This is a genomic window from Lysinibacillus sp. KCTC 33748, assembly GCF_002237755.1.
Classification (GTDB): Bacteria; Bacillota; Bacilli; order Bacillales_A; family Planococcaceae; genus Lysinibacillus.
This window is the reverse complement of the sequence record NZ_MWSJ01000011.1, coordinates 1-57671: the sequence shown is the minus strand read 5'-3', so window position 1 is coordinate 57671 and position 57671 is coordinate 1. Positions and strand designations below refer to the sequence as shown.

48 protein-coding genes, 6 tRNA genes, 1 rRNA gene and 1 other annotated feature (1 of these 56 running past the window's edge) are annotated in these 57671 nt (G+C 36.5%); of the genes, 13 read left to right on the top strand and 42 right to left on the bottom strand.

All coding sequences use genetic code 11. From position 1 onward, the window contains the following. Together B1B04_RS14460 and B1B04_RS14455 are read right to left on the bottom strand one after the other, a co-directional pair. On the bottom strand, positions 1 to 1031 hold the 5' portion of the coding sequence (locus B1B04_RS14460; RefSeq protein ID WP_079562228.1) for an AI-2E family transporter. Its footprint begins 13 nt before the window's first position; only the first 1031 of its 1044 coding nucleotides appear in the window; the start codon lies at positions 1029 to 1031; its stop codon lies off the left edge, out of view. An 867-nt stretch (positions 1032 to 1898) separates the two neighbouring features. Next, positions 1899 to 3299 (bottom strand): amino acid permease, encoded by a 1401-nt coding sequence (locus B1B04_RS14455; protein ID WP_079562140.1) that lies wholly within the window; start codon positions 3297 to 3299, stop codon positions 1899 to 1901. A 269-nt stretch (positions 3300 to 3568) separates the two neighbouring features. Here B1B04_RS14455 and B1B04_RS14450 point away from each other — a divergent pair, with 269 nt between their 5' ends. After that, complete coding sequence (locus B1B04_RS14450; RefSeq protein ID WP_079562139.1) at positions 3569 to 4321, top strand: IclR family transcriptional regulator; 753 nt, start codon at positions 3569 to 3571, stop codon at positions 4319 to 4321. 134 nt (positions 4322 to 4455) lie between these two features. Continuing rightward, positions 4456 to 5391: an aldo/keto reductase gene (locus tag B1B04_RS14445; RefSeq protein ID WP_079562138.1), complete on the top strand. Its 936-nt coding sequence runs from the start codon at positions 4456 to 4458 to the stop codon at positions 5389 to 5391. Positions 5392 to 5439: 48 nt separating this feature from the next. Here the strand turns inward: B1B04_RS14445 and B1B04_RS14440 are convergent, their stop codons facing one another. The 4 genes from B1B04_RS14440 to B1B04_RS14425 all read right to left on the bottom strand — a co-directional run bounded on the left by B1B04_RS14440 (position 5440) and on the right by B1B04_RS14425 (position 8924). After that, positions 5440 to 6048 (bottom strand): flavin reductase family protein, encoded by a 609-nt coding sequence (locus B1B04_RS14440; protein ID WP_094075109.1) that lies wholly within the window; start codon positions 6046 to 6048, stop codon positions 5440 to 5442. Between the two features lie 14 nt (positions 6049 to 6062). Next, entirely contained in the window at positions 6063 to 7001 is a 939-nt protein-coding gene (locus B1B04_RS14435) for a ring-cleaving dioxygenase (RefSeq protein ID WP_094075108.1), read from the bottom strand. A 416-nt stretch (positions 7002 to 7417) separates the two neighbouring features. Continuing rightward, the gene (locus B1B04_RS14430; RefSeq protein WP_079562135.1) at positions 7418 to 8011 is read right to left on the bottom strand and encodes an NADPH-dependent FMN reductase; all 594 of its coding nucleotides are present in this window, start codon (positions 8009 to 8011) and stop codon (positions 7418 to 7420) included. 559 nt (positions 8012 to 8570) lie between these two features. Next, complete coding sequence (locus B1B04_RS14425; protein ID WP_170938988.1) at positions 8571 to 8924, bottom strand: YunG family protein; 354 nt, start codon at positions 8922 to 8924, stop codon at positions 8571 to 8573. Positions 8925 to 9510: 586 nt separating this feature from the next. On the opposite strand from B1B04_RS14425, the gene B1B04_RS14415 reads away from it, so the two are divergent. Further along, complete coding sequence (locus tag B1B04_RS14415) at positions 9511 to 10980, top strand: serine hydrolase domain-containing protein (RefSeq protein ID WP_079562226.1); 1470 nt, start codon at positions 9511 to 9513, stop codon at positions 10978 to 10980. 64 nt (positions 10981 to 11044) lie between these two features. On the opposite strand, the gene B1B04_RS14410 is transcribed toward B1B04_RS14415, so the two are convergent. Together B1B04_RS14410 and B1B04_RS14405 are read right to left on the bottom strand one after the other, a co-directional pair. Beyond that, complete coding sequence (locus tag B1B04_RS14410) at positions 11045 to 11608, bottom strand: cupin domain-containing protein (protein ID WP_079562134.1); 564 nt, start codon at positions 11606 to 11608, stop codon at positions 11045 to 11047. A gap of 111 nt (positions 11609 to 11719) precedes the next feature. Then, complete coding sequence (locus B1B04_RS14405) at positions 11720 to 12841, bottom strand: serine hydrolase (protein WP_079562133.1); 1122 nt, start codon at positions 12839 to 12841, stop codon at positions 11720 to 11722. A gap of 363 nt (positions 12842 to 13204) precedes the next feature. On the opposite strand from B1B04_RS14405, the gene B1B04_RS14400 reads away from it, so the two are divergent. Continuing rightward, the gene (locus B1B04_RS14400) at positions 13205 to 14044 is read left to right on the top strand and encodes a YitT family protein (protein ID WP_079562132.1); all 840 of its coding nucleotides are present in this window, start codon (positions 13205 to 13207) and stop codon (positions 14042 to 14044) included. A gap of 97 nt (positions 14045 to 14141) precedes the next feature. Here B1B04_RS14400 and B1B04_RS14395 read toward each other — a convergent pair whose 3' ends face one another. After that, positions 14142 to 15065 (bottom strand): D-alanine--D-alanine ligase, encoded by a 924-nt coding sequence (locus B1B04_RS14395; protein ID WP_276207761.1) that lies wholly within the window; start codon positions 15063 to 15065, stop codon positions 14142 to 14144. Beyond that, the gene (gene pdxR, locus B1B04_RS14390) at positions 15049 to 16497 is read right to left on the bottom strand and encodes a MocR-like pyridoxine biosynthesis transcription factor PdxR (RefSeq protein ID WP_079562131.1); all 1449 of its coding nucleotides are present in this window, start codon (positions 16495 to 16497) and stop codon (positions 15049 to 15051) included. Before pdxR ends, B1B04_RS14395 begins: the two co-directional genes overlap by 17 nt. A gap of 442 nt (positions 16498 to 16939) precedes the next feature. Here pdxR and B1B04_RS14385 point away from each other — a divergent pair, with 442 nt between their 5' ends. Next, positions 16940 to 17716, top strand: coding sequence for an ABC transporter ATP-binding protein (locus B1B04_RS14385; RefSeq protein ID WP_079562130.1), 777 nt, complete (start codon positions 16940 to 16942; stop codon positions 17714 to 17716). Positions 17717 to 17718: 2 nt separating this feature from the next. Continuing rightward, positions 17719 to 19347, top strand: a complete 1629-nt coding sequence (locus B1B04_RS14380; protein WP_079562129.1) for a hypothetical protein — start codon at positions 17719 to 17721, stop codon at positions 19345 to 19347. 120 nt (positions 19348 to 19467) lie between these two features. Here the strand turns inward: B1B04_RS14380 and B1B04_RS14375 are convergent, their stop codons facing one another. The 5 genes from B1B04_RS14375 to B1B04_RS14355 form a co-directional block, all read right to left on the bottom strand. Then, positions 19468 to 19737 (bottom strand): hypothetical protein, encoded by a 270-nt coding sequence (locus B1B04_RS14375; RefSeq protein WP_079562128.1) that lies wholly within the window; start codon positions 19735 to 19737, stop codon positions 19468 to 19470. A 117-nt stretch (positions 19738 to 19854) separates the two neighbouring features. Further along, a complete protein-coding gene (locus B1B04_RS14370) occupies positions 19855 to 20469 on the bottom strand; it encodes an ABC-2 transporter permease (RefSeq protein ID WP_079562127.1) in 615 nt (204 codons plus the stop codon). 4 nt (positions 20470 to 20473) lie between these two features. Further along, complete coding sequence (locus B1B04_RS14365; RefSeq protein WP_079562126.1) at positions 20474 to 21331, bottom strand: ABC transporter ATP-binding protein; 858 nt, start codon at positions 21329 to 21331, stop codon at positions 20474 to 20476. A 271-nt stretch (positions 21332 to 21602) separates the two neighbouring features. Next, positions 21603 to 21908, bottom strand: a complete 306-nt coding sequence (locus B1B04_RS14360) for a monooxygenase (protein WP_079562125.1) — start codon at positions 21906 to 21908, stop codon at positions 21603 to 21605. 34 nt (positions 21909 to 21942) lie between these two features. Beyond that, positions 21943 to 22860: a DsbA family protein gene (locus B1B04_RS14355; RefSeq protein WP_079562124.1), complete on the bottom strand. Its 918-nt coding sequence runs from the start codon at positions 22858 to 22860 to the stop codon at positions 21943 to 21945. A gap of 143 nt (positions 22861 to 23003) precedes the next feature. Here B1B04_RS14355 and B1B04_RS14350 point away from each other — a divergent pair, with 143 nt between their 5' ends. After that, positions 23004 to 23573, top strand: a complete 570-nt coding sequence (locus B1B04_RS14350; protein ID WP_079562123.1) for a TetR/AcrR family transcriptional regulator — start codon at positions 23004 to 23006, stop codon at positions 23571 to 23573. 66 nt (positions 23574 to 23639) lie between these two features. Here B1B04_RS14350 and B1B04_RS14345 read toward each other — a convergent pair whose 3' ends face one another. The 3 genes from B1B04_RS14345 to B1B04_RS14335 all read right to left on the bottom strand — a co-directional run bounded on the left by B1B04_RS14345 (position 23640) and on the right by B1B04_RS14335 (position 25791). Then, a complete protein-coding gene (locus B1B04_RS14345; protein ID WP_240518305.1) occupies positions 23640 to 24590 on the bottom strand; it encodes an alpha/beta hydrolase in 951 nt (316 codons plus the stop codon). 81 nt (positions 24591 to 24671) lie between these two features. Further along, a complete protein-coding gene (locus tag B1B04_RS14340) occupies positions 24672 to 25175 on the bottom strand; it encodes a GNAT family N-acetyltransferase (RefSeq protein WP_079562122.1) in 504 nt (167 codons plus the stop codon). A 40-nt stretch (positions 25176 to 25215) separates the two neighbouring features. Further along, positions 25216 to 25791 carry a GNAT family N-acetyltransferase gene (locus tag B1B04_RS14335; protein ID WP_079562121.1) on the bottom strand — a complete coding sequence of 192 codons (576 nt, stop codon included), beginning with the start codon at positions 25789 to 25791 and terminating at the stop codon, positions 25216 to 25218. A 650-nt stretch (positions 25792 to 26441) separates the two neighbouring features. Here B1B04_RS14335 and B1B04_RS14330 point away from each other — a divergent pair. After that, positions 26442 to 28106 carry a methyl-accepting chemotaxis protein gene (locus B1B04_RS14330; RefSeq protein ID WP_240518304.1) on the top strand — a complete coding sequence of 555 codons (1665 nt, stop codon included), beginning with the start codon at positions 26442 to 26444 and terminating at the stop codon, positions 28104 to 28106. A 75-nt stretch (positions 28107 to 28181) separates the two neighbouring features. On the opposite strand, the gene B1B04_RS14325 is transcribed toward B1B04_RS14330, so the two are convergent. Continuing rightward, complete coding sequence (locus B1B04_RS14325) at positions 28182 to 29954, bottom strand: oleate hydratase (protein ID WP_079562120.1); 1773 nt, start codon at positions 29952 to 29954, stop codon at positions 28182 to 28184. A 721-nt stretch (positions 29955 to 30675) separates the two neighbouring features. On the opposite strand from B1B04_RS14325, the gene B1B04_RS14320 reads away from it, so the two are divergent. The 4 genes from B1B04_RS14320 (at position 30676) to B1B04_RS14305 (ending at position 34653) form a co-directional block, all read left to right on the top strand. Continuing rightward, a complete protein-coding gene (locus B1B04_RS14320) occupies positions 30676 to 31731 on the top strand; it encodes a FecCD family ABC transporter permease (RefSeq protein WP_079562119.1) in 1056 nt (351 codons plus the stop codon). After that, positions 31728 to 32744: a FecCD family ABC transporter permease gene (locus B1B04_RS14315; protein WP_079562118.1), complete on the top strand. Its 1017-nt coding sequence runs from the start codon at positions 31728 to 31730 to the stop codon at positions 32742 to 32744. Before B1B04_RS14320 ends, B1B04_RS14315 begins: the two co-directional genes overlap by 4 nt. A gap of 15 nt (positions 32745 to 32759) precedes the next feature. Then, a complete protein-coding gene (locus B1B04_RS14310) occupies positions 32760 to 33575 on the top strand; it encodes an ABC transporter ATP-binding protein (RefSeq protein ID WP_079562117.1) in 816 nt (271 codons plus the stop codon). Between the two features lie 136 nt (positions 33576 to 33711). Continuing rightward, positions 33712 to 34653, top strand: a complete 942-nt coding sequence (locus B1B04_RS14305) for an ABC transporter substrate-binding protein (protein ID WP_079562116.1) — start codon at positions 33712 to 33714, stop codon at positions 34651 to 34653. Positions 34654 to 34903: 250 nt separating this feature from the next. On the opposite strand, the gene B1B04_RS14300 is transcribed toward B1B04_RS14305, so the two are convergent. The 22 genes from B1B04_RS14300 to B1B04_RS14190 form a co-directional block, all read right to left on the bottom strand. Continuing rightward, complete coding sequence (locus B1B04_RS14300; protein ID WP_079562115.1) at positions 34904 to 35218, bottom strand: hypothetical protein; 315 nt, start codon at positions 35216 to 35218, stop codon at positions 34904 to 34906. Positions 35219 to 35463: 245 nt separating this feature from the next. Further along, positions 35464 to 35705, bottom strand: a binding site (T-box leader). A 382-nt stretch (positions 35706 to 36087) separates the two neighbouring features. Next, positions 36088 to 37527: an MDR family MFS transporter gene (locus B1B04_RS14290; RefSeq protein WP_079562222.1), complete on the bottom strand. Its 1440-nt coding sequence runs from the start codon at positions 37525 to 37527 to the stop codon at positions 36088 to 36090. Between the two features lie 624 nt (positions 37528 to 38151). Continuing rightward, on the bottom strand, positions 38152 to 39765 hold the full coding sequence (locus B1B04_RS14285; RefSeq protein ID WP_079562114.1) for a DUF4179 domain-containing protein: 1614 nt from the start codon (positions 39763 to 39765) through the stop codon (positions 38152 to 38154). After that, positions 39752 to 40285, bottom strand: a complete 534-nt coding sequence (locus B1B04_RS14280) for an RNA polymerase sigma factor (protein WP_079562113.1) — start codon at positions 40283 to 40285, stop codon at positions 39752 to 39754. Before B1B04_RS14280 ends, B1B04_RS14285 begins: the two co-directional genes overlap by 14 nt. A 575-nt stretch (positions 40286 to 40860) precedes the next feature. Further along, positions 40861 to 41097: a small acid-soluble spore protein Tlp gene (tlp, locus tag B1B04_RS14275; RefSeq protein ID WP_079562112.1), complete on the bottom strand. Its 237-nt coding sequence runs from the start codon at positions 41095 to 41097 to the stop codon at positions 40861 to 40863. Positions 41098 to 41338: 241 nt separating this feature from the next. Next, complete coding sequence (locus tag B1B04_RS14270; protein ID WP_079562111.1) at positions 41339 to 42700, bottom strand: TraB/GumN family protein; 1362 nt, start codon at positions 42698 to 42700, stop codon at positions 41339 to 41341. Positions 42701 to 42948: 248 nt separating this feature from the next. Then, positions 42949 to 43197, bottom strand: coding sequence for a LapA family protein (locus tag B1B04_RS14265; protein ID WP_079562110.1), 249 nt, complete (start codon positions 43195 to 43197; stop codon positions 42949 to 42951). A gap of 263 nt (positions 43198 to 43460) precedes the next feature. After that, a complete protein-coding gene (trhO, locus tag B1B04_RS14260; RefSeq protein WP_079562109.1) occupies positions 43461 to 44402 on the bottom strand; it encodes an oxygen-dependent tRNA uridine(34) hydroxylase TrhO in 942 nt (313 codons plus the stop codon). A gap of 450 nt (positions 44403 to 44852) precedes the next feature. Continuing rightward, entirely contained in the window at positions 44853 to 46655 is a 1803-nt protein-coding gene (gene glmS / locus B1B04_RS14255) for a glutamine--fructose-6-phosphate transaminase (isomerizing) (protein ID WP_079562108.1), read from the bottom strand. Positions 46656 to 47827: 1172 nt separating this feature from the next. After that, the gene (locus tag B1B04_RS14250) at positions 47828 to 48349 is read right to left on the bottom strand and encodes a type 1 glutamine amidotransferase domain-containing protein (protein ID WP_079562107.1); all 522 of its coding nucleotides are present in this window, start codon (positions 48347 to 48349) and stop codon (positions 47828 to 47830) included. Positions 48350 to 48675: 326 nt separating this feature from the next. Beyond that, positions 48676 to 50028, bottom strand: coding sequence for a phosphoglucosamine mutase (glmM, locus tag B1B04_RS14245; RefSeq protein ID WP_079562106.1), 1353 nt, complete (start codon positions 50026 to 50028; stop codon positions 48676 to 48678). A gap of 299 nt (positions 50029 to 50327) precedes the next feature. After that, a complete protein-coding gene (locus B1B04_RS14240) occupies positions 50328 to 51440 on the bottom strand; it encodes a CdaR family protein (protein ID WP_079562105.1) in 1113 nt (370 codons plus the stop codon). Beyond that, positions 51433 to 52269 carry a diadenylate cyclase CdaA gene (gene cdaA / locus B1B04_RS14235; protein ID WP_170938987.1) on the bottom strand — a complete coding sequence of 279 codons (837 nt, stop codon included), beginning with the start codon at positions 52267 to 52269 and terminating at the stop codon, positions 51433 to 51435. The genes B1B04_RS14240 and cdaA overlap by 8 nt, the downstream gene beginning before the upstream one ends. Positions 52270 to 52418: 149 nt before the next feature. Then, entirely contained in the window at positions 52419 to 53045 is a 627-nt protein-coding gene (locus tag B1B04_RS14230; RefSeq protein ID WP_079562104.1) for an anti-sigma factor family protein, read from the bottom strand. Between the two features lie 13 nt (positions 53046 to 53058). Beyond that, positions 53059 to 53622 carry an RNA polymerase sigma factor SigW gene (gene sigW / locus B1B04_RS14225; protein WP_079562103.1) on the bottom strand — a complete coding sequence of 188 codons (564 nt, stop codon included), beginning with the start codon at positions 53620 to 53622 and terminating at the stop codon, positions 53059 to 53061. A gap of 133 nt (positions 53623 to 53755) precedes the next feature. Further along, entirely contained in the window at positions 53756 to 54661 is a 906-nt protein-coding gene (gene rocF / locus B1B04_RS14220; RefSeq protein WP_079562102.1) for an arginase, read from the bottom strand. 219 nt (positions 54662 to 54880) lie between these two features. Continuing rightward, positions 54881 to 54953 (bottom strand) — tRNA-Lys (locus B1B04_RS14215). A gap of 13 nt (positions 54954 to 54966) precedes the next feature. Further along, positions 54967 to 55041: transfer RNA gene (locus tag B1B04_RS14210), tRNA-Gln, on the bottom strand. A 17-nt stretch (positions 55042 to 55058) separates the two neighbouring features. Continuing rightward, positions 55059 to 55142: transfer RNA gene (locus B1B04_RS14205), tRNA-Tyr, on the bottom strand. Positions 55143 to 55156: 14 nt separating this feature from the next. Beyond that, a tRNA-Val gene (locus B1B04_RS14200) sits at positions 55157 to 55232 on the bottom strand. A gap of 73 nt (positions 55233 to 55305) precedes the next feature. Then, a tRNA-Glu gene (locus tag B1B04_RS14195) sits at positions 55306 to 55380 on the bottom strand. 123 nt (positions 55381 to 55503) lie between these two features. Next, positions 55504 to 55580 (bottom strand) — tRNA-Asn (locus tag B1B04_RS14190). A 269-nt stretch (positions 55581 to 55849) separates the two neighbouring features. On the opposite strand from B1B04_RS14190, the gene mbcS reads away from it, so the two are divergent. Then, positions 55850 to 57427 carry an acyl-CoA synthetase MbcS gene (mbcS, locus tag B1B04_RS14185; RefSeq protein WP_079562101.1) on the top strand — a complete coding sequence of 526 codons (1578 nt, stop codon included), beginning with the start codon at positions 55850 to 55852 and terminating at the stop codon, positions 57425 to 57427. A 127-nt stretch (positions 57428 to 57554) separates the two neighbouring features. Here mbcS and rrf read toward each other — a convergent pair. Further along, positions 57555 to 57670, bottom strand: a 5S ribosomal RNA gene (rrf, locus tag B1B04_RS14180). Between the last annotated feature and the right edge of the window lies 1 nt (position 57671).

Sequence of the window (57671 nt, the reverse complement as noted above, 5' to 3'; positions counted from 1 at the left end):
TGTGTTTCCATTATTTTTTGCCGTTCATCCTCCGAGGACGTAACCCCTAGAATATCGAGAAGGAACATGAATAATGGAATACCAATAATTAATCCCCATACACCAAGGAAATGCTCTGAGAAGAGGATGACGATGAATGTATAGAAAATTGGAAGATTTGTCTTGGCAGACATCAGCTTTGGATTTAAGAAGTATGCCTCCATAGCATGTAGTACCATAACGATCACCAAAATATAAACAATGTACATTGGTCCACCGATACTATATGCAATTATAGTGAGAGGAATCAAGGACATGATAACCCCTGCAACTGGCACTAATCCTAGTATAAAGAGCATAATTCCCAGTGCAATTAAATGCGGGAAGCCCATAATGTATAAAGCAATAACAGATAAAACACAGTTAACAGCGGCAATAATGAACTGCGCCTCAATAACTTTACCGAAAGAACGAATGAAGATCTTCGAGAAATAATGTAGTTCATCGTACAGGTAGCTCATTTTACTATCTTTAAATTTCGCTGTAAAATCTATAATCCGCTTCTTCTCAAGTAAAATAAACAAGCTTAAAATTAGTGCGATGAATATGTGCAAAATAATTTTACCAATATTCGTGAGATTTTTTAGTGTGAGGTCTACACCCTGCTCTAAATATTTACCTAGTTCAATCTTCTCGAAGGTTGGAGCTAAATACCTTGCAATCTCGTTATCATCTGGATCGAGACTAAAGCTAGCAATGAGGTCAAAGAGCTGTGTAATTTGTTGGGTTACGACAGGCAAATACTTGTAGATAATTGCAACAATACCTGCGACAAGTAAAAGATAAAGGGTAACTGTCACAGCCTTTTCGTTCATTGGTGTGTATTTTCTAATCTTTTTTGTTGTCTTCGTAGTCAGTTGATTCATCAAGTAAGTAATAATGAACGTGAGAAGAATAAGATTGATCATACTTCGCATCAAATATAGTGCAATAGCGATCCCAACAAGAATTATAAAACGTTTAAATCCGTGGCTTCGAAAGAAATTACTCATGTATTCACTCCTTCTACAAAACGGCTTCGCTGCCTTTACTGCCTGGGTTTCGCTATCAAATGAACATAAGCAATTAATAAATTGATGTAAAACATTACGTATCATTCTTATGTATATGCCCCCTTCTTTGGATTATTATTCCCATCATCACTTAGAAAAAGACTTACTGCATGCCGCTTTATAAGTCTTATAAGAAATAACTAAATCCATGGAGCGAAAAGAATTATATGTCTTATCAAATTGTAAATTAATGAACATACTTTTGTACTTTATTGAAAGCTGTATCAGCGTTATAAGCCTTAATTCTATTATTCTATTATAACCCTTTGAACACCATCATAGCCAATGTAACTTCTTTTATGAAGGGAATCAATTATGCTCTGGCATAATAGCATTCATTCCTATTAATCAAGAACAGATTTTAGTATTGCTCCTTAGTTTCAGTATGATATTCTTATTAAAATTTTAAACTGAAAATAATAGAAAAGATGGATTTTGTGAAAGTTCCATAAACCTCGAAGGATATTCATAACCAATTGCTCCTTATGAACATCAAGTTGCAGTAACGAGTCCTTAAAATCTCTGGACAAGATGGGATTGTACCGGAAGAGTCTTGAAAGTGCACATATGGAACTTCAAGATATAACGAAGATAGTCTTTTTATTTGTTTGGGGAAATTAATACGGCACAAGAAAAGCAAAAAATTATAAACGACTTTCTTGGCTATGCCTTCTGCGAAATCGACGCATGGGCATATAAGGGAGTTTAACTTATACTATGTTGTTATTCACAAGGATGTGCGCCAGATCCTGCATTAAATTTAGTTAAAAAAACACCTCTTTAGAGCTAAAGAGGTGTTTATCTCATTTATAGATTTTCATTATCAGAGCCCATTTTAGCGTGCTTATATCCATAGCCTATGTAAATGACTAAACCTATCGCTAACCAAATCATAAAGCGTACTATAGTAAATAGTGGCAGACTAAATATTAATACAATACATCCTCCAACCCCTACAGTTGCTACAAGCCATAACGCAGGTACTTTGAATATACGCGGTTGATCTGGTCGTGTATAACGAAGAACAACGACACTAACTGTTGTTAAAGCAAAAGCAGTTAAACCTCCGATGTTAGCAAATTCCGCTAATTCCCCGATTGATAAAAATCCTGATAAGAGAATACCTGTTCCAACTACAATTAAAGTTGATAATACAGGTACCCCTGTTTTTTTATTTGTTTGTGCAATACGTTCTGGCAGAAGCCCATCACGACTCATTGCAAACAACACGCGCGTCGCACTAGTTGTATTTGCAATCATCGTAGCAAGCAATCCAAAAATAACTGATACTGCGATGATAGCACCGCCCCATTGAATACCAACAGATTGTAGTGCAAACACTGTAGGATTTGGGACATCCAATTGAGGGAATGGTACAATACCTGTTAATACTAGCGCAACTAATGCATAAATAAGCGTTAATACACTCAGACCACCAATTAAAGCTTTTGGTATTGTTTTTTGTGGATTTTTTACTTCTTCCATAACAGTTGTTACACCATCAAATCCAGTAAAGGCGAAGAACACTAATGCCGCCCCTGCCATTACACCTGACCAGCCAAACGGTGTAAATGGTGTCCAGTTTATAGGGTTAATGTGAAAAGCCCCGATAGCAAGGAATAAAACAATCGCGCCGACTTTTGCCATTGTAAATAACATATTTGATCGACCAACATTTTTAATCCCGCTCATAGCAATCCAAGCTACAATAAGCCAACCTACCACAGCAGGTAGATTGACAACCCCACCATGAGCAATATCTTTTGTTAAGGCTCCCGGTAAGTGAATACCGACAGATTGTAAAAATGAATCGACGTAACCACTCCAACCGACTGCGACCGTGCTAGAAATAACGATGAATTCCAGTAATAAGTCCCAACCGATCATCCAGGCAATAATTTCACCTAGCGCTATATAAGAATAGGTGTAAGCGCTACCTGCGACGGGCGCCATCGCTGCGAATTCGACATAGGCTAATCCGACTGCGATTGTTACAAGACCCCCAATTAAGAAAGAAACAACGACACCTGGGCCTGCATGAAGAGCAGCTGTAGTTCCTGGCAGTACAAAAATTCCAGCTCCTATTGTAGCCCCTAGTACATACAGCAATAACTGCAACGACCCTAATTCACGCTTTAGTTTAAAACGTTCGACTTCAGTTATTTTATTGGCCTGCTCAATTGACTTCCTTCGAAAAAAATTCGCCATAATAACCACTCCATTTCCAATAAACAGCTAATAAATATCATTTTTATGCATTTTTACTAATAATCAGTATATTATATATATTTTTAAATCGAGTCAACAATTAGATTATTATAGCAATTTATCTTTTACTAGAAAACGAGTTAATCGATGCATTCTTTTATATCAAACTTTGTAATACTATTTTACTGGAATGAATGAACGATCCAACCTAGTAAATAAATAGTAAAGATGATATTGTACAAGCTATCTAGAAGCAAGGAGAGGACAAAATGGATTCCTATGAAGTATCGACATTAAAAAAGGGCCTTTTGATTTTAGATATATTACGTCAGAAGCATTCTCTTACATTAACTGAAATTATGGAAGAATTATCAATGAATAAGACGTCCGTTTTTCGCATGCTTTATACGCTAGAAAAAATGAATTATGTTCTTAAATATAATAAGTATTATCAATTAAACCCTCATATTTTTAGGGATGAGCACTTATATTGGCACAAAGATATCCAATGGGCGTCTCTCGTAGCGCCATACCATTTAGCCCGCCAAGAAGAAATAACTACTTATATTGGTATTTTGGAAGATTGTGAGATGGTAATAAAAAATGTGATTAGTGAGCCTTTTGAACAGCCTACTTTTCATGCGATCGATACTCGGACACCTATGCACTCAAGCGCGCTAGGAAAAGTAGTATTAGCTCATCTGTCACCTAAAAAACAACGTGAACTATTAAATAGTATTGAACTTAATACCTTTACAACAAAAACCTTCTATGATTATGGTTTATTGATTCCTCATTTACAGGTCATTAGAGCTCAAGGATATGCTGTTGATAATGAAGAAACGTATGAAGGTAAATGTTGTATTGCCGTTCCTATTTATGTGAATGAAGAAGTCATCGGGGCAATTGCTGTCCACGGTTCGACGAATCAAATTAAGAAAACTGCCATTCGGTCGTTTGCAAAAAAGTTAGGCGAGGCAAGTCAGCAGTTGACGGAAGAAATACATTATCTTTTAGCATAATGTTAAGACCTTTGATTGGTCCTTTTTTGCAATTAAAATGCACTTGTTTCTATATATGAAACGATAACGATGCATATTGGTAAAATATTCTTTTTTACTCTATTCTGATTACAGAACAACGAGGAGGTAGGAATATGAAATTTCATACTTTGAAAAAAACAAATATCAAGATTTCCGAAATTGGTCTTGGGACGAATGCTGTAGGTGGGCATAACTTATTTGAAAACTTAAATGAACAAGATGGGCAGGAACTAGTCTCAGCTGCACTTGACTTAGGGATAACTTTTATTGATACAGCAGACATTTACGGAAAAGGGCGTTCAGAAGAACTTGTTGGCGAAGTATTAAAAAATTACTCCAGGGATGAGTTCGTTTTAGCAACAAAAGGAGGTAGACATTGGTTTGAGGATGGTTCAGTAAAAACAGATAATCATCCGCAATATCTACGTGGGGCACTTGAAAATAGCTTGAAACGGCTACAAATGGATTACGTAGATCTTTACTACCTACACTTCCCGGATAACGAAACTCCTCTTGCGGAGTCGATTGGTGAATTGTCACGCTTAAAAGAAGAAGGAAAGATCCGAGCAATAGGCATTTCAAACGTAACATTAGAACAGCTTATAGAGGCAAATGTGCATAATGATATTTCTGTCCTACAATCCCCTTACAATATGTTAAATCGTTCAGGAGAACAGGATTTATTGCCATACTGTATAAAAAATGAAATTTCATTTATTCCTTACGGTCCACTTGCATATGGCCTACTTGGCGGAAAGTATACAAAAGACTTTAAGCTAGGTAAAGGTGACTGGCGAACTTCAGACCCTTTATTCCAAGGCAAATCATTTGAACAAACATTAGTAAAAGTAGAAGCATTAAAAGGAATTGCAGAGGAAAAGCAAACGACATTACCAAATTTAGCGCTTGCTTGGTTATTAGCTCAAGATGGCGTTGATGCAGTTATCCCGGGCGGGAAACATAAAAACCAAGTGGCTAACAATGTGAAAGCAACGGATGTCCTATTAACAAACGAAGATATAGTGAATATAGGAAAAGTTTTAATATAAACAAAAAAATGCGAGAATGCTGTTATACCAACATTTTCGCATTTTATTTTAATCAGGACGTTCTATCTCAAATATATCTCCAATTTTTGCGTAATTTGAGCCGGCAAGTCTGCTAACTGCTTTTAGTTTTCTTGGATCAATTCGTCCTTCATTATAAATGGTCTCATCTATATGATATTGTACGACTTCACCAATAAACAAATCACCTGTCTGTTCGTCACCATTCATTAAAGGAATCGACTGTACTAAACGGCATTCCATTCGAACTTTCGCCTCTTGAATGCCTGGTATAGATATCAATTGGCTATCGATTAATGTAAATTGTGCTCGATCAATTTCACTTTCAGTCACAGGTAAGGACGCGGCTGTTTCATTCACCTGCTTCACATTATCCTCATCTACAATATGCACAACAAATTGTTGCTGATGATGAATATGGCGAGCGGTATCTTTTAAACGCCCATTTGGTCTTTGAACAGCTAGAGAAATCATCGGCGGATTGGAAGACACGATATTAAAAAAACTAAAAGGTGCGCCATTGATGACCCCTTGCTCTGACTTTGTCGTAACAAAGGCAATCGGTCTCGGAATAATACTGCCAATCAATAACTTATAATTCTCACGCTCTGTATTTTTCTTAGGATCAATTGAAATCAAACGTCCCATCTCCTTTAATCTAGTGCACGCACTTCGATTGGAATTAATGTTCTTTCCAATTGTTCACGATGCTGTTCGTATTGAGATGGCAACATTAATTGGCTACCCATTGTCTCAGGTGTCTCATCATGAGCGAATCCAGGTGGGTCTGTCGCAATTTCAAATAAAATCTCACCAGGTTCACGGAAATAAATCGCATTAAAATAATTACGATCTTTCACTTCGGTTACATGTTGTCCATGATTCATTACATACTCTTGCCATTCTAGGTGATCTACATTATCCTGTGCTCTCCAAGCAATATGATGAACTGTCCCAACGCCCATTTGACCACGCACACCAGGAACAACTTTTAAATCTACTGTATTGCCAATATCTGCGCTGGATTTGTAACGAGTATACTCGCCTTCTGTTGCTACTTTTTCAAGACCCATAACTTCAGTTAATACTTTTGCTGTCTCTTCTGGGTGACTTGAATACAGTGTTGCACCGCCAAATCCTTTAATGGCAACCTCCGGAGTTACTTCACCAAATGTCCATTCATTCAATTCGCCTTCTGCACGTGCCACCAATTCAATATGAAGTCCGTGTGGATCATCAAATTGCACTACTTGTTCACCGAAGCGTTCAGCTTTTTGGAATGGAATAGTGAATTTCGCAAGACGATTAATCCAAAATGGTAGTGCTCCTTCTGGTACAACATAAGTAGTTACGCCTACTTGACCATCACCAATACGTCCTTGATAAGCATTTGCCCATGGAAAGAATGTAATAATTGTACCAGGTTTACCACCTTTGTTACCGAAGTAAAGATGGTATGTGCCAGGATCATCGAAGTTTACTGTTTGTTTAACTAAACGCAAGCCTAGTACACCAGCATAAAAATCAATATTTTCTTGTGGATGCCCTACAATGGCTGTGATATGGTGAATACCCGCAGTATGTTTTTTCATGTTAACAAGCCCCTTCATGACTAAATGTATTTTCTCACCTATACTTTACCCAATACTGTTCTAACTCAATCTATCAATTATGCCTCGACATAATTGCGTCCGAAATCGGCTTTGCGCTTAGGCCTGCAGGATGCAGGTCAGTTAGCGTTATCGCATGGATGCGATGATTATAGGCTAACATCCCCTAAGAACTCCTTTCCGATTCCGTGACATCCGCCGGAGGCTTTGGGCCAACAGATGTTTTTTGTGCGAAAGCGTAGTGCTAACGTAGCGGCAGCAACAAGATGTTGGTCACTCAGTCGTGTGTTGCTGTCGCTACGCTTTCGCACAGATAAATTGCCACAGGACGTGGCGTTAGACTAAGTTCCTCTATTTCAGTGGGTGTTTGGACACTCGCTGAAGTAAGTTGATCCAGATTAACGAATTGTATATAAAGCTTTTGACCAAGGAATTAATTGATCTAACATTTGGTTAACCGAATCTGATTGCACTTCTTTTGGTTTAAACTCAGTACCATTTTCAAAGTCTGTGAATAGTGACAATGCTGGATGTACACGTACATCTGCAATTAAAAGTTCACCCATAATACCACGTAAATGTTCAGCTGCTCGTGCACCACCTACAGAACCATAAGAAACAATACCTGCAGCTTTGTTGTTCCATTCTTCACGTAAATAATCTAGTGCATTTTTTAGAGCACCTGTAATAGAGTGATTGTACTCTTGTACGATGAATACAAATCCATCTTGTTTTGCAATAATTTCTGACCAAGCTTGAGCGCCTGAAGCATCTTGCCCTGGTTCACCTAGTAAAGGTAATTTGTAATCTGCAATATCAATAACTGTATAATTAGCATCGCCTCGTTGATCTGCGATTTCTTTCACCCATTGTGCTACCTGTGGACTTACACGACCTTCACGTGTTGATCCGATAATAATTCCGATATTTAATTCTGCCATTGTTTTTTCCTCCTCTTTTTTTGAAGTAAATAATTTATTTAAAAAACCCATGATCATTACCTCCTTCTGATGAAAAAAGTTAAACTTTACTTTCTATATATGGATTTAAAAGTTCGAATTCGTTTATCTTGAATTAAGTTATCTTGAATTCGAGATAATAATAACACGATGGGTTAATTTACGTCAACATGTTTGTTTATTAAAAAAATAATATGGCTCATCACTTTAGCGTGGGGTTGATTTCCGTTCCGGCTGGGCGCTTTCCTGGGGGCGTCCGATGAGCCGCTTCGCTTCGCTGCAGGGTCTCATCTGTGACGCTGATCCCCAAGGAGTCGCCCAGCCTCCACTACAATCAACATATTATACATCGCATATGCCATCTCCAACTTTTAGTGAATAGCTAAATGCAGAAATGAACAAAGATGAATTATCATCCCTAAAAAATAATTCCGCTAAAATTCAATTATTCCTTATCACAGGATGAATCGCAAAGCTGGAATCAAAAAGTACTATACCTTGCTAAAATATCAAGAAAACCAGACAAATTATCATGGAAGAAGACGAGACTTTGCAGAGGTGTTATGAAAACAACATTTCTGCCTTCAACTCCCTAGCTTTTTCTTAAATACACATAAACCTGCGATTTTAGATAGCTATATTGAATATCATTCGTATCTTGAAAAGCCTCTTCCCTGTTTGAACGAACATCATGATATTCGGGGTTGTATGTAAATTGTTCTTGTGTAAAATCCTTTCTTTCTCCATTTAGGATATTATAGAAATGCCAGCCTTCATCAAGCCATGTTTTATAAATTTTGCCTCCAAGAATATCATTTACAACTAATGTAGTGACTCCGCAATGTCCTCTTGCAGGGTTATCTTTACTCCATTTTGAGCTAGAGTGAATTGACCAGGATTTTTTTAAAGCTCTTAGCACTTCATTTTCTGTATACATTCTCATCATCCTTTTCAACCTATACTTTATTTTAAAAAGGTACATCATCCATCTTAATAGGAGTTGTTCCGCTAATGCCCAATCATCTTTTATTGCACCATATAGGATACTATCAGTTACAGTACCATCTGCATTTCCCCAGGCATTTCTTAAATAGCCCTCTTTCACAAAGCCAGCTTTCGTAAAGCATTTTCTCATACCGATATTATCGATTCTCGTATATCCTTCGATTCGAATCTTATCTTTTTCTCCAAACAGATAGTCTTGTAACCAAAGGAGTGTTTTTACTCCGTATCCATTTCCTCTATAACGTGTACTTAAACGGAGATCGAATAAAGGGATTGTATCGCTTTATTTACAAGGCAAACATTTTAACAAATATTATTCCCAACTTTTATTGATGAGTCGAAAAATGGTGTTTTTAAAGTTACAATGCCAAAGCTAGCAAAAGAGAATACAGATTTCTTTCGAATAGTATACACAACAACTATCATATACTATAAAGAAGTGTATATTTTTGCTAAACATGGATGAAAGATCTTTGCTATGAAATTATGAAGGAAAACTTTTTTGGAGGAAATAGGTGAAAACGACAATGAAAACAACCCCCATATATAAAGCTATATTAGTTTGTTTATTATTAATTCCATTTAATCTATTTCTACCAGTCTCACAAATCTCCGCAGCAGAACAAGACATTAAGAGTACTATAGATAAATATGTTGAAAACTTTTTGGAAGAGCAGCGAATTCCAGGAGCATCTATTGCTATCGTTCATAAAAATAATATCTTTTACTCTAAATCGTGGGGCGTAACAGGAGAATCCGAAGAAAAAATAACTGCTGAAACTCCATTTGTAACCGGCTCTATCAGTAAGTCGTTAACTGGCTTAGCTATCATGAGATTGGTTGATGCAGGCACCATCCAATTAGATGATTCCGTTCAAAAGTATATGTCATGGTTTACACTTAAAGATAAAAAGGCCGCTTCCCAAATAACGATTAAACATTTGCTTACCCAAACAAGTGGGATAAGCACTTATTCTGGCTTATCTATATCGGACAAAGAATCTAATGATTTGAGTGCTATAAAGGAAAATGTAGAAAGCTTATCGAATGTTAAGCTGACTGCTGCTCCTGGAGAAAAGCATCAGTATAGTAATGCTAACTTTTCAACTCTTGGCGCTCTCATCGAAGAAGTGACTAATCAAACCTTTTCTGAGTATATGGAGGAACAAGTTTTTTCTCCATTAGGGATGAAAAATGCAGCAGCTAATAGTAGCAAGGCCTATGATAATGGATACTTATCTGGTTATCAATCATGGCTCGGTCACCCTGTCAAAAGTGCAGTCACCTATGATAATGGAGGTGCACCGTATGGATATATAACGGCAAGTGCAACAGATATGGTGCAGTATATTAGACTACTTAGTCAACATAAGCAAAACAATTTTTTAAGTAAAAATGCGATGAACCTTTATATTTCACCGTTTGTTCGAACTAGTAAATCTCGATATTACGGCCTTGGTGTACGAATCTCCTATCCAGAATCTAAAGAAGAAATGATATGGCATTCTGGTTCAAATCCTGACGCACGCTCAGAAGTATTTTATCTACCAGAAACCGATTGGGGCGGTGTGATTCTCACTAACAAAAGTCATATATTAGAGGAAAAGTCCCTTCTTTACTTAAAACAAGGGATTATCAATATTTTAAATGGGAAAGAGCCCGTTGAAGCGCCTAAATATAAACCAACATTACAAATCATAGCAATTGCTATAATATGTTTACTTTTTGTGATGTTTATTTATCTTTTAATAAAGGTTAAAGCTAAAAAAGTAAATAAAAGAGGCGTTTTGGGTATATTCGGTTTCATACTTTTGGTTTTAGCCATGATCTCAATCCCATTATTAAGCTATAGTATAGAAACACCTTGGCATACGATTAGATATTTTGCTCCTGATATTGCATTTTTGACTATAATGATGGTTACTCTTTTAACATTGAACGGCTTATTTTCTATATATATATCATTTAAACGACGACAAAAAAGACAACTCCTTTAAATAGGAGTTGTCTTTTTTAGTTATGCTTGTATTATCGAAGAAAAAGTTACATATCTAAAATTGATTATTCATCGCCATGTCCATACCCTGCTTCCGAGGCCTCAGCGTCTGCTTTCGTAACATGTACAGTACCAAATGGATGGTTAGGAGGAGCGTATATCGAATAAAGCTTTAGTGGAACATTCCCTGTATTTGTGACATTATGCCATGTTCCAGCAGGTACTACTATGGCATAATTTTCACGGACCCTTCTTTCATAGTTTAAATTGTTTTTACTAGGGCCCATTTGAGCAAGTCCCTCACCCTGTTCAATATATAAAAATTGCTCAACATTTGGGTGTACCTCCAAACCGATACTATCACCAACATTAATACTCATTAAAGTAATCTGTAAGTTCTTTCCCGTCCACAGAGCCGTACGATACATATCGTTTTGCTTAGTCGCATTTTCAAGATCGATGACAAGTGGCTGAGCTCCATAATCTTTTAATTCAATACTTCCACCATTAGAAAAACGAGAAGGTTCAGCGCTGTTCGCATACCCTATCTGATAAGGAGGTGCCCAATAAACAAGCTGATCTCCATAGTTATACATAGGCATGTTTTCGTAATAAGGAATGTAGTACATTTTCTCAATCCCCTCACACATTATAAGAATATCCTATGCAGCTTGCTAAAAGAATGTACTTCATTTGCAAACATCATCGTCTCAGTCGGAAACTTTGTATATAGACATCGATCATTGAGACAATTCTTTTTTTATGTGCAAACGGAATTCCTCGTCTGTTAAAAATTTTAATAGAAAATTATTCATGTTTTTAGATAGTTTTGCCTGCTCTATCGTAGATAAATTATTTGCAAAGAAGGCGATTTCCGTTTGATTACCATCTTTATCTTTTGCATAGAAAGCTTGTGTCAAAACAAATGCGGTAGACCCACCCTTTTGACCAGCGTGAGTTAGCCATTCGCGATTTTTAGGGTTTTGCATTAACTGTTCCATAACTGGGTCAAGATACTTATGTACATTTTCATTAAAGTATTTTTTACTATTGAGTTTTTTCAAAATAGAAATGTAGTCCGCTGTAGTTGCTTTTACCAAACGATCAGACCATACTTTTTGCATATCCATACTTAGCGTTTTTTGTAACTGTTTTTTCTCCTCATCAGTAAGAGGGTTCTTTAACCATTTATTATGAATACTCAGCGCTCGATCCCGATATTCAGTCATATCCATACTTTGCATAGCTTTTAATGTTTCTTCTTTAGTTAATTTCTTTTCATTCATCAACTGAATAGGTATATACAATGCACTCGTGAATGGATATAAGGGTTCATGATCTAAAACATCTAAACTCTTTAGCACTTCATTAATATTATGAAGCCCTAGCACGTGCATTAAATATTCCGTATTTGCATTAGAACTATAAGCAATCATCCCATTGGCTACTTCACTTAAAGGCACACTATCAATATTTTCGCTTTGATTTAACCCAGATATCCATGCTTCATGTGCCCCACCGTCTGTTTTTGGAATATAAAACGTTTCTAATTCCTTTAAACTGACCTGTTGCTGAGGGTTTATAAGTCCGTCTGCTGCCTGTTGTGCATATTCTATTGCTACAATAATTTTAACTGTGCTTGCTAAAGGAAGTTGTTTATTCGTATTAACCTCTGACCATTTTTCGTTATTGTAATTGATTGCTAAAGATACATTTTCATTACTTATATTTCCCTTGATGAATTGTACAATATATTCAGGATTCTCTTCATTTACTTCTTTCTTAAACATCCAAACTCCAACTCCTATCACTAAAACAGCACAAACTAATAAACCTCCAATAACCCAAAGTACTATTTTCAAATTAATACCTCCATTATTAATATTCTATCTTCACTGCCGAATTTGTTATGTTGCTTTCAACACTTGTTCTCATACGATTCCCCCGATCACGCAGAGATGAAAATAGCATGTCCCTCACTAGTAGTGTAACTTATCCTCCCTTTCCAGAAAACATTTTAAAGATATACCAATATATTCAATAAAATCTAACGTTGCCGTTAACAATTCTTTCTACGCTCATATATTTTTCAATGTTCTCACCGATAAAGGACATACTATCAATTATAGATTTATCAAAAACGAACATTCCAAAAAGTATATAATTTGACTAGAACTTGATATAGTATGTATTTAGGAATAATCAATTTGTTTGGTGGTGTATATATGAAGAAGTTCAGTATGGATTTATTAATGATTACGGTCGGAGCGCTGCTTTTTGCACTAGCTGTAAACTTATTTGTTATACCTAATGATTTAGGTGAAGGTGGCGTTACAGGTGTAACAATCATTGCCTATTATTTGTTCGGATGGTCGCCTAGTATTGTGAGCCTTGTGTTAAACGCAGCTTTATTAGCAGTTGGTTATAAATTTTTAAGTAGACAAACGACTATTTATACAATTATTGCCGTGTCCCTCCATTCACTCTTTTTACATTTAACAGAATCGTGGTCAATTTCTTCAAATGAAATTATCGTGAATACTATTTTTGGCGGGGTGTTCGCTGGAGTTGGTATAGGCTTAATTATAAGAGTTGGTGGAACAACAGCAGGTTCAACAATCTTAGCTAGAATGACCAATAAATATTTAGGCTGGAGTATTAGTTACGGTTTATTGTTTTTTGATTTAATCGTTGCTTTTTCATCTTATTTTATTATTGGGGCAGAAGCATTAATGCTTACTATTATTATGCTTTATGTCGGAACAAAGGTAATGGAGTTTGTTATTGAAGGTGTGAATCCTAAAAAAGCTGTTACGATCATTTCGAAAAAACCTGAAGAGATTGCCAGTCATGTAAATGGTTTTATGAATCGAGGCGTGACGGTCCTTTCAGGTCATGGCTATTATACGAAAGAGCAAAAAGAAATTCTGTATATTGTCATTAGTAAACAAGAAGTTGTAAAGCTGAAGAAAATCGTCAAAGAAATAGACAAGGATGCCTTTATTGCCATTCATGATGTACGAGATGTCTTTGGACATGGATTTATTGAATTATCTAAGGCTTAATAAGATAACTGAGAAAACACCTTTTGTTGAAAATGGGTTTAATCCCCTCTCAACATTAAAGGTGTTTTTTAGCGCTATTCATGCTTAGCTGAACCCTTTATTCTCTTACCTGTAAGGAAGTTTCAATAATCGTATCTAAAAGTTGTGTATAAGACATTCCTGCCGAGGATGCGCTTTTTGGCAGTAAGCTGTTTTTTGTCATTCCTGGCAATGTGTTTACCTCCATGACATATGGGATTCCATCCTTGAGCATCATATCAATTCTGGCATAAACACTACATTTTAATGCGTCATAACTGGCCTTTGCAGCTTTCGCAACTCGGTCATGTATGGCAGACGGAAGTTCTACAACCTCCTCGATCGTTGCGGCATCTTCGTATTTCGCCTTGTAATCAAAAAATGTTGCTGTATGGCGAATCGAAATAATCGGTAAAAGCTTGCCATCTATAATAGAGCATGTTATTTCTTCACCCTTTATATATTTTTCAATAATGATTTCAGCATCCCATTTGAATACGTCCTCAACCGAAGTGAGTAAAGAATCTTTATCATAAACTATTTTTACCCCTACACTGGAGCCACCCGAATTAGGTTTTACTACTAACGGATAGCCCATTTTGTCTAACTCATCCCACTGAAGCTCCTCAATATTCGAAAGATGAAGCCAATTTGGAGTTTCAATTCCTTCATAACGCAAAATTTTTTTCGATATATTTTTATCCATACAAATACCGCTAGATAGCATCCCACTTCCGGTATATGGAACACCTAACGTTTCTAGCACACCTTGAATCGTTCCATCTTCTCCAAATTTCCCGTGAAGCGCTAGCAGGGCAATATCGAGATTTTTCACCTTTTCTATAAGCTCTTTTTTATCATGTAATTCAATTGCTACAACTTCATATTTACTCTTATCTAAATGAGCAATCATTTCCTCCCCTGTCATAATAGAGACCTGCTTTTCAGAGGAAACGCCTCCCATAATAACGCCAACCTTCATATTTTCAACTCCCCATTTCATTTTTCAAGGTATCTCCAATGATCTTAATACCCCGCACAATATCCTCTTCTGTTAGCCGGGAAAATCCTAAGCGAAATGTGTTACTTCCTTCGCCATTACTGTAAAAAACATCTCCAGGATAAAAAACAACTCCCCTTTGATAGCACTTTCCCAATAATGTACGAGCATTCATTCCTTCTTCAAGCTCAATAAAGAGATGCAGTCCACCATCTCCTGTCATTCTCTTAAAGGAGATGTATTGATGGCATGCTTGACGGGCTAATTCATATTTTTTCTTATACACGAACTTAGACTTTTTTAAATATTTTTCAAAATAGCCATCCTGTAAATATTGATAAAGTACAGCCTGATCTAGTGTCGATGTATGAATAGTACGGGCTCTTTTCATACTTTCCAAACAGTTGATGAGCTCCTTATCTGCTAATATCCATCCAACACGTAAGCCAGGAAAAAGAATTTTAGAAAAGCTACTGATATAAATAACATTATTGCCCTCACCGATAAAAGTCATTAACGGTGCTAAATGCGAGCCTGAATAACGTAATTCTTCATTAAAGCCATCCTCTACAATCGGAATTTGATATTGTGAAAAAAGCCTAATAATTTCAGCTCTTTTTTCAGAGGATGTAACAATGCCTGTCGGGTTATGATAAGACGGGATTAAGTAGGCAAAATCAAATTCCTTTTCCGACAAGCTTTTCTCAACTTGTTCAATATCGATACCGTCATCCTTCATGTCGATTCCGTGGATCTCAAATCCATGTAAGCGAAAAAGCTTTAATGCTGCATGATGAGTAGGATTTTCGCAAATAACACATCCAGATTTTTTCGCTAAGGAAGATAATAAAATATCCAATCCCTCGGTAAAGCCATTCGTAATCAAAATATCCTTATTGGAAATATCTACGCCCTTCATTTCCATATAGTGAAGAAGGTACTCGATTAACGGTTTATAACCCTTTGCGTACCCGTAATTCAAAACGATATCACCTTCAAGGGACATTCGAGTCAGAAAGGATCTTTTAAAATTTTCAACATCAAAAAGCTTTTCTTCGGGGGCGATGCTATTAAAGGAAATCATGCCTTTTTCCCAGTGAATATCTTGCTTCATTAAATCTAATTCATCAGCTAATAAGGTAGCTTTATTAAGCCTTTCCTTCCATTTAAGCTCGATGGAGGGTGCTTTCAATGTTGTGACCTTCCCTACAAAGTTTCCTTTTCCTTTTATCGCATAAATAATGCTCTCTTGCTCTAAATCTGCATATGCATTCAGTACCGTATTTCTACTGACCAATAATAATTTACTTAGTTCACGGGTTGATGGAAGCTTCTGATGCTCCAGCAAGTGTCCCTTCATAATCTTTTCCTTCAAATAATCTTTTAACTGAATATAAACCGGACGATCATCGATAAGCTTAAAATCATTAAACATTTCCTTGACCTCCTTGCTTTATTTTTGCATAACCGTATCTAACTCAAAAGGTCCACAGTATATGTATTTTCCCATCCGAGTGGTATGGTTCCAACCTCAAAAGAATGCAATCCTTCAACATGAAGAATTGCACCTATTATATTCTATTTATTATTTTTTTTCTTGAACATGAATCGTTGTATATTTAATAAATTCTAATTGAACACTTCGAAAATATTCATAACTTCATATAGTATCTTAAAGCACTAATCTTACTCGTCTCCTGGGAATAAGTAATCATTTTGATATACAGTTCTTTTTTAACAGTCCTCTAAAGAACCCACTTCATTTCCGAAGAGGAATATTTACCCACTTTTAAATGTTATATTATATTTATGGATATTTTCTCTAAATCAATTACACTGAACATAAGATAAAGTGAAAAACAGAAAGGAGTTACAACATGGAAGAAATCTTAACGATTACAAATTTGACGAAAAGTTATGGTAGCAAGGAAATATTAAAAGGAATCGACTTGCACGTCTCGAGGGGTGAAATCATTGGCTATATCGGCCCGAACGGTGCTGGTAAAAGTACGACTGTCAAAATCATTTTAGGAATTGAAGGCGATTACGGTGGAGACATTAAGCTTTTCGGAGAGAATATCGGCAAAGACAGCCTTGAATATAAACGAAGAATTGGCTATGTACCGGAAATAGCAGACGTTTACGATAATTTAACGGGGTATGAGTATTTAACCTTCATCGGGCAGCTTTATGGTCTTGAATTAGAGGTGGCTGCTGATAAATCAAAATCCTTAATGGAATTGTTCGGTGTTGGAGAAGCGTATCATTCCAGAATATCTTCTTATTCAAAAGGGATGCGGCAAAAGCTATTAATTATCGCTAGCCTTATACATAATCCCGACTTGTTATTTTTAGATGAGCCAATCAATGGGTTAGATGCAAATAGTGTGATGATTTTCAAAGAAATTTTGACTCAACTGGCTGCCCAAGGAAAAACAATATTTTATTCCTCTCATATCATGGATGTTGTCGAAAAAATCAGTAGTCGTATCATTTTGTTGAATGATGGGAAAATTGCTGCCGACGGGACATTTGCCCAACTACAGGCAGACAATACTGAAGGAACTCTGGAAAGAATTTTCAACCAATTGACAGGCTTCCATGATCATCAGGAAATTGGCGAGAAATTCGTTTCTATTGTACAAGAGGTATGAACATGAAAGATTTTAAAATCCTACAATTGCTTGATAAAATTCAATTTATCTTTGTGAGAATGGGCATCGATTACGACATCATGAGAAAGATTCTCCATATAAAACTAACAATGGATGAGCGCAAAGTACCGACAATATTTAACCAAGCATCAAATAAAAACAAAGAAGAGCAAAAATACGGCTACATCAAATCTTTATGGATTTATGTATTATTTGGGCTTATGTTAATTCCTTTTATGGGATTTGGTCAAAACTATCTTTTCCAGATGAGTATTGCTTATGCCATGATTATTTTTATCATCATGACAACATTGATTTCTGATTTTTCTTCCGTACTTTTGGATGTACGGGACAGAAGCATTCTCTCGACCAAGCCTATCTCTGCTAGGACGGTCAATGCGGCCAAATTTATGCATATTTTCATCTACTTGACGTATTTAACGATTGCTTTTACTGCCATCTCCTTAGTCGTTGGCCTATTTAGGCAAGGAATTGTATTCTTTATTTTAACGTTGCTCTTACTAGTTTTAATTAATATTTTTATTGTCGTATTAACTGCTGTTTTATATATTGCTATTTTAAGATTCTTTGATGGAGAAAAGCTGAAAGATGTCATCAATTATGTACAAATCGGCTTATCCTTAATGCTGATGATTGGCTATCAAGTTCTTATTAGATCCTTTGAATTCGTCAATTTTGATATGGTCGTAACATTTCATTGGTGGAGTGTTTTTCTCATTCCTATGTGGTTTGCCGCTCCTTATGAATTACTGCTAAACGGTGACGTCTCTTTATTTACAGTGATCTTTAGTATTTTAGCTGTCGTCATGCCGATCATTTCAATATGGCTTTACCTAAAGCTAATTCCAACCTTTGAACGTAATCTGCAAAAACTATTAAACACTAGCAAATCGAGAAAAGAAAAGAACAATCGACTTAAGACGATTTTGTTAACAATCATTTGTAGAACAAATGAAGAAAGAGCTTTTTACCGCTTCGCCTCCCTTATGATGAAACAGGAGCGAGAGTTTAAACTGAAAGTATATCCATCTTTAGGATTTTCATTTGTCATTCCATTTATTTTTATGTTTTCTTTTTCAAGGAACGAAGCTATTGATTATTCCGTTAGCATGGGCTATTTAAACATTTATTTCAGCATGCTAATTATTCCGACAGCTGTGCTTTTGCTTGGGCATTCCGGCAAATATAAAGCCGCTTGGATCTATAAAGTCTTTCCAATGAAAGATTATACAAACTTAAAAAAAGGTAGCTTAAAAGCATTTTTGATTAAATTGTATATTCCATTGTATATTGTTCTGAGCATCATTTTCTGCTTCATTTATGGTACGAGAATTATCCCTGATTTACTGACTGTTTTAGTAGCAAGCTGCATGTACACAGTCATTTGTTACCTCGGAATGGGAAGCAAGATTCCTTTCACAAAGCCTTATAATGAAGTTGGCGATGCCCAGAGTTGGAAAACTCTTTTGTTGTTAATTCCATTAGGTATGCTGGCGGGGCTACACTATTTAATAGCTAGTCAGATTTCCTTTGGGTCAATTATTTATCTAATTGTGCTTATTATCACGAATTTAATTATATGGAAACTAGTTTTTAAACGTACACAGTAATATCTAGTGACCGTAAAAATCCAGCAAGCTATACTAACCATCCCTTTGCTTAGTGGATGCCCCTCCTAGCTACACTTCATGAACTATCATATATAAATAACTTGGTCTAATCGGATCAAGTTATTTTTCATTAGCTTTTTTAACTTTCTCACTAGCTACAACAACAATTAAATGTAATACAGAGATAATTACAGCAATACTCGCACCGATATTATAAGCTTCTAAATTGTATACATTTATAAATGAAATGCCTACATTATCTAAAGTGCTAAATAGATTGTCCGTTCCCCTTACACCAGCTTCAATTTTATCCAATAACCAAAAAACAATAAAAATTCCAAGTAAGGTCACTAATGTAGAAATAAGAGCTTTTACAATAGACTTGCCCATAATTATCCTCCTCCTTTAAAAACATTTCATTAGAAGTGTTTGCAGAACTACACTTAATTAATAGCTAACCAATTAGGATGAAGCTGTTTTTTGGTTGGAGCTTATAAGAAAACCGCTTTAAAAAGCTTTTTTCTCATATATACGAATAGATAGTAGCCATGACCCAATATACAATATAGCAATTGTAAGGATAGCTACAAGATACATTTGCGTTTCTTGTAAAGCTAGGAACTTTCGTGTCAATTCCCTTAATGTTTCATTTAAATTAGGGATTAAAAGCTTAATCGTTGCTAGATAGATGCCAAATAAAGCACCTGCAGCAAGCATTAAATATTGCCTTTTAAATTTATAAAACACTGGGAGCAAGAGTGAAATAGCGACCATGACAATACCGATAATTAGCAGTATTGCTTTCCACGAAAACGGTGTTTCTTTTCCATTTAACAGGAAACTCCCTCCGTAAGTAAGCATTATAAATAGTGATGTAAATATTAATACACCTACATACCTTGAAGAAACAATTTCCCTTCTCGTATATGGAAGCGAATTGAGCAGCATATTAGCGTTATCTTTTTCATCATAAGACAAAGCCATATTAATAAAGGTTAGACTACATACAACTGCAATAGGAATTGGAGAAACATCTATCAATAAGTAAATTATTATAGTAGCAATGTAAATTAAGAATACTTTCTTTTGTATTAAAATATCCTTAAATATAAGGTTAAACATACAGTTACCACCCTTTCTTCGTATAATACATAATATCTTCAAGCGTTGGTTTTTCCACAATCACAGAATCCCCAAATATGTTTGCCACACGATTTTTATCAGCTGTTAATGCTTCAAAGCCTGCATTCGTTTTTCTAATCGAAATAAACTCTTGTTCCGTTTCTATATCCAATAAATCTAACTTCCCTTTGACAAGGGCATATTCCTCTTCAATTTTATAAAATTCTTTCGTGAAAATATGTTCTCCGTTATGAATAAAGGTAATATAATCCGCAATACGATCTAAATCTGTTGTAATATGTGTTGAAAAGAAAATTGTTTTTTCACCATCCTGCATTAACTCATGCAAAATGTTTAGTAACTCTCTTCGAAATATCGGATCGAGCCCAGCAGTTGGCTCATCCATAATAATTAATTCTGCATGATGAGCTAGAGCAATGGCTAACGAAGCTTTCATCTTCATTCCCTTCGAAAAGTTCTTCATATTTTTATTCAATGGTAGTTCGAATTTTTCAACATAATGTTGAAAAGTGTTATCATCCCAGTTTTTATAGGCGGGTTTAATAATCTTTTTCATATCCTTTAACGTTACATTTTCATAAAAGACATTTTCATCATAGACAAAACCAATACGTTCTTTTATTTCTTTCCCATGTCCCTTATATTTCATACCAAATAATGAAACAGTACCACTATCTTGCTGTAATAAGTTCATTATCAACTTGATCGTTGTTGATTTACCTGCACCATTTCCCCCAATAAATCCAGTTACATAGCCCTTTTTAACGTTAATAGAAAAATCCTTTACCTGAAATCCATTAAAGACTTTATGAATATTCTGTAATTCAATGACATTTTCCATCATTCATCCTCCGTATACAATAATGTAAGCATTTCTTTAGTGTCCGTTTCTTTCGCGAAATGAACGAACTTTTCCAACAAATAGAATCCATCCGTATTTCTCAAGATCTATAATATAATGTATATACACTTTATATACAATATATACACACTATACTAATTTTGCAAGTAAAGAATTATTATTAGCCCCAAAAAAGAACATGGGACTGTTAAATTACAATCCCATGTTTTCAATTCCAAACTATTTAGTTGATAAAACTTAGCCTAGGTAACTATTTAATTAGTGCATGATTAATTGTTGATAATGCTTCATTCACTTCGAAGATCTTCCCACGAATATCGGTAACACCAAAACTTGTTAACCGTTCTGAATGCATAATTAAATATTGTTCAGCATCTGTTTTGGTTTCAAATAAATAGATCCCACCCGCTTCTTTAGCCGCTGCATTCTCAGTCCAAATCTTCCAAATCACACCTGACTCTTCATTAATACTTTTCGCTAAATCAACGAATGCCTCGGACATTTCTTCACCGAATGGCCCATCCATTGTAAAATCAACTTGCAATAAATATTTCATGATTAAAACCCCCATTTTATATAAAACGACTCTTTTATTTCATTACAAAATAAGTTTCACCAAGTATTTCTTTCGCATCATAAGCAGTCGTTGAAAGCTCTTTTTCAGCAAATACGTTGATATCTTTTTGCTCAATATCATACATAACTTCAATCTCTTTCGAAAAAAGAAGCTTTTCTTTCTCAAGTAAACTGAAAAGTGCTGGTTGTTGTTTTGGCTGTAGTTCATCTAAATGAAGAACTTGTTTTAGCCCAGCAATATAGGATTCTAACGTTCGGCTGCCGACAATTTTCACACCTTTATTTTCTTTGTTCAACATGATAATACTTGGAAATCCTTTTACGCCTAGTTGTGAAGCTAGCGCAAAATCCTCACTTAATAATTGCTGTCCAATCGGTAGCTCGGCCTCTTTTATAACCTTCTCCCCATCAAGTCCGATATTATTAACGATTTCAATTAAAACAGATTTCTCTGCAATATTTTGATTAAATACGAAAACTGCTTCTCTTGCGCGGCGTAAAAATATATTTGCTAAATCCTCATTTTGCTGTTGAATCACTTTATAAACCTTAGATGGAGGATAGGAGGACTGAATGGGATTCTCAAGCCAAAGCGTACCATCAATCGGCATACGACTCTGCTCGCCAACCTCTCTCCAGTGTCCAGCCACATCAGATGGGCGTGATATACCATTAGATACATCAGCAAAGCCGGCCCATTTTTCTAGCAAACCGCCCATTATAGTATGGAAATTTATATAATGACCGTATTGCTCTACAAAGCGACGAAGAATCGGTTCTAATGCCCAACAATGCGAGCAGATTGGATCTGTCACATAATATAAATTAATCGATTTCCTTTTTTGATCGAAATCAATCACCTGCATTTCGTTATCTTCTGAAACACCACATACGCCAGTTTCTAAATCACAGATTAAATTATTGTTCGTCATCATACTCACCACTTTCATTTTAATTGCTTTATAAGCGTAGTTTAGTAAATAATGAAGATCATCTGTACCAATAGTTCTTTAGATTTGTCGTATATACAACACATCGAAGAAATTGTTTAAAAAGTAGGGAGTGATACAAAAATATGACTCAATCAAAGACTGACCCTCGTGTTCTTCGTACTCGCAAATTAATTATGGATTCTTTTATTGAACTTTCAGGTCAAAAAGAGTTTAAGGATATTACTGTGAAGGATATTACGACAGAAGCTATGATTAATCGCGCAACATTCTATTATCACTTTCAAGATGTATATGATTTATTGGATAAGGTATTATCCGAAGTATTATTAGTTAATTTAAATTGTAGTATCTTCGAAAAAAGCGATCTAAATGAAGAATCAATTATTCGTATTTTTACAGCCATCACGAACTTTCAAAAATCTTTATCTAATCGATGTCATAGAGGATACGAAGATACCATTTCCCGTATTATTAGGGAGCATCTCGAAATCGTTTTATACAAGATGTTATTAATACAACATAATACAAAAGAGGATGCGGCACTAAAAACTACCGCTGTCATACTAGGCTGGGGAATTTACGGTGCTTCTGTGGAATGGAGAAAAAATGGTACGGATAAATCCCCGGAGGAATTTATTAAATCGTCAATACCTTATATATTATCTGGGATTACATTAGATTCTAAAAACTAGGAGTTTCCATATCACATAAAAATAGAGCATGTTTTGAAAAGATTGTTCAAAACATGCTCTGAATATTTAACGATTTAAACTCTCTATATATTTTTCTGATTCGTCCGCTATTCGCTTAAATTCAATATCATGAATATAGTGTGAGCAATCCCATTTTATTAATTTGCTTTCTTTATGCTTACTGATGAAATCTCTTTGAAATTCATTCCACGCCTCCTCATTCCAACCTGTCCCTTGACCGTTTGAAGAGAACAAAAGCAGAGGAACATTTGGAATTCCAGCCGCTCCTACCTTTTCAGCATTTTCTTTAATATACTGAACTTCATTTATCATATTTTTAGTTGCCGTTCTGCGGTAAAAAATCACTTTATACATCTCTTTTTCCTCATCTGTTAAAGTCCCATATTTTATAGCATCACTTTCAGACAGACCCGAAATCCATCTAGTAAAACCAATATTTGCAGCAAAGGCACTTAAATGAAATAGAGGCATATTTATATCATACTCTTTATATGTGGCAGGTACGGCCATATCCAATCCTATAATTGCCTTTACTTCATTCGGGTAGACTTGTGCCCAATACAATGCTTCAATACCAGACATAGAATGAGGAAATAAAATATATGGTCCTTCAACACCTGATTTTAATAAAGCTTCTCTTGTTTCTTGTAGAATAGTATCCATATCACGGTCAGTATCTGAAATGTCACTAAATCCATAGCCTGCCTTTTCAACGACAACAATTTTATATTTATCGCTTAATAATGAATATAATGATTTAAAATCTAAAACAGGTGAGCTTGTGCCTCCTCCAGACATAAATACAAGCGTATCTTCTCCATCTCCTTCTATGTACACATGCATCTGATGACCATTCACTTCTACCATTTTCCCTGTTGGCGTAAATAATTGATCTTCCTTCGATAATTGGTTTTGATGAATAATATAACTTGTCACAATGATTAACAATAATATCGCTGCAATAATTGAAAAAAGTATCAATATTCGTTTAAACACTGTCTTTCAACCACCCCTCACAAGATTTTTACTATTCATCAAGAACAGATGAAAATTCCCCCAACAACATTTGTATAGCCTTTAGAGTTCCAACATGTAATCGATAAACCGCATCTTTTGGCCATTCATTTCGAACTCATCACCACTTATACACACTTGTTTAAAACCGTTTTTTTCAAGAACCTTTTGAGAGGCAATATTAGTTGTTGTTGTTTTTGCTTTAATCTTTTTTACACTTACTTCTGTTTCTAAAAGTAGTTTTAAGGCTTTTGCCCCTATTCCTTTTCCGCCATATTCTTTACCTACTCTATAACCGACTTCTGCTATATCATTCGTTATATCTATATCGACTAAATTAATTCTCCCAATAATATTGCCTGAGTTATCCCTTATTAAGTAGAATTTCGATTTCTCTTCTTCTTGTTCAGCTAAAAGTTCTCTAAGTTTTATTTTAAAAGTGTCAAACTTATAATAATCTTCCCCACGACTAGGGACCGTTTGTTCAAAAAATAGTCTATTATCCGTTTCAAACTGAAATAATTCTTCTGCGTCACGTTCTTGCAAGCTATTAATTGATATTTCCAAGCACTAACCCCCTTAGTTTTTAAAAAAACTACTATATAACTTATATATGCTTCTTCGAAAACTCGGTATTCAACAAGCTATAGATCAACATATCTTTGCATTCTCCTGTAACACTATGGCATTCAAACTGTCTTAAACAGCCCTCTTCCTTAAAGTTGAATTTCGACAATAACTTCTTTGATGCTATATTTTCTTCCGTGACAATTGCCTGTATTCTTACTAAACCTAACTGATTAAATCCTATTGATAATACTTCTTTAACAGCTTCAGACATAATACCACGATGCCAATATTCTTCAGATAATTCATAGCCAATTTCAGCTCGTTTGCCTGCAAATTCACTCAAGAAAATGGTACCAATAATTTCATCCGTTTCTTTGTTAGCAATAGCAAAACGAATAATCCAACCTTTATCATAGCCTTCGTTCCAAAAATGAATTACTTCATAACTTCTTTCTAAAGTCTCTGGTCCGTTCCAATCAAGATAACGATTTACATTTTCATTTGAATAATAGTTGAATAACGCAGGAGCATCCTCCAACTTCAACTTTCTTAATATAATCTGTTCAGTTTGTACTGTTGGAAAAGAGCTTCCTAATAGTTCGGTAAAGTTCATTTTTTTCTCCCCTTTGTTTGAATGAATATCAAAATAAACTAAAGATGAAAGTTCAAAAGAAGCTGATTAAATTATACCCTACCTATATTGCCTGAAAAAACCTCATACATATTTCATAAAAGAAAATAAGCCAATGCGGTCAAAAACCACACTGGCTAATTCTATTCTATTCTTCTTCTTTTCTCTTTTAGTACAATTCTTTGGATACTCTTTGAAGACAAATAATATTTTTCACCTAAAGTAACCGTGTCCGCTCCCGACAGATAATCGTTATAAAAAATCAATTATGCCTCGGCATAATTGCGTCTGGAATTGGAAGGGAATTAAAACGCTCTATAATTCTTTACTTTTTAACTAAAAAGCAACCAACGAAATAAAAGCTGGTTGCCATCTACTAATATAAATTGTAAATGAGAGGATATGTAAAGCAACTAACATTGCTTCCTCTCCTAAAATAGGTATTTCCGATCTGTTCTAATTTTTATAATATTACCGAAAAATAAAAGGACTTTTATCCCCATCTTTGACACAATATAAGTAACAAGCCTTACAATATGTCATTGACATTCCTGTTCCATTGCTTAATACTATACTTAAAATTCGAGTTTTTTAGGTATAAAGTTCCAACAAAACTCAGAGGAGGAAACTATTTGAAAATTAAAAGTATGAAGCGACGTTTATTGTTCTTTACATTAAGTTTGCTGCTATTGTCATCTGTAATCAATTCTGTATTAGGTGTTTGGGTTGTTGGTAAAAATAGTAAAGAAGTTTTAATTGAGAAGGCCAACGAACAGGTCTATGAAATCGCAAAGCAAGCAGAAACTATATTAAATTCTGAGCGTGATCCCATTCCAGCTTTACAAGATTTTGTGAAGTTAAAAGAAAAGCAAGATAATGTAACCTATGCTATTGTCATTGATACCAATGTAAAAGCTGTAGCGCATAGTGATAAAGATAAACTAGGAAAAACATATACGGATACATACACAATCGATGGTGCTAAACAAGGAAAAAAGCAATTTACAAGATGGTATGCCGAAGTTCAAGGTATATGGACATATGACATCATGGAGCCTATCTATAAAGATGGCGAGCTTTATGGAGTGATTGATATTGGCGTGCCTGAAAGTGGTATTCAATCTATTACAAACTCTGTACTAAGCTATCAGATTATTACAGGTGTAGTGAGCTTTATCATTATAGGTGCTTTAATGTGGTGGATTATCGGTCGCATTGTTGCCGCTATTAAGAATCTCGAAAATATTATTCATCAAACAACAAGCTTAGACTTTACCGCAAATCCAGAATTAGAAAAACTTTTAAACCATCAAGATGAAATTGGTCTTATGGCGAAAGGCATCTCTGGCATGCAATCTTCATTAAAGAATGTTACCGTCAACATACATAATACTAGCACCGAGTTATCAGATTCATCACAAATTCTTATTCAAGTAGCAGAAGATACGGTACGTACAACTGACGAAATTAGCTCAGCTATTAATGAAATAGCAAAAGCTACAGAAGAGCAGGCTCATGATACAGAAAAAAGTGCTGAACAATTAAATCAACTATCCGGAAATATTGATCGTGTTATTGTGCATACAGAAAAAATTGCTTCCATGACAGAGGATATTGAACAATTAAGTAATCAAGGTGTAGAAACGATTAACCAACTTTCTATTTGGTCAGAGAAGAATCGTGATTCTTCTCAACAAGTAAGTAACATCGTTCAAGAAGTAAATAAAACTTCATCTGATATATCAAGCATTGTCAATACAATTACAGATATCGCAACTCAAACTAATTTATTGGCTCTAAATGCATCCATTGAATCAGCTCGAGTAGGTGAAGCAGGTAAAGGTTTCGCGGTTGTTGCTGATGAAATTCGAAAATTATCAGAACAGACATCCACTGCCACTGAAGATATTAAAAATAAAATCTCCGCAATTCAAAATATATCTAATAGTGCTGTGGAGGAAATTAGTACAAGCCTTAGCATTGTTGAGCAAAATGCTAAAGCTACAGAGGATACTAGTGAAATCTTCCATACAATAAAGGTAGCTCTAGACCAAACTAGTGAAGTGGCACAAGAGGTGAAACATTTATCTCATGAGATGAATAAGCGCAAAGAGCAAATCGTTAGTGCAGTTCAAAACATATCCGCTTCTGCAGTAGAAACCTCTGCTGGAGCAGAACAAGTCTCAGCATCCGCAACTGAACAGCTTAAAGGCATTGAAACTGTTTCTGAAAAAGCAAAGGATCTAACCGCTATGGTGGATGCTTTAAGAGATGAAATGAGAAAATTCACTATTTAACTGAACGAAGTAAGGCTAAATAGTATTGCAAAAAAGCTGATTCTTAATTGAATCAGCTTTTTTAACATATAATTTTTATATCAATTTACTGTCTTTGAGTAAATCATAGATGATCGTGTCTTTTACTTTATGAATACCAAATTTACCTATTTGTTTTAACATAAACGGCGCATCTACATCTGTTAACTTTTTACCATCTAGTAAGCGAGCAGTTGAAGCGAGCAAAGTACGAATATCATAAGTAGATCCAAATACTTCTGGAACGCCTCGATCAATATCTAACAATTGATAAACAGCTTCCATCGCTGTTCTTACTGAATACTCAGTTGTGAATACTGTGTCTCTTTCTGTTTCACTAAAGTTACCAATGAAGGCTAAGTTAGTAGATCCTTTAGGGACAACTAAAGGACGATCTCCCATTGCTCTAGGCATGAAATAAGATGTTATATAAGGCATGTAACATGGAATTGTATTACAAGAATTTTGCGCTAAATCCGGTATTTCGTCTACAGGTACACCCATATGATACAACCACTCTTGCGCTATCTCACTTCCAGAACATTCAGTGATACTCTTTTTAATAAAATCACCAGGTTTATTAGATAGCAAACCATAAATCCAAACTACTAATTGGTCTTTTGGTTGATCTTTAAAATGAGGTTGTCGGTTTAATGTATAGCTTAGCATCCAATTAGAATCTGTAGCAGTTACGATCCCCCCCGTAACTACCTTGCCTGCATATGGATCTCTTTTACTTATCTTTTCAATATATGGAGCAACTTTAGCATCCAATGTAGTTAGTGTTGCTGAAACAAACCAACTTTCTTCTGGAAGATCATCGCAGAATTTTTCTGGTCTACCAAACTCAGAATCTTGAGAAGCGATGTTTTTCCAAAGTGACCAGCTTCCACCTAAATCAGTGCTTATAGGAGCTGGCGTATTATTGTCACCATAAGTTGTACTCTCCGTAATACTGCCATTTGTAACAAACACTAATTCATTTTCTGTTAACTCAATGTTCTTTTTCACACCATTTTGTTTTAACACTAAAGTATGAGCTACTTTTTTGTCTCCAACTTTATCAACTAAAACATTCTCTACAACAGTATTAAATTGGAAATCAACATTATGGCTTTCTAAATATTTAATCATAGGCCGTACTAACGATTCGTACTGGTTATATTTCGTAAATTTTAAAGCAGATAAATCAGGTAGACCCCCAACATGGTGAATGAAACGCATAATATAACGACGCATTTCCATTGCTGAATGCCATTTTTCAAAAGCAAACATCGTTGACCAATATAGCCAGAAGTTTGATTCAAAGAACTCTTCAGAGAAAACATCTGTAATTTTTACATCCTCTAACTTCTCTTCAGGAGTAAAGAATAATCTAATCATTTCTTCAGAAGCTTTATCAGATAATGTAAACTTGCCATCATCCTCAAGTCTTTGCCCTCTATTTTCAATCAATCTACATTTAGAATAGTTAGGATCCTCTTTGTTTAACCAATAAAATTCATCTAAAACAGAAGCGTTTTCTACTTCTAAAGATGGGATTGAACGGAATAAATCCCATAAGCACTCAAAATGATCTTCCATTTCCCGACCACCACGGATAATAAAACCTCTTGTCGGGTTTAGAATACCATCAAGGCTACCTCCTGAGATATCTAGCTCTTCGAGAATATGAATATTCTCTCCCTTCATTTGACCATCACGAATTAAAAAACATGCGGCTGACAGTGAAGCTAGCCCCGAACCAACAAGATACGCTGACTTCTCATCAACACCCTCAGGTTTTTTAGGACGTGCGAAAGCCTCATAATTACCATTACTGTAATACATAATACCGCCTCCATAAACTATTATCGTGATATAGCATACCACCAATTCGCATGATAATGGTAAAATGAGAGAGAAATTAACAAAAAATTCAATTTTGAAGTTAAACATTAAATATACATATACCCTATTATTTGACATAACAATTCATTGCATTTTTATAAATTGTTTATCAATGTCTTTTATATCAACGACTTTATGCAACACCTAAAATTAGTTTGTCATTGTAGTGGTTAAACTTTAAGGAACTTGGATTTATTGAATGATCTCCTTCTATACTATTAACCATAAGACTGTCCTAAGTGGTTAAAGTACACAACCTTTCAAGTGCTGCCTCACATAATTACTATAGTAAGAAAACAAAAAAATAGTAATTCAACTTTTTAATTCAATCCGTTTTATTCAAATTTGTAAAATCTACTTTTTATAAAACTATTTAAGCTTCTATGCGAATTTATTATCCTTTGAATAATTTAACTTTCTCCACTCTTTTTGATAAACCGCTTAATGTAAGCGCTGTAAACGAATTTTTAAACGTATAAAAATAAACAAAATTAATATATTTTTAAAAATAATGTTTGACACCTAAAAGGGCGGTATGTAGAATAGGACGAGTGATTATGAGAATCATTATCAATTAAGATGAGAACTATATTTTTTTATTTCTTATTGAGAATAAATCTCATTCAAAAGAATATACGTTGTTAGTTAGGATGGTTAACGAATGGAAGCAAGCGCAAGGAGCGTAGAACAACAAGAAGCAAATATGAAAAAGATTAAGAGCAGACCGCTTATAGCTTCTATTATTTTAATAGCAGGTACGATTTTATTAGCTTTCAGTATGAGCACGTCCATTTCATTTGGAGCAGCAGATATTAGTTTAAAGACTGTCTGGCAAGCTGTTTTTCAGTTTGATGTTTCAAATACACATCATAATGTCATTTGGGAGCTTCGCATTCCAAGAGCAATTGGAGGAGTGGTCGCTGGTGCGTTTCTAGCGGTATCTGGAGCAATTATGCAAGGTATGACACGTAACCCTCTTGCCTCACCTTCTTTAATGGGGATTACAGACGGTGCGGTATTTGGAATTGCCATTACATATGCTTTTTTCCCTAATTCCCCATACATAATGTTTGTTATTGCTTCATTTATTGGTGCTGCATTTGGTGCAAGTATTGTATATGGTGTGGGTTCGTTCTCACCAGGAGGGCTAACACCTGTTAAATTAGCGTTAGCTGGTGCAGCGATTAGTGCACTGCTTGGGGCCATTTCGTCTAGTATCGCACTTTATTTCAATCTTGCTCAAGAAGTAAGCATGTGGAATGCAGGAGGCGTTTCAGGTGTGAAATGGGTAAGTATTGAAATGTTGCTACCAATTGGACTACTTTGTCTTGTTATTGCAATTTTATTGTCAAGATACATTACTATTTTAAGTTTCGGTGAAGAAATTGCAATTGGACTTGGGCAAAATACAACCTTCATTAAATTTATTGGTACTGTACTTGTGCTTGTTTTAACTGGATCAGCTGTATCTATGGCAGGCTCTGTCGGATTTGTTGGGCTTGTTATCCCACATATGACGCGTTTTCTTGTCGGATCCGATTATAGATGGGTCATTCCATGTTCAGCAGTACTAGGTGGGTTATTAATAGAATGTGCAGATATGTTATCGCGTGTGATCAATCCTCCATTTGAAACGCCAATTGGTGCAATTACAGCTTTAATTGGCGTTCCGTTCTTCCTTTATTTAGCTCGTAATGAAGGGAGAGGGAAAATATGAGGCAACGTATCTTAACAACAAAGAATATTTCAGTTTTAGCTATTTTAGCTTGCCTAATTGTGGCAGTATTTTTAATTAGCTTAAATACAGGAACGTTTAAAATACCGCCAATAGAAGTATTGAAATCGTTAATTGGTTTAGGTTCTGAAGAACAATCTGTCATTTTATTCGAGTTCCGTATGCCTCGAATGGTTATTGCTATTTTAGTTGGCTCAGCGCTAGCGATATCAGGGGCTATCATGCAAGGTTTATCTCGAAATCCACTTGCTGACCCAGGAATCATCGGTATAAATGCTGGTGCCGGATTAACAGTTGTAGTTTTCGTCTATTTTTTCTTCGGGAAAGTTGGAACCGGTACGCTACTATCTGTATTCATTCTTCCGTTATTTGCGTTAGTTGGTGCCTTATTAGCAGCGGTTATTATTTATACCCTAGCTTGGAAGAACGGTGTTTCATCCACTCGTTTGATTCTTGTCGGTATTGCAGTTGCAGCAGGATTCGGTGCTGTTAGTTTAATCTTCTCGATGAAAATGACTTCAAATGATTTTCGTTTTGCAACTATTTGGTTGGCAGGGAGTTTATGGGGAACAGATTGGAAATTTGTATTAAGTGCACTTCCTTGGATGCTCATATTTATACCAATCGCATTTTGCAAGGCACATGTATTGAATGTCATGAATTTAGGAGATGCAGCAGCGGTAGGCCTTGGTCTAAATGTAGAGAAGGAAAGACGTAAGTTATTATTTATCGCCGTTTGCTTGGCTGGTGCATCGGTAGCTGTTGCTGGTGGAATTGGATTTATCGGATTAATGGCACCCCATTTGGCAAGACGCCTTGTTGGGGGGAAACATCAAATTATGTTACCGACAGCAGCATTAATCGGCACGCTTCTATTACTATTTGCAGATTTAATTTCAAGAAGTGTACTAACAACCTCAGAGATACCAGTCGGTTTTGTTATTTCTATTATTGGTGCACCCTATTTTATTTATTTACTTATGAGGACAAAATAAAAGGAGTCTTTTTTAATGGTAACTTTAGCAGTTGATTCGATATCCGTTGGCTATAATGAAGGATTAATTATAGATGGACTATCAGTGGAAATCCCGGAAGGAAAGATCACAACGATTATTGGGCCAAATGGATGTGGGAAATCTACATTGTTAAAAGCAGCTTCTCGCATCTTAAAGGCAAAACGCGGATCTGTTTATCTTGATGGAAAAGCAATTGAGAAACAGTCAACGAAAGAAATTGCAAAGAAAATGGCAATTTTACCGCAGACTGCAGAAGTGCCGACAGGTCTTACTGTGTTTGAGCTTGTTTCATATGGTCGTTTTCCACACCAAAATGGATTTGGAACGCTGAAGGAAGAAGATTATCGCTATATTCATTGGGCACTTGAAGTGACAGGGATGACAGAATTTGCAAATCGTTCAGCAGAAGCTTTATCAGGTGGCCAACGCCAACGAGTTTGGATTGCGATGGCGCTTGCTCAAGGAACGGATTTACTTGTATTAGATGAGCCGACAACTTACTTAGATATGGCTCACCAGTTAGAAATATTAAAGTTATTGAAAAAATTAAATCAGGAAGAAGGCCGTACAATCGTTATGGTCATTCATGATTTAAACCATGCTTCTCGTTTTTCTGATCATATGGTTGCTTTAAAAGCTGGTAAACTGATGCATCAAGGAGCTCCAGACGAAGTAATGACAAGTGACACACTTCGAAATGTGTTTGAAATTGAAGCACTAATCGTTTCGTGTCCTGTAAACAGTAAACCTATTTGTTTAACTTACGATTTAACGTTGGTTAATAATCTAGAACAGGAAAAAGCATTATAGGAAATCCCTCTTTCTCTTTTAAATAGATAGAGAGGAAGCATTCTAATGGGTGCTGAGCTCCTCACTTAGCCTGAGAGGCTGAACACCCATTAGAATGAAATGGGTCGTAGACAAATTATCCGGGAGGAACAAAAATATGAAGAAATTTAAACTATCGTTACTAGCAATGGTATTAGTTGTTACATCTATACTATTTGCAGCTTGTTCTTCAGATAAGAAAGAAGAAGAAAAGACCGACACAAAAGCAGAAGAGCGTACGGTAGAACACGCTAAAGGGGAAATTAAAATCCCTGCTAATCCAAAGAAAATTGCTGACCTTAGTGGTTCAACAGAAGAATTATTAATCTTTGGCATGAAACCAATCATTACTGCAAATACGTCTCAAGAAGAGATTGATCCACATATTGCAGATAAATTAAAAGATGTAAAACCAGTCGGCTCAGCATGGGGTGACAAAATTAATATCGAAGCAGTAGCTGCTGCAAAACCGGATTTAATTCTTATCAATGATCGTCAAGAAAAAATCTATGATCAACTATCTAAGATTGCACCGACTGTTATGTTAAAAACTCCATTAGATCAATGGCGTCCAAAGTTCGAGGAATTAGGCAAAATCTTCGATAAAGAAAAAGAGACAGAAGAATGGTTCAAACAGTATGACGCAAAAGCGAGCAAGTTACACGATAAAATCGTTGCTAAAACTGGTGATGCAAAGTTCATGAAAATGGCTGCATATCCAAATGCATTCCGTGTATACGGTGACTATGGTTACGGTAGCGTACTCTTTAAAGATTTAAAATTACCAGCAGTTCCAGGTACACCATTGGATAAAGCATTAGTACAAGTACAAAAAGAAGCTTTAATTGACTACAATCCAGATTACCTATTCGTATTTACAACAGGTGACGGTTCTGAACGTTTGAAAGAATTCCAAGAAGAAACAATTTGGAAAAACATGAACGCAGTTAAGAACAACCACGTATTTATTATTAAAAATGATGCAGTCAATAAAGGATACTTCCCTCTTGGTAAAGAAATGATTTTAGATGAAATTGCTGAATTTGTTTTAGAGAAATAATAATAATGAGAAGAGGCTGGGACATAACTAATTTATCTGTATCCAAAGCCGAATAATAAATTTACTTTTTATTTATTGAAATACAAAAAGCCGAACTATTGTAGAATGCTGTGTCAGCACTGTTATAATAGTTCGGCTTTTCAAGTTACTTAAAACCTTTTGTCCCAACCTCTTTTTTTAATAAAAACCTCGCTTAAGAAGCATGATATAGTTGTTTAGTTATCGATTGCAAATAGTTCAACTTAATCCCCTATTTTATAAATCGTATAAATCTTTCCTTCCCAATTTGCAAAATCTCATCATTCATTAATATTATATCCGTATCCTCTTCTTCAAGTTTTTCCCCATTTAAAGAAACACCCTTTTGTTTAATTAAACGCATAAATTCTCTTTTACTTTTAATATATCCTTCGGTAATTAATGATGGAATAATATCTAATACAGATTCTTTTCCTATTTCAATTAACATAGTGGGGATGATATCAGGCAAAACCTCTCCCTCATTAACGGTCCTACCTATACCATTTTCAATCTCCCCTAATTGTTCTTCAAGTTTTAAAAACATACAATACAACTCCTTCAATATGAATTAATATTGCAAGTTCTATAAGAGTAAAAATCAATTTCGCCTTGGCATAATTGTAGCGGACGCCTTGCTTTCGCTACAGATAAATTATCACAAGACATAACGTAGACTGGGTTCCTCTATAAAGTTGTTTGGACACCTACTGAAAAGGAATCACATCGCATTCATCTTATCATCCACTTCTGCTGAATGAAGATAAAAAAAAACGCCCTTTAGGAATAAACCTAAAGGACGTGTTATGAACGTGTTACCACCTTAATTTAAGAGCTACTCACATAACTCTTCTCAATAGGTACGGCTATATGCGATACCTTTGCATTGATTACGGATGCAAACCCGTCGTAGCCTACTAAAGTTCGGTACGCAGCTCCAAGATGAATTCATTTTAACTTTCCTTGCGCCTCTCATCGACCGGCTACTTTCTGTAAGTTCCATTAAAACTACTAGTTCTCTTCAACACTTTTACTCTTATACTCCAAATTGTTAACAACAATTTTTCGTTATGCAAATCTTGTTAATTATTATAGCGTCTTTTTTTGAATTGTCAATAAATTAAGTTGGTACTGTTTTCACAAAGACCATAGGAACACTAAATTATGTTGTTTCTATACATTACCTTACTAACATTATGCCTTACTGTCTTATGGCCGGCTTTAGTACCTTTACCAATGGCTATAAGCATAACGTCTAAATACCTTTCAGAAATATTTAAGATATCTTTTAATTCCTTAGAATCATAGCCTGACATAGTAATTGTGTCAAAAACCAGCTTCATTTGCTAAAATCGAAAACAATATGAAGTTACTAGAATATACATATAAAAAAGAGGACAAGCTTGTCCTCTTTTTTTATTGCTCCCTAGTTTGTGTGTTTGGCTTTAATAAGAACCAAACAATTACTAAAGTTCCTAGTGCTAATATAAAAGTACCCATATAAATAAAATGTACACTTGAGGCTAATGCTTCTTGCGATTCGGTTACTACGTTTGCTGTAGTTCCTTCATGACCACCAGAAGTTACAAGATCAAGGTTTTTAATACCGCGTGCATGAATCATCGTGTTGAACATCGCCCCGAAAACTGCAGCTCCTAATGTTTGGCTAAACGTATTGATAAATGTGTTTAAGCCAATTGCCGTCCCGCGCGTATGATTTGGAACAGCTGCTTGAATTGTTACCATATAGATAGGTGTAATAAGCCCCATCCCTAAGCCGAATAGTCCAACTGCAACATAAATTAGGAATGCTGGTGAATCTGTCGACAATGTAAATAATGAAAAGGCAGCAACCGAAAGAACGCTAGCTCCAAGTAAAATAATTTGTCTCGTATTTAGACTACCAACTAATTTACCTGAAAAAATAGTGCCGAATGTCCACATTACAGGTAGTGGCATTAATATGAGTCCAGCGTCTGTCGCGTTTTTTCCTAATACACCTTGGCTCCAAATCGGAAGATACATTGTAATACTAATAATCATTGCACCCGACATAAGTGTTAGTATATTAATAATAGATAATGTACGGTTAGAGAAAAGTGCTAGCGGAATTAATGGTTCCGGAGATTTTTTCTCAATGAATAAGAAAATAATAAATGAAACAGCTGCAAAGATTAAGAGACCAACAATTGTCATATCACCCCAGTTTTGCTGACTGCTACCTGTTAATAATGCGTATAGTAAAGCGATTGTACTTAAAGAGAAGACTGTTGCACCAAGATAGTCGATATGATGCTTAGCAGGCTTAATAGATTCTTTATAATAAATGACAATCATTATACAAGCGATAATTCCAAATGGAACGTTTAAGAAGAAGATATAGCGCCAAGAAAGAGAATCCACTAAAAATCCGCCAACTAATGGTCCGATCACACCAGAGATACCCCAAACAGCACTAATCCATCCCTGTGCTTTTGCACGATCCTTCACTTCGCTATATAAGTCACCAATGATTGTCATTGTTATTGGCATAATAGCGCCAGCACCTAGACCTTGAAGGGCACGAAAGACGATGAGCTGTTCCATCGATGTAACGATACCGCAAAGTGCAGAGCCAACTAAAAATATTGTAGCTCCGATCAGTAAAACTTTTTTACGACCGAATAAATCAGCCAGTTTCCCGTAGATTGGAGTCGAAACAGCTGTGGCAAGCATATAAATTGCATAAACCCAACTAACAAGTTCGACACCTGACAAATCATTCGTTATACGGGGGATTGCTGTACTAATAATTGTTCCTTCTACAGCAGATAGAAATGTCATTAACATTAATGATAAAATAACTTTTTTTCTCATATTTTTCCCTTTCACTTCCATCTATTTAAATAACCCAATATATAGCTAAGTTTTTTTATTATATATCAACTAATAACTATGTATCTTCTAAAACGTCAATTTGAATATCTCCACCATTGAAACGGATATCAATAAAACACTTATCGTCAGTCCCCATTAATTTCTGCCTCATTAACATTATGTACTTCAACTGATTTGCCTAGGTTAGCACAAAAAGCGATTGCTCTAATTGAATAATCGCTCGTTAATGAAACAAGAAAAGTTATTCATTAACCTTCTTAATAATTGCTCATTCTATAATTCACAAGACAACCATTAATTTTAACACAAATATCCATAAAAAAACCACCTCAAAGAATAGCTAAAGAGGTGATTGATGTGCAGAGATAATAAAGTTGTAAATTGAGAAAGTAGAATAAAGGAGCGTTCTAGTTAATCTCATTTAAAAGAGCTTGTTACTTTAATTAAAAGGCCCAACTTCTTTGCAAATTAATATAGAGAAGCTGGGTTTTTTCGTTACTTCATTTAGTTATATGAATAGGACTATCTATAGTAGGGGTTAGATTTTCAATTAAAAATATATCTCTTCAAGTTCTGTTAAATTTCTGATATTCATAATGCAGGTCATTTTCCAGACTTAAGTGGAATACGAAGCTCTCCGTTTGGCTTATTGATTCCATAACTATAAATGTAAATATCTAGCTCTTTCTTGTCGAAGTTTTCATAAACGTCCATCGATTTATTACTTTCATCGTAAAATTCCGGTTCTCCTAAAATCTGTTCTTTACCGTCCAAATAATAAGTTCGATCGACTCCCTCAAACATCGGGTCTGAGCTCAAGGTTTCAACATATAGGTTATTGTCCTTTAAATAGTAAGTCCATGAGATTGGATACCCCGCAATGCTAGACGTTGTAGTTTGATGTTTTTCTGATATGTCAGTCAAATGGATTGGTTTGTCGTTCTCGTCTCCGTAAAAACCATCGATACGGTGCTTCGCGACGAGGGTTATAGGCTTATTAGCCAGAGAAGCTGCATCTAGCCCTACCACTTCAAAGCGTAGATCTTGTCCTTCACCCATAGAATACCCTTTTAACAGAGTTCCACCTACATCTAGTTGATACTCTCTAAAAGGGAGAGTGTAGTAGTCTTCTTGAGTAATGTTCAAACGAACTTGGGTTGGTGTAACCTTCATTTCATGGATTTTCGTGTTAGGGACATTGCCCATAGGGATATCTAGCACTTGCTTAAATGACGCATTTTCCAACTGTTTTTTGAAAAGATTCATATTTATGTTCCAAGTACTTTCTTTTGATTCTAGTATGTGATCATAAGAAAGCTGGAATTTAGTCCCTTCTTCACGTAAGGTGTTAGACTTGAATATTTGACTTATATTTGCTCCTCCGTCAAGGTATGAAGAAGAAGTACCTGTCACTTGTTTAACAGTTTCACCCACATCATTGATTGCCTCGAATTCTACACGTTTGTACGGCATTTCAGTATCCATAAACGTAACGTCTGACTTTAGGAGAACTTTACCTTCAGCCGGTTCAAAAGACTGTAAGGTCACGCTACCCACCCCATCCTTTTGAATTGGGAACACTTGCGTAGTAGCGTCATTAGGATTATAGCTGATGGACTGCTTCTTATTGCTGATGAATTGGATATTCTCCATTATAAACTCAATATCGGTCGTCTGCCCTTCGCCAACCCAGTCCGTTTCAAAATATCCCTGGTATTCACCTAGCTCCTCATTCCACTTACCCCGATAATTCCCTTCAACAAAGTTGCCCTTCGAATCTTTTAGTCCAATAAGTTTAAAATCTATATCCGTTATATTTTGGGATGTTTCAGGTTTCAAACTATACAGCAATACGGTTCTGTTCTCATCTATAAACGCCGTATGTACGGTTAACGTAACACCCTCCTTTGTAACGGATTGCTCAATCGTTTGACCTAAGCCCTGCTCTAATGCAGACTGAATACCTTCCCTATGTGAAAGCATGCTGGACCAGTCATAATTCAGAGCTGCATAAACTGGTGTAGCCATCAAAGCTACAGATAGCCCTGCAACCAATGCAAAGCGCTTTCGTTTTCGAGGACGGAGCACAACTGGTTCATCTCCAGCAACCTTTAGCTCGTCCTGCTGGATACTGCTCCACATCTGATCAAAGTTAGGGTAATCGATGTTATTTGATGCCTTCATTTGGTTTTTAACCTTGTTTTCAATGCGTTCCAAATTGATTCTCTCCCTTCAACCATAAGTTGTTTTTGTGTTCAAGCTTTTTGCGCATGATTTTCAATGCCTTATGGAGTCTCGACTTCACTGTACCCACAGGAATCTGCAGGGTTTCAGCGATCTCTACCATGGATAGCTCACCGATATAGCGGAGGGTAACAACTGCCATCAATTTGTCTGGTAGTTGCTTCAGTAGTTCCTCCCATTCTTCCTGAGCTGTTTTTTCTACTACAATGGTGTCTACGGATTTAATTGAAAATGTTGCCTGCTCATGAAGCCATTGCACCTGACCCTGTTTATCCCTCTGAGTCTGATTCCGTTTTAGCAAGTTTAAGCAATGGTTCATTGCGATGCGCATGATCCAGGCACGCGTATGCTCAACGTTTTGCCAATCCTGACGAAAAACGGTGATAAATACGTCATGGCATAGATCTTCCGCATCTTGTGCGTTTCGCAGCATGTAATAACATGTGCGGTATACATCCTTGTTATAAGAATCGAATATTTCACGCTCTGTCAATCCAAGGCACTCCTTTCTTTGCGTTATACTTTATAAACAAATGACCATTGGAAAAGGTTCATCTTTTTTAGTAAAATTATTCTTTAATTATACTTAATTACTTTTTCACACTTTATTATTCACTACTAAGATAACTACAATAGAAGAGAAAGCTTTTATCCTATAGAAACCCCGCATTTTGAAATAATGTCAAAGCGCGGGGTTCAAATTTAAGCTATTTTAAATATGATAAATCAGATTATCGCCTTCATATATGTATTTTTTCTGACATACTAATCCACTAACTATTTTTAGCTATTAAAAATCTAATGTGGTAATCTTCTTCCGGAATTTACTCAGTATATTTTAGCCCATTCCTTGTATAAGCACTTTTAACTCGTAAGTCCAAATAGGAAGTCTTCCAATTTGTGTTGAAATCCACGTTCTAAAAAGAGATATAATAAGTCATTTACAATCTCATAATAAAAGCAGACGGCGATATAGAAGCCCATTATAGAACTTCTAAACCATCTGCTTTTGTTGGGAAATACTTTTAAGTCGGAGAAAAGGTAGTTCCTCTTCCTAAGTCTCCAATTCTACACTTCTCCTTTTTTACGAGCTGCCATTTCATCTTGCATTTCTTCTTTTAATCCTTCAATTGACTTTTGACGTCGCTTATTTTTTTCTTTAATCATTTCACTTTGCATAGGGTCTGCAAATTCCAAACTAATCTCCGCTTCATGGAGTTTTTCTTCAGTATTCTTAACGATATCACGAATTCGTTCAACGTTATTGGATCTATCATCTGGTTTTGAGTGTCTTGAATTAGCCATGGTAACCTCCTAAAATTTCGACGTTACAATTAGTTTGTATGTTTTTTATGTTTATATGTACACTAATTTTTACTAAGAAAAGTGCTTTTGCGATTTTGGCACGACAAGCACTGGAGAAAGGCTTACAGTTTTCTTGCCGCGTGAGGTGACAAAAAGCCCTTAAGGAAATAGATCCCTTAAAGGCTTTTTAACTAAATTAAGGTACAACTTACCCTTAATCCCCGTGCTCTTTGGTTTTTCTTTATTGATAAAATGGCTTCACTTTGTACCCGTCTTTCTCCAAATGATAGCGAATGCTTTTCTCACCTAAGAAGTGACCTGAACCAACAACAACAAAGTACGTACCTTTTTTCTCTTTAAGTACATTCGTGATTTTCTTTGCCATTTGTTCATCTCGTAAACCAAATAGCATTTCATTGTACTCTGACGGTCCACCTTCCATCGATTGGAAGCTTTTTGCAAACTCTTCAACGTTCCCTTGCTTCCAGCTTGTAAACCACTCTTGAAGAATGTTAGATTGATTTTCTTCAGATGGATTGATTATGTTATCCAACACAGCGACTAAAGACTGCTCCTGTGCTTCTGGTGATAACGCGTCAAACATATCAACTTGTGCTTTCATACCTTCTAATTCAATCACTGGCTTTTTCTGCAGATCTGCATTTAATAAAAAGTACATATCAATACCGTGCTTCGCCATTTCTTGTGGCGTCATACCAAAGGAATTATCTGTTGACAGCATTGCTAAAGTGCTTGACAGTGTCCAAGGTTTTTGCAATGTCAGTTGTTCCATAGGGAGATTATATAGCTTTGCAACTTTTTCAAGCTTCGCATATGTTTCTGGCGCAACAGCATCTTTCAGTGTTGTGCCATCTGAATACATTGCCTTTTTCGCATAATAATCAAGCCCTTTCGTATCCAGAATATTTGCCTCTACTAATAGCGCATCCGCTTTATCGAACGCGTTCACTAGTTTTTGATCAAATGGGTATAAGTCAGGTGTACCTAGGTGAATGGAGCCTAATAAATACACAGTCGTATCCTCATCCTCTACTACCCAGGCTACCCCCTTCGCTCCTTGCTCTGCAAGTTCATAGGTAATCTTAATCAATCGAGAAGCTAGTAGAACAGCCTGTTGCGTCGTTGCCTTTTGCTCTAAGTGCAGTTCGTTTGAATAACCTTGTAATATGTTATGATCTTTCATAAATTTAACGGCATCCGTGCCGACAGGTAAATCATAGCGTGCGACGATATTATACAAGCGATTCACAATATCACCGCGTGTATTATCGTTCTTCACGTTCAATGGCTTATACTTTTTATTTTCCGCTAAGCCCAGTGAGGCAACTTTCTTTTCCGTTAATGCCAGCAGTTCATTTACCTTGTCCACAGAAATTTCTTTATGAAAGTCTTTATCATACCATGTAGTTGGGTAAATTCCGTATTTTTCACCTTCAACTAAGGTTTCAATAACCTGATTACTTATCGATGGTGATAGGGGCGGTGATTGCTCCTTCGCATGAATCACTGGCACAACCGATGTCAGCATCAATGAAGCGCCAAGCAACGCAGCACTCGTACGTTTCAGTATTTTTTTCATCATATTGTCTTCTCTCCCTTGATACTTATTCTATGAATATAGTACCATATAAATGTAAACTATTTTATGTTAAATATGAGAATAATTATAATTTCATATTAATCTATTTTCTAACCTCAAATACAAAAAAACCGTCCTGATTTTTAGGACGGGATTAAAATAAAGTTGTTTAATTTTTGATGTAAAATAATATAATCGTTTAATTCTAAGTGTTGCTTTACAATAGGGATCTTAGTGAAATAGATCAACATTTAAGAATGTCGATCTATTTCATCACCTGCCTTTTTCAAAGCTCTTTGAAGTTGATAAATTTTCATCATACTAATTAATCCAACTAATAGAGCTCCCAATAGGACTGACCCAATAATAACGAGGATTAATGGCCACTCAGCTTTACCAAATAAATAATTAACCGTTACCTTGTCAACATTGATAACTGAAAATACCGCGATAATTAAGACTACAATTATTGCTAATATTAAGTTCCACTGCTTTTTCATATGCCACCTCTTTCATTGTTATCTACATTCTATAATTACTATTATAAAATCTGGAATAGATTGGGACAATCACTATTTCGCAACAAGAGTATTACCCTAATATTATTAGTTACACAACTTTTATAAAAAAGTTTGATCCCTTTTTATTTGTGACGTTCAACAATCACGTCCATTTTTGGCAGATTGTTTCAATAGAAAACTTTTCTTAATTCTTTTTTCATAGTAGTAATGACGTTTTTTTATGTTTAGACAGCTTTTCATGCTTATGCTTGTAACGCCTCAATTGTTTGAACTACTTGCTCTTCTGTTAAATTGTGACGCACGATGTAGCGGTTTCGCGCATGCTTTGTACATTCGATTGTACAGCCCCCTAAATGCTTTGCTTCATTTTCTTCTGATGCAATGATTTGCTTGTTACATTCAGGGTTTGCACAGTTAATGTAACGTTCACAAGGTTCGCCGTCATAGTGATCACGACCAATAATAACATGCTCTACTTGATTGATCGGCACCGTTAAACGCTCATCAAATACGTACATTTGACCGTCCCATAATTGGCCTTTCGCAACAGTGTCTTTTCCGTATGTTGCAACACCGCCGTGTAATTGACCAACATCGCCAAAGCCTTCACGTTTCATCCAGCCCGAAAACTTCTCACAACGAATCCCGCCCGTGCAGTATGTTAAAACATTTTTCCCGTCGAATAGCTCGCGGTTTGCACGTACCCATTCCGGTGTATCGCGGAAGTTTTGTACATCTGGTCGAATCGCACCACGAAAATGGCCGACATCGTATTCATACGTGTTACGCACATCTAATACTACTGTATTTTCATCTTGCATTTCAGCAAGGAATTGTTCTGGTGACAGGTATCGACCTGTTAATTCATGTGGGTTTACGTCTTCTTCTAAGCCTAGGTTTACTAACTCAGGACGTGGGCGTACATGCATTTTTTTGAATGTATGCCCATCTGCCGCATCAATTTTGAAGACAATGCCTTCAAATAATGGGTCTGCTTGCATGTTTGCCATGTATTGCTCTGCTTGCTCAATCGTACCTGAAACAGTACCGTTAATGCCCTCATTAGCTACTAAAATACGACCTTTTAAACCGATTTCTTTACACATTGCTAAGTGCGTTGCTGAAAACGCAGCTGGATCTTCGATTTTCGTATAATGGTAATATAATAAAACTTGATAATTCATTGTATCCACCTATCATTTCATATATTTGCAGGATATACCTGATAGTGTCTTTTACGACCTATTAAACATAAAGGATAATCATTTAATATGCTATCGGTAATTAGGCTGAAATGGGTATACAATAATGTTTTTAAAGAACTTGTGAAGTGGCCAACGGATTTGAACTAATAAGAAATAGCCGATCCAGTTAATGAGATCAATAAAGTAAAGGACCGTAAGTAAATAAATTAACCATCTCGTTTCAAATTCAACATCAGAAGTTTTTAACCTTATTTGTAATGTAGTTTACTCCGAAAAATAATGTGAAAAAAAATATAAACCTTGATACAGCAACAACTACTCTGTACCAAGGTTTATTTTAGTGTCACATCATCCTATATTAATATGACAAATATAATTATAAAATGTGACAGTATTATTTATAACTAACAAGCCTGTAGCTACATAAAATTACTCAACCGTCACTGATTTAGCCAAGTTACGTGGTTTATCTACATCACAGCGGCGGTGTAGTGCTGCGTAATAGCTAATTAACTGTAATGGCACTACAGATACAAGTGGTGTTAGGTATTCGTGAACTTGAGGGATTACTAAACGGTCACCGTCTTCGTCTACGCCAGCCATGGCAATAATGCATGGGTATGCTCCACGTGCAGCTACCTCTTTAACATTACCACGAATATTTAATGATACTGCTTCTTGTGTGACAAGGGCAAATACTGGTGTACCTTCTTCGATTAAGGCAATTGTTCCGTGTTTTAGCTCGCCACCTGCGAAGCCTTCTGCTTGAATGTAAGAGATTTCTTTTAGCTTCAAGGCACCCTCAAGGCTCACATAGAAGTCGATGTTACGACCGATGAAGAATGCGTTGCGTGCGATTTTTAAGTAGTCCTCTGCGATATCCTCTAATACATCTTTTGAATCGATAATTGTTTGGATACCATTTGCTGCAATCGCAAGTTCTTGTTTTAAATCGAATTCTAAGCCTTTGCCATTAGCTTTCGCCGTTACATATGCTGTTACAGCAAGTACAGCTACTTGCGCTACATATGCTTTTGTAGAAGCTACTGCAATTTCTGGGCCTGCATGTAATAAAAGCGTATGATCCGCCTCACGTGATAGTGTAGAGCCAGGTACATTTGTAATTGTTAATGTTGGATAACCAAGCTCTTTAATTTTCACAAGTACTTGACGGCTATCTGCTGTTTCACCTGATTGTGTAATAAAGATAAACAATGGTTTTTCTGAAAGTAATGGCATATTGTAGCCAAATTCACTTGAAATATGAACTTCCACTGGAATGCCAGCCATTTTCTCGAAATATTGCTTACCAATTAGACCTGCATGATAGCTTGTGCCAGCTGCAATAATATATAGACGGTCTGCTGATCGTAATGCTTCTAAAATATTTGCGTCAATTGTTAAATCGCCATTCTCGCCTTCGTATGCTTGAATGATTTTACGAATAACTGTTGGCTGCTCATCCATTTCTTTTAACATATAGTGAGGGTACGTACCTTTTTCAATATCGCTCATATCAAGCTCTGCTGTGTATGGTGCACGCTCTACTAATGAACCGTCTAATTTTGTAATTTCAACGCTAGCTTTGTGTACGATTACGACTTCTTTATCGTGTAGCTCCACATATTGATCTGTTACCTGTAGCATCGCCATTGCATCTGAAGCTACTACATTGAAGCCTTCACCAACACCTACTAAAAGTGGTGATTTGTTTTTCGCAACGAAAATTGTATCAGCCGCTTCTGCATCTAAAAGAGCTAATGCGTATGAGCCGTGTAATAAAGATAAAGTTTTACGGAACGCCTCAGTTGTACTTAAACCTTCTTTTACAAATAGCTCTACTAATTGCACGATGACTTCTGTGTCTGTATCAGATTTCATCGGGATACCTTTTAAATATGTTTTTTGTAATAAATGATAGTTTTCAATAACTCCGTTGTGTACTAAAGTAAAACGTCCTGATGCACTCTGATGAGGATGTGCATTCAGACGGTTTGGCACACCGTGAGTTGCCCAACGTGTATGACCAATACCAACTTTTGCAGCAACGTCCTCGTCTACTGCATCACGTAAATCAGCAATACGTCCCTTTTCTTTGAAGACTGTTACCCCATCTTCATTACGTACTGCAATACCTGCTGAGTCATAACCACGGTACTCTAGTTTCTCTAAACCTTTTAATAAGATTTCCTTTGCATCTGTTTCACCAATATATCCTACAATTCCACACATAAATTTCTTGTCCTCCGATATCGTCAATTTGACGCAATGACAAATTAGACCCCAACCTATCGAATTTTTTTATGAATGTAAAAGCTATGCTTATTTATCAATTATGCCTCGGCATAATTGCGTCCGGAATCGGCTTTGTGCTTAGGCCTGCACGATGCAGGTCAGTTAGCCGTTATCGCATGGATGCGATGATTTTAGGCTAACATCCTATATTGAACTCCTTTCCGATCTCCGTGACATCCGCCGGAGGCTTTACCTTCTTTTAGCTGGTGTTTGGACACCTGTTGAAAGAAGGTAAATAAAATATGCATACTCATACATACATAAACTTACACTCATTCAGCCATCTGAATAGTAATTATTCGATACGTGAGATTTTCTATTTATCTATTGCTTTAACTATACCTTCTCCATTTTCTGTACATTCAATCACTCAAATGCTTTCAAAATGAAAAGTGACAATCGGGTATGTCGATCGGGAGGCATCCGCCGAATTTTCGATAAACCTCCACCTCGTCTGCTGAAGTTAGCTTCGTCCAATTTCTTCAGCTCAGGCGCTATAATTGTTTTCCGATTTTGCGCGTTCTTCCCTCCTTATGCGCTCTCGTTAAATGATAAGGTCGGACCTCATATTCAACTTCTCCATCATACTCAATCATATGCTATACGTCAAATTTTCGTTATAAAAAACACCTATTTATCCTACTTTTTAGTGACAAAGTGTAGACAAACAATCTGCTATAAAGCATTATTTTGAAATTCCTATTAAATATATGATGTTTTTTCCATGCCCGGTTGCTAGCCTAAACAAAAAGAACTCCTTTCCGATTTCGTGACATCCGCCGGAGGCTTTGGGCCAACAAATGTTTTCTGTGCGAAAGCGTAGTGCAACGTAGCGGCAGCAACATGATGTTGGTCGCTCAGTCGTGTGTTGCTATCGCTTCGCTTTCGCACAGATAAATTGCCACAGGACGTGGCGTTCTTAGACTGAGTTCCTCTATTTTAGCAGGTGTTTGGACGCCCGCTGAAGAGTAACTTTAATTCGCATTAATCCCACCACTATAGAGGTGGGAGAATTCTGTACCTGTCGCTACGCTTTCGGTACAAAAGACATTTGCTGAAAGAAATTAAAACATAAAAGGCACAAGCAGATTCACTTGTGCCTTTTAAGCTTAGCCTTCTTCACTCTCTAATAATTTCACAATTTCTCGATTAAATGCTGGTAGATCCTCCGGTGTGCGGCTTGTGACTAATTGTTTTTGGCAAACAAACACTTCCTCGTCATGGAAAATTGCACCTGCATTTTCTAAGTCTACTCGAATGGATTTGTAGCCAGTTGCGTCACGACCACTTAATGTTTTTGCTGTAATGAGTAATTGAGGTCCATGACAAATAGCAAAGGTTGGTTTCATATCGTCCATAAACTCCTTTACAAATGCCACAACACGATCATCTACACGTAATATATCAGGAGAAAATCCACCTGGAATGAACAATGCATCAAATTCAGAAGCCGTTACCTCATCGATGCCCCTATCAATTTTTACTTTCTCTCCGTGCTTACCTTCTACCTCAATGCCCGCTGTCGTATCGATCGTTATTAGTTCATGACCTGCCGCTTCTAACGCTCCTTTAGGACTCGTAAATTCGGCGTCCTCGAACATATTAGTAATTACCGTAGCAATTTTAGCCATTGCAATACAACACTCCCTGTAATTGTGACTCTGTACTACTGTTCCCATTCTTTTTGAAAACATTCATTTCGTCGGAAGGCTTTCAATACCTGAAGCACAAAATAGTTCTATCCACACCTCTTACCTTTCTATCCATCACTTCTCTGAGCCTAATAAAAAAACCCGACCTCCTTTGAAAGGAAATCGAGTTGTTGATAAATTTCGCCTTGGTGTAATTTCGTCTGGATTTTGAATTGTGCATGCACAATTCAAAATCCGTGACATCCGCCGGAGGCTTTATCTTCATTCAGTGGGTATTTACCACCTACTGAATGAAGATAAACTATTTATTCCGTTAAGCCCATTTCAGTACGTACAACATCTGCTATACGCTCTACGTAACGCTCGCAATCTTCTTCTGTCGCAGCTTCTACCATTACTCGTACAAGTGGCTCAGTACCAGAAGGACGCACTAGCACGCGACCGTTACCAGCCATATCTGCTTCTACCTCAGCGATTACTGCAGCAACTTTTGCATTTTCCGTCACAGCATGCTTGTCTGTTACACGTACGTTGACTAAACGCTGTGGAAAAATTTTCATTTCAGAAGCAAGCTCTGATAGTTTTTTACCTGTAGATTTCATAATGTTAACAAGCTGAATACCCGTTAATAAGCCATCACCAGTTGTATTATAGTCTAGGAAAACAATATGACCAGATTGCTCGCCACCTAAATTATAATCATTAGCGCGCATTTCTTCTACGACATAACGATCACCTACAGCTGTTTGTACACTGTGCATATCGTTATCTTCAACAGCTTTGTAGAAGCCCATGTTACTCATAACCGTTGACACGATTGTTTGCTTTTTCAAGCGACCAACTGTATTTAAATGCTTACCAATGATGAACATAATTTGATCACCATCAACAATTTTACCGTTTTCATCTACTGCGATTAAACGGTCACCATCGCCATCGAATGCTAAACCAACGTCAGCATTTTTTTCTGTGACAAATTTAGCTAATCCTTCTGGATGTGTTGAACCGACACCTTCATTAATATTTAAGCCTGTTGGTGAGGCACCCATTGTTGAGATATCCGCTTCTAAATCTGCAAATAGGTGTGTAGCTAGTGAAGACGTAGCGCCATGTGCACAATCTAATGCTACATGGATGCCCTCAAATTCTTCAGTCACTGTTTGCTTTAAATATTGAATATATTTTTGTCCACCCTCGAAGTAGTCACTTACTGAACCTAAATCTGCCCCGATCGGACGTGGCAATGTATCTTCTTGTGCATCTAATATTGCTTCGATTTCGGCCTCTTGCGCATCTGTTAGTTTAAAACCATCAGGACCGAAAAATTTAATACCATTATCAGCAACTGGGTTATGTGAAGCTGAAATCATAACGCCTGCATTTGCGCTCATAATTCGAGTAAGGTAAGCCACACCTGGTGTTGAAATAACACCAAGACGCATTACCTCCACGCCGATTGATAAAAGACCAGCTACAAGTGCACCTTCAAGCATTTCACCTGAAATACGCGTGTCACGACCGATTAAAACCTTTGGACGGTCCGTTGCATCCTTCGTTAAAACGTAGCCACCTACGCGGCCAAGCTTAAATGCAAACTCCGGTGTTAATTCACTATTCGCGACGCCACGGACGCCATCTGTTCCAAAATATTTACCCATTTTGATTATTCTCTCCTTCAATGCAAGACGGTGGTCACGCTTGTCTACACTGACAACTAGATCACTCGTCTGCTTACTTTTGGAAAAGTCTATTTTCGTTCATTTTCTGGTAACTATTCATTTTACCCCTATGCCCATTTATTCGGACTTGTAAATCAGCGAAGATAAATTGAGCATAAAGTATTTTGATTTTAGCCCGAGTAACTTTTTTCGTTAATGTTTCAAAACCGAAAATGACACCCTACCGATAGAGAACGAAATCTCTACTGAATCAAAATAAAATTATAGTCAGTTATTGTTTAAGAATCAACATCTTCTGTTTTTTCTGTTGGTGGCGTTTTGTCCTCAGAAGGAGTGTCCGGTTCCTCCTTATTAGGTGGAGGAGTAGGTGTAGGTGTAGGCGGTGGAGTAGGTGTAGGAGCAGGAGGGTTAGTAGTTGTTGTTGTCGTAGTTGTTGTTTTCTCCTGCTCTACCTTCGTAACGTCCGCTTTCACTTTAATCCTTGATTCAGATATTTTTGTCACACCTTCTGGTAATTTCACATCAAATTCATAAGTTTTTGATTCTGTAATTTTTGATAAGTCCACCTCTATTGGTATGACAGTTAAACTATCTAGGATAGATTTTCTACCGTATACCCTCACCATTGTAGGGTTAAATGTTAATTGGTTAACGGAAATACCGTTTGCCACTTTCCCTATTTCCTTAAGCACTACAGGCAACTCCCTGCTGTATGCCCCAATATCTACTTGTACCTTCACAGTTTCTGGTTCAATCGTAACGTCTAGCTTATTTAAATCACGATCTAGCACTTGAACTGCCGCTACCTGTGAGAACGATTCTTTCAAGCCTTGTTCACCCGTTACAGTAGCTTTTACATAGCTAATGCTTTCAATTGCACTTTTGGCACCTGTTACATACACCGTAGCTGGATTAGCAGTCATGCCATTTAAAATATACCCTTCTTCAAGTAAACGATTACTCATCTCAGGGTCAACACGAAACTCCTGTGTTACTTTTTCCTCAATGTTTACCTTTACAGTCTCAGGGTCAAATGTAACTTGCAACTTATCAGAAATGTTTTCGTATTGTAGGTTAACATTATGTTCACCTATAAGTAATTTACTTAAATCCACAAAAACAGAAAAATCCTTCGTTGTCTTTGTTTTCATTACAAGTGGCATTGGGCCTTTTATCGTAACATCCACCGTCTTAGGTATACCTGTTACAATGAGGTTCTTATCATCATAAAAAACATCTACAGGTACATCTCGAATTACCTCTGTTTGCTCACTACTCGAAATTGTTTTATTTTTAGGAGATAATTCGGCACGAACGGAGAAAAATAACAAAAAGGCTAAAAATAGTGCGACGATTCGTAATACCCAAGGGCTATCCATCATTTTATCCATTCTTTTTCCCCCTCCAAGTTAACTTAGAGGCTGCATTTGACTCCTGTGCTAATCCGAACCACATTTTACGTAACAGTCCTTCGAATTCCTCTAGAGAAAGATTTCGATGTAGATTACCATTCATTGTAAGACTAATGGCACCGGTTTCTTCTGATACGACAATAGTAATGGCATCTGTCACTTCACTTAAGCCAAGTGCAGCTCGGTGGCGTGTCCCAAGCTCTTTAGAGATAAATGGACTCTCAGAAAGCGGTAAATAACAAGCTGCTGCCGATATTTTATCTTTCTGCATAATCACTGCTCCATCATGAAGCGGTGTATTAGGTATAAAAATGTTAATAAGTAACTCCGATGAAATTTCGGAATTTAGTCCTATGCCCGTTTCTATATATTCATTTAGACCAGTTTCTTTTTCAATAGAAATTAACGCCCCTATACGACGTTTGGCCATATAACTAACAGATTTCTTCATCGCCTCAATAAGCCTAGTTTGTTCTTCTTCAACTTGACTAATTGAACGTTGAAATAGCTTCCCTCTACCAATTTGTTCAAGACCACGTCTTATTTCAGGTTGGAAAATGATAATAATCGCCAAGAAACCGAACTCGATAACTTGTTGTAACATCCATCCTAACGTTTCTAACCCAAAAAAGTCTGTAGCAAGGCGCGCAATAATAATTACGAATATCCCTTTTAATAATTGGACAGCCTTCGTACCTTTAATGAGGGTTAAAATTTTATAAATAACGTACCATACGAGCAGTACATCTAATAAGTTAATAACAATATTCACAGGTGTTAAATTAGCGAAATGTTCGATAATTTGCACGTGGCATCCCCCACTTTTCATTGCGAATCCATACACATTTAAGTATAGCACACTCTTAACAAATGTAACTTTTTTCAAATAAAAAGTCTACTCAAAAGAGTAGACCTTTCAGCCTCTCACGTGCACTATCTATTAGGACGTATAGAGTGTTATTTAGTTGCTTGGTTCCCCTCGAATGTTACAGCAGACTTTACTGAATTTTTAATCGTATACCAAAGCCATTCAAATACTTCGTCGATTTCTTCTATTTTTCCTGAAACAACTGCCGAAGATGCCATATACTGTCCGTTAATAACGGTAACATTGCCATCCACTTCACCTTCAACAATTAAATCACCATTTTTAACAACAATGTCGCCTCTTACAACTTCTCCCTCCGGTACAATAACCGTTTGACCATCAACAACAAGGTTTGGCTGTTTAGTCACAGAGAAATGTTGGTCATCCATGAAACTACCTAGTAAAGTTGCACTCATGAATAAACAAAAAACTGCTGCTGCCACAAAGAATGGATGCCGGCGAATCCATTTTTGCATGCCTACACGACTTTTGGGTTTCGGTAAACGAGCCATAACGGCTTCTTCAAAATGCGGAGGTGCTGTAATATGGGAAGCACTCTTCACAAAGGCGATTGTTTCACTTAATTCCTGCATCAATAGTTTACAATCATTGCATGTATGCAAATGGCGTTTCAACTCTTGCTCATGCTCACGACTAATGTCACCATCTAAATAATCATGGATATAGTCTATAATATGCTCTGGACAAGTATTCATGACGCTCCCCCTCCTACAGATTGTTTAATTGCTTACGTAATGCTTCACGTCCGCGGTGAATCCTCGTTTTCACCGTTCCAAGAGGCATATCTAAAATCTCGCTAATTTCCTGTAATGATAATTCTTCAATATATTTCAATACTATAACTGAACGGTATTTATCCGGCAAACGTCCAATCTCATATTGAATACGATCTTGCAGTTCCATTTGCTCGATCTGTTCCTCTGGTAGCTGGTCACCTGCTGCGATCTGCGAATACATATCAAGCCCTTCTGTACCAGCTACTTCCGCATCTAAATAGTAATCCGGTTTTTTCTTCCGGATTCGGTCTATACAAAGGTTTGTCGCTATGCGATAAAGCCACGTTGAAAATTTTCTTTTCTGATCAAAAGTATGCAAATTCATATAAGCACGAACAAACGCTTCTTGTGTAATATCCTCAGATTCTTGCTTGTTCCCTAACATCCTATAGCATACTTGATACAGTTTGTGCTGATAGAGACTCACAATATCTGCAAATGCGTTTTGATCACCTTTAAGCACTTGTTTTATTCTCTTGTTTACTAACGCATCCATTGTGTTGATTTCTCCACCTTTACAACTGTCTTATACTATACGACCCATCGATAAGAAAAGTTTCATTTTATTATTAATTATAGCAAAAGATTTTTATACATTGTGGCAATAGGCAATTTTTTGTCAAATATCTTTAAACTAAAGTTTCACCAAATAAGGAACCCATCAATGCTACTGCAACATCAGCTGTTCTGTTCTTTTCATCTAATATCGGATTAACCTCAACAAATTCAGCAGATGTTAACATACCTGATTCCTGAAGCATTTCCATCGCCAAATGGCTTTCTCGATACGTAATCCCACCAGGTACAGGCGTCCCAACCCCAGGAGTATAAAGTGGATCTAACCCATCTAAATCAAGTGATAAATGCAAGCCATCTATATCACGCGCTCTTAAATAGGCAAGCGCATCTTCCATTACACGCGTCATTCCAAGACGGTCTACCTCATGCATTGTATACACCTTGATTCCTTGCTGACTAATTAATTCACGTTCTCCTGGATCTACGGAACGTGCTCCAATAATAATGACATTTTCAGGTTTAATTTTTGGTATATTATTACGAATTTTCACTAAGCGTTCATGACCAAGCCCTATGCTAACAGCTAACGGCATGCCATGTATATTACCAGAAGGTGTCGTTTCAGGCGTGTTAAGGTCAGCATGCGCATCAAACCAAATAACACCTAAATTTTTATAATGCTCACCAAGCCCAGCGAGTGTACCTATAGCAATGCTATGATCACCACCAAGTACAAGTGGAAACTCCTTTTGTTCCAATGCCCTACTCACACTATTTGCCAAAGATGTACTCACATCGATAACTTCCTCTAAATTTAATAGCCGTTTATCAACAATTGTACCTTCTTGTTTTTGACTAACACGTATATCCCCTTGATCATGTACTTCATGCCCAACCGCTTCTAAGCGCTCTACAACACCTGCGTAACGGATGGCACTCGGCCCCATATCTACTCCTCTACGAGTTTGTCCATAATCTGTCGGCACTCCAATAATAGAAATATTTAGTTTATTCATTTTTTTATACCCCCTTTAACTTGTAAGTCTATTGTATAGCCTATATCCTACATGGCTCAACCTAACAATTGTATGAATATTTATACAATTAATTATACTTGGGTGCCTGGAATCGGTAAGGAGTTAAAAAGAGCATAAAAAAATCTCCTGCTGTTTTCAGCAAGAGATTAGTATCTGTAGTCAATGTTACACTTTTGAATATGTTTTATTCTATAAAAGTGAGCCATGAAGGACTCGAACCTTCGACCCTCTGATTAAAAGTCAGATGCTCTACCAACTGAGCTAATGGCTCAAAAGAATATAAATGGCTGGGGTACTAGGATTCGAACCTAGGCATGACGGAATCAAAATCCGTTGCCTTACCGCTTGGCTATACCCCAATCATATATAAAAAAACTGGTGGAGGGGGACGGATTCGAACCGCCGAACCCTAAGGAGCGGATTTACAGTCCGCCGCGTTTAGCCACTTCGCTACCCCTCCGAAATAACACATTATGGTGGAGGATGACGGGCTCGAACCGCCGACCCTCTGCTTGTAAGGCAGATGCTCTCCCAGCTGAGCTAATCCTCCATAGAATCAGGTGTTTATTTCTTCACAGTTAATTTTCTTTTTAAGCCTTCGCATTACTACAAAGCTTTAAAAATGGTGACCCCTACGGGATTCGAACCCGTGTTACCGCCGTGAAAGGGCGGTGTCTTAACCACTTGACCAAGGGGCCATTTCAGATGTCTCGAACAAGACAAGAATTATAATAACATTTTTTTACGTTCGATGCAATACTTTTAAAAACTTTTTTTACTTTTTTTATGTATAACATCATCATTATAAATGGGCAAAAAAATGGCTCCGAAGGCAGGACTCGAACCTGCGACAACCTGATTAACAGTCAGGTGCTACTACCAACTGAGCTACTTCGGAACAATACTATTCAATTCGGTTTTTAAAAACCTCTCAAGTACATTTATTATTATATCAAGCATTATAAATTATGCAATACATATTGTGAAAATTTTTATATTTTTTGTCGAAGTATTCCTGTACCTTAACTAAAAACCTAATAGTTCTCTATTAAATCTAATATTTCTATTTTATGTATAGAATATTCTTGCTGTATATTATTGTAATTGATAAAATAAAGATAGTTTTAAGAATTTTCTATTAAATTTGTTTGGGGGAGGAATGTTCACATGGTAACAAACGATTTAATTGCACCAGAATTCTATAATATTACAGAGGAATTGGAGAAATTTTCTCAAGAAAGTGATCGTCAAGCAATACGATGGCTAAATACTCAACAGGAGCGACGAACGGTTTCCTATGTCGAACTTGTTCAAAAAATGAATCAATACGCGAATGTCTTAACGAAGAAGGGGCTTCAAAAAGGCGATCGCGTATTAGTTATTATTCCACGTCTGCCTGAAGCTTATTTTGTCTTTCTTGGATGTCTAAAGGCTGGAATTGTTCCTATTTCATGCTCAGAAATGTTACGTGCAAGTGATTTAGAGTATCGTATGGAGCACTCTTCTGCAAAGGCAGTAATTGCCTATGAAGTGTTTACTAGTGAAGTAGATCGTATTACTTCTTCAGTAGAGGCTTTAAATAATAAATTAGTTATAGGTTCTGCTACAGGTAATTGGACGTCTTTAAATGAATTGGCTAGTACTCAGCCAAATACATTTAAAGCAGCTGCGACGAAAAGAGATGATATGGCATTTCTTTCTTATACATCAGGCACGACTGGTAAACCAAAAGGAGCTGTTCATTCGCACGGTTGGGGATATGCGCATATTAGAACAGCGGCTTCGGGGTGGCTTGGTGTACGTGAAGGTGATCTAGTTTGGGCTACAGCAGCTCCAGGGTGGCAAAAATGGATTTGGAGTCCATTTTTATCGACTATTATGCTAGGCGCAACAGCATTTGTATACCATGGAGGATTTGATGCAAAAACATACCTTCAACTGCTTCAGGATGAAAAAGTCAATGTATTATGCTGTACTCCAACAGAATATCGCATTATGGCGAAGCTTGATAATTTAAAAGACTATAATCTATCTTCACTACGTAGCGCTGTTTCTGCTGGTGAACCGTTAAATCGACCAGTCATCGAAACATTTATGAACAACTTTGATCTTAAAGTGCGCGATGGCTACGGCCAAACGGAAAATACTTTACTAATCGGCACACTCGAAAATTCTGAATTACGTCCTGGTTCAATGGGTGTTCCTACTCCAGGCAATATTGTTCGTATCATTGATCATGAGGGTAACGAGGTACCAATTGGCGAAGTTGGAGATATTGCGGTACATAAATCATCTCCTGCTCTATTTAAAGAGTACTATCGTGAGCCTGAACGTACACAAGCTGCCTTCCGTGGAGATTGGTATATTACTGGTGACCAAGCTAAATGCGATGAAGACGGCTACTTCTGGTTTGAAGGCCGAGGAGATGACATCATTATTTCATCAGGCTATACAATTGGGCCATTTGAGGTAGAGGATGCTTTAAATAAACATGAAGCTGTACAAGAATGTGCTGTAGTCGCAGCACCAGATGAAATTAGAGGACATATTGTTAAAGCCTTTGTCATCTTGCGAGAAAGCTTCAAAGATCATGATGAGGCCGAATTAACAAAAGAACTACAGGAGCATGTTAAAGCTTTAACAGCACCTTATAAATATCCTAGAAGCATTGTCTTTATCGATGAGCTACCAAAAACAACTTCTGGGAAAATTCGTCGTATAGAGCTACGAGCAGCAACTGTATAAAATAAAAAAAGGAGACATTTTAACCAAGTGATTGGTGAAATGTCTCCTTTATATATTGCTTTTATTTAATATTCTTCTGGGTATAAAAAAAAAGCCACTACTGAGATTATCAGCAGCGACTTTTTGCGCCTAGCGACGTCCTACTCTCACAGGGGGAAGCCCCCAACTACCATCGGCGCTAAAGAGCTTAACTTCCGTGTTCGGTATGGGAACGGGTGTGACCTCTTTGCCATCATCACTAGAC

Bases quoted from the DNA above. Each gene is read 5' to 3' on its own strand.
- B1B04_RS14455 (WP_079562140.1), bottom strand. From the start codon at position 3,299: ATGGCGAATTTTTTTCGAAGGAAGTCAATTGAGCAGGCCAATAAAATA.
- B1B04_RS14450 (WP_079562139.1), top strand. From the start codon at position 3,569: ATGGATTCCTATGAAGTATCGACATTAAAAAAGGGCCTTTTGATTTTA.
- B1B04_RS14445 (WP_079562138.1), top strand. From the start codon at position 4,456: ATGAAATTTCATACTTTGAAAAAAACAAATATCAAGATTTCCGAAATT.
- B1B04_RS14435 (WP_094075108.1), bottom strand. From the start codon at position 7,001: ATGAAAAAACATACTGCGGGTATTCACCATATCACAGCCATTGTAGGG.
- B1B04_RS14430 (WP_079562135.1), bottom strand. From the start codon at position 8,011: ATGGGTTTTTTAAATAAATTATTTACTTCAAAAAAAGAGGAGGAAAAA.
- B1B04_RS14425 (WP_170938988.1), bottom strand. From the start codon at position 8,924: ATGATGAGAATGTATACAGAAAATGAAGTGCTAAGAGCTTTAAAAAAA.
- B1B04_RS14415 (WP_079562226.1), top strand. From the start codon at position 9,511: ATGAAAACAACCCCCATATATAAAGCTATATTAGTTTGTTTATTATTA.
- B1B04_RS14410 (WP_079562134.1), bottom strand. From the start codon at position 11,608: ATGTACTACATTCCTTATTACGAAAACATGCCTATGTATAACTATGGA.
- B1B04_RS14400 (WP_079562132.1), top strand. From the start codon at position 13,205: ATGAAGAAGTTCAGTATGGATTTATTAATGATTACGGTCGGAGCGCTG.
- B1B04_RS14395 (WP_276207761.1), bottom strand. From the start codon at position 15,065: ATGAAATGGGGAGTTGAAAATATGAAGGTTGGCGTTATTATGGGAGGC.
- pdxR (WP_079562131.1), bottom strand. From the start codon at position 16,497: ATGTTTAATGATTTTAAGCTTATCGATGATCGTCCGGTTTATATTCAG.
- B1B04_RS14385 (WP_079562130.1), top strand. From the start codon at position 16,940: ATGGAAGAAATCTTAACGATTACAAATTTGACGAAAAGTTATGGTAGC.
- B1B04_RS14380 (WP_079562129.1), top strand. From the start codon at position 17,719: ATGAAAGATTTTAAAATCCTACAATTGCTTGATAAAATTCAATTTATC.
- B1B04_RS14375 (WP_079562128.1), bottom strand. From the start codon at position 19,737: ATGGGCAAGTCTATTGTAAAAGCTCTTATTTCTACATTAGTGACCTTA.
- B1B04_RS14370 (WP_079562127.1), bottom strand. From the start codon at position 20,469: ATGTTTAACCTTATATTTAAGGATATTTTAATACAAAAGAAAGTATTC.
- B1B04_RS14365 (WP_079562126.1), bottom strand. From the start codon at position 21,331: ATGGAAAATGTCATTGAATTACAGAATATTCATAAAGTCTTTAATGGA.
- B1B04_RS14360 (WP_079562125.1), bottom strand. From the start codon at position 21,908: ATGAAATATTTATTGCAAGTTGATTTTACAATGGATGGGCCATTCGGT.
- B1B04_RS14355 (WP_079562124.1), bottom strand. From the start codon at position 22,860: ATGACGAACAATAATTTAATCTGTGATTTAGAAACTGGCGTATGTGGT.
- B1B04_RS14350 (WP_079562123.1), top strand. From the start codon at position 23,004: ATGACTCAATCAAAGACTGACCCTCGTGTTCTTCGTACTCGCAAATTA.
- B1B04_RS14335 (WP_079562121.1), bottom strand. From the start codon at position 25,791: ATGAACTTTACCGAACTATTAGGAAGCTCTTTTCCAACAGTACAAACT.
- B1B04_RS14325 (WP_079562120.1), bottom strand. From the start codon at position 29,954: ATGTATTACAGTAATGGTAATTATGAGGCTTTCGCACGTCCTAAAAAA.
- B1B04_RS14320 (WP_079562119.1), top strand. From the start codon at position 30,676: ATGGAAGCAAGCGCAAGGAGCGTAGAACAACAAGAAGCAAATATGAAA.
- B1B04_RS14315 (WP_079562118.1), top strand. From the start codon at position 31,728: ATGAGGCAACGTATCTTAACAACAAAGAATATTTCAGTTTTAGCTATT.
- B1B04_RS14310 (WP_079562117.1), top strand. From the start codon at position 32,760: ATGGTAACTTTAGCAGTTGATTCGATATCCGTTGGCTATAATGAAGGA.
- B1B04_RS14305 (WP_079562116.1), top strand. From the start codon at position 33,712: ATGAAGAAATTTAAACTATCGTTACTAGCAATGGTATTAGTTGTTACA.
- B1B04_RS14300 (WP_079562115.1), bottom strand. From the start codon at position 35,218: ATGTTTTTAAAACTTGAAGAACAATTAGGGGAGATTGAAAATGGTATA.
- B1B04_RS14290 (WP_079562222.1), bottom strand. From the start codon at position 37,527: ATGAGAAAAAAAGTTATTTTATCATTAATGTTAATGACATTTCTATCT.
- tlp (WP_079562112.1), bottom strand. From the start codon at position 41,097: ATGGCTAATTCAAGACACTCAAAACCAGATGATAGATCCAATAACGTT.
- B1B04_RS14270 (WP_079562111.1), bottom strand. From the start codon at position 42,700: ATGATGAAAAAAATACTGAAACGTACGAGTGCTGCGTTGCTTGGCGCT.
- B1B04_RS14265 (WP_079562110.1), bottom strand. From the start codon at position 43,197: ATGAAAAAGCAGTGGAACTTAATATTAGCAATAATTGTAGTCTTAATT.
- trhO (WP_079562109.1), bottom strand. From the start codon at position 44,402: ATGAATTATCAAGTTTTATTATATTACCATTATACGAAAATCGAAGAT.
- glmS (WP_079562108.1), bottom strand. From the start codon at position 46,655: ATGTGTGGAATTGTAGGATATATTGGTGAAACAGATGCAAAGGAAATC.
- B1B04_RS14250 (WP_079562107.1), bottom strand. From the start codon at position 48,349: ATGGCTAAAATTGCTACGGTAATTACTAATATGTTCGAGGACGCCGAA.
- glmM (WP_079562106.1), bottom strand. From the start codon at position 50,028: ATGGGTAAATATTTTGGAACAGATGGCGTCCGTGGCGTCGCGAATAGT.
- B1B04_RS14240 (WP_079562105.1), bottom strand. From the start codon at position 51,440: ATGGATAAAATGATGGATAGCCCTTGGGTATTACGAATCGTCGCACTA.
- B1B04_RS14230 (WP_079562104.1), bottom strand. From the start codon at position 53,045: ATGAATACTTGTCCAGAGCATATTATAGACTATATCCATGATTATTTA.
- sigW (WP_079562103.1), bottom strand. From the start codon at position 53,622: ATGGATGCGTTAGTAAACAAGAGAATAAAACAAGTGCTTAAAGGTGAT.
- rocF (WP_079562102.1), bottom strand. From the start codon at position 54,661: ATGAATAAACTAAATATTTCTATTATTGGAGTGCCGACAGATTATGGA.
- mbcS (WP_079562101.1), top strand. From the start codon at position 55,850: ATGGTAACAAACGATTTAATTGCACCAGAATTCTATAATATTACAGAG.